This is a genomic window from Peribacillus frigoritolerans, assembly GCF_040250305.1.
Classification (GTDB): Bacteria; Bacillota; Bacilli; order Bacillales; family DSM-1321; genus Peribacillus.
Window position 1 is genome coordinate 2014731 of sequence record NZ_CP158190.1, and the last position, 57671, is coordinate 2072401.

A 57671-nucleotide genomic window follows, 5' to 3' on the forward strand; every position below is an offset into this window, starting at 1 on the left:
GTCAATTCTACCTTGGATATTAAAGAAGCACATGATATAGCGACACATGTAGAAAAAGTGATGATGAAAGATCATGGAGTGTATGATGTTCATGTCCATGTAGAGCCCAATTAATTTTCTCTTTTTATGAATTAACTAAAAAGGGGTATAAATCTGCTTTACAAACATATGATTAATATGCAATCATTAATTCATTACATTGGAAGGAATAGGTACCTTATACAATGAAGCAGTAATCTTATCAAATAAACAGTAAATCTAAATCAATTTCAATGGGTGTTATCGGTTAGATATTTTCAATGAAAATACGCGTCACTTTGTTTGCTTACTGGTTTTATCGGTAAGTCAAGTGATTTAACTTTTTCATTTGAACAAGAATCTTTTTAGATACCCATGTGAGATTTTTAATGATTATGTTTAGAGATGGGATACGTCTGTTCGTTATAGGTACTAATTCATATACAACTACTTTTTCTGTTATCAAAGCAGATGAGGTATATTTGGTTTATGTATATTAATTTAGTAGCAGGCGATCTCTCTCTAGAAAAATGGAGGGGGATTTTTTTATGTTATTTTTAAAAGCGAATGATTTAAAGAAAAGCTACGGGAGCCGTGAAGTTCTTTCCGTCGATACACTTCATCTTTACAGTCATGACCGTATTGGTTTGGTTGGCAGGAATGGAGAAGGTAAAACGACCCTGCTTTCTATACTTGCGGGAGTGAGGGAACCCGATTCCGGTCATATCGAGAGCTATGGAACAGTCAGCTATATCCCGCAAATAGAAGAAACTGAACAAGAAATAAGCGGTATATTAACGAGCATATGGAAACTGCCAGATGAAAATCAAGAAATCATAAGCGGCGGTGAACGTACTCGAAGAAAAATCGCCGCAGCTCTGTCTTCCAATGCGGATGTATTGATCGCGGATGAACCTACGAGTCATTTGGATATATCCGGAATTGAACAATTGGAAAAGGATTTAAAATCTTTTAATGGCGCTATTTTGCTTACTTCACATGATAAAGCATTCCTGAATCATCTGTGTACAACAATATGGGAAGTTGAGCAAGGCAAGGTAACTGTATATGAAGGGAATTACGAAGCTTATATCAAACAAAAGCAAGCAAAAACAGAAAAGGAAAATAAGCAATATGAAGAGTATACCCGTGAAAAGAACCGGTTGAAACAGGCTGCACAAAACCTCCAAGCCAAATCCGATTCAATTAGGAAAGCTCCTAAACGAATGGGTAATTCAGAAGCAAGGCTGCATAAACGGAGCTCCGGGAAACAGAAGGCGAAATTGAACCGTTCTGCCGAAGCGATCGAAACTCGGATCGAAAAATTAGCAAAAAAAGAAAAACCGAGGGAAGATCCTCCTATCATTTTTGATATTTCAGAATTTCCATCTTTGCATAGCAAAAGGGTCATTCGATTTAATGGCTGTTCCCTGAAAGTTGGCTCAAGGGTGCTGAAGCAACATATTTTTGGAGATGTCAAACTAGCTTGCAGACTCGCCATCAATGGTCAAAATGGTTCAGGAAAAACGACATTATTGAAAAAGATAGTGGAAAGGCACCCAGATTTATATGTCGCGAAGCCGGCAAAGATTGGATTTTTTGCACAACAACAAGAAAATTTGAATGAAAGTAAAACGGTTCTTGAAAATATATTGGAGGACAGTCCCTACAATCAGGCTTTTATTCGGACGCTATTATCACGATTAGCTTTTAAAGGAAATGACGTTCACAAACAAGTATCACTTTTAAGCGGTGGGGAAAGAGTCAGGGCTTCCCTAGCAAAAGTTTTTTTGGGAAACTATAATGTACTGGTTTTGGATGAACCTACAAATTACCTGGATATTCATACTAAAGACGCTCTAACCGAAGTATTAAAAGCATATCCAGGAACCATCGTTTTTGTAACTCATGATCGTTCATTGATCCAATCGCTTGCAACGCATTCACTTTCATTTGAAGATGAACCTCCGAGAGTAAGTGCCATCAATCAGGAAGCAACAAAATCGTCCAAACGTAAGGATGATCATCAAGATAAACAGGCTGAACTTCTTATGATTGAAGTGCAAATCATCGAGACACTTGGGAAACTGTCCAGTGTTGTGAATGAAGAGGAAAAGGAGGAATTGGATAGGGAATACCTTCAACTCTTGAACAAGAAAAAGGAACTTGAAGATTAAGTGCAAACCATAAAAGGCCCTTCTCAATTGAGAGGGGCCTTTTGATTGATAAAGAGCGGTCAAAGTAGAGAGAGTTATTTTACACTTAAAATACCAACAAAGTGGATTAGTGAAAATTAATGAAAAAAAAGATGACTAATGTTAAAATTAACCAAGTTTATGTAGAAGGGGTATTTACACCAATCAAAAAAGAATGCCAATTTTTATAAGCATTCCTATGCATTCAGATTTTGCTGCTGTTGCTCTCGTTTTCCGGTTTCTTTATGATTGCGTATGCTAGGTATCCTATTAAGCCCATAAATAATCCGGTGCCGCCTACAATATAAATCATTGTAAACACTTTTCCTAATGTTGTCTGCGGTTCAAAACTGGGATGCCCAACCGTGCTAAGAGTAACAACACAGAAGTAAAGGGAATCAATCACAGTTAGACCTTCCTGCTTAACATAGAAAATCGTGCCGGAAAATAACATAACGAGGACCAAGACGAAAAGAACCTGGAAGTTCTTCAGTTTAAAAGCGGACCAGAGCGCTTTTAGAAAACGTTTTAAGGTGAGGATAAATGAAATCATTGGTAATCGAATTTCCTTTCGGTTCATTACATTTTAAGTAAAGTGAATGAGTAAATCCTGATATTCGAGCTTGATCAGTTAATCATTCTACTATACAGGAATTCAGTTTAGATTGACAAAGAAACCTGTTTATTTTGATCTGATTTGGACTAGAAGCGTTGGTAAACAATAGAAGGAGAAACTAAGTAAGAAGGGGGACAATCATGAAGCCACGTATTACTGTCATTACATTAGGTGTGGATGATTTGGAAAAATCGCTGGAATTCTATCGGGATGGCCTGGGATTTCAAACAGAAGGGATAGTGGGCAAGGAATTTGAGCATGGAGCCGTTGCCTTTTTCGACCTGCAAGAAGGCCTAAAGCTTGCCATATGGAGTCGCAGGGATATAGCTCATGAGGCCAAGGTTCCTTTGTCTCCGACAAGTCCTACTGAATTTACCCTTGGTCACAATGTAGGCAGTAAAGAGGAAGTGAATATTGTGTTGGAAAAAGCAAAAAAAGCTGGCGCAATCATAACCGATCCGGCACATGACACTTTCTGGGGAGGATACTCTGCACACTTTCAAGACCCTGATGGACACCTTTGGGAGGTCGTTTGGAACCCGCAGTGGGACATCACAGAATCATGAATGTGATCCATTTCAAGTTGATCTTGCTGAATAGAATCATGTTTTAGAAACATCACCTCAAGTTTTAATATTTCTAAAAGGACTCTAGGCAAAAGGATTCTATCTAAAGGTTAAAACAAAGATGATTGGAACGGAAGGTACGAGACTCCTGCGGGAACAGCGTGTCTACGGGAGACCCCACAGGCGAAAGCCGAGGAGGCTCCCGGACCGCCCGCGGAAAGCGAGTGCCTGGAGTGGAAAGCAACGCCCAAATTGTACAAGCCATAAAAAACACTAGACAAACCCGATTTTCATCGAGTTTGCCTAAAGTATGAACAAGCACTTTACCTAGGGGTTAAGTGCTTGTTTTTTATTAATGAATTCTCTACTTTTTGCAATCATTTCTTTATTCTTTTCTATCGCTTCGTTATTACTGTATTTCACCTGATTAACGGTCTCATTGTCTTCCATGTATTCAAGCAGCAAGTCTACCGCTTTATCCATCAGTCTTTCGATGGGGATACCTCTTTCTTCAGCCAAATTAGCGAGTCTATTAGTCAAGTACGGATTGAGGGTAATGTTTATTGGTTTTCGCGTTTCAGAATTGATAGGCCGTTCCACCTTCAGTCTTTTAATCTATCATATACCTTTAATTGAGGGTAAACAAATTTAGTGTAGGGAAATGTATGTAGGCTTGTACAGAATTGGAAAGAAGCATTATTTAGGAGATAAATTCCTGAACGCATTAGTAAGTCTTGGTTTTAATATTTGGATAAATCTCAACTGGTTCTGTTGGCTTGAAATAAGGAAACAAATAGCGTTTTATGAACGTCGAAATAATGTCAATAGAAATGTTTAGTTGTGCTTAAAAGACTTATTATTAGACATATATTTATTGCTTCCTGGGAGTTTCTTGATTTTGTTCCAGGCTTCAATCGCTTCTTCACGACTTTTCCCTTGATTATTAGGATCAGCAAAAAAATCACGAATAAATTTATTGTATTCAAATTGAGGAGCAATATTTTTCTTGTACGATGGGTCTTTCTTTCGCTCTTCTTCTTTATACCAAGCATCTACTACATCACGATATATTTTTCCGATGTTGTTTTTAAAATAGTTTTGGATATAGGTAGAAAAATGAAAATTAAGGAAGTATTGCGTACGGCCCTCCAATTAATATCAAAATAACATACTATCAAAAGGGGTGATAATATGACGAAAACGAAAGAGGATCTCTCTGAATAATCATTTCAATTAATTCTCCATAGCGGGAATGCCCGCAGCTGTGCAATGGAAGCCATCGCCTTGCAAAAACAAGGTAAATCAAGCGATGCCCAGGATAAATTAAAGGAAGCGGAACAAGAAATCGTTGCGGCACATAAAATCCAAACCGCATTGAATCAACAAGAAGTGAATGGTGAGAAATTCGAGATTCCAATGCTCTTGATCCATGCTCAGGATCACTTGATGACTTCCATGACAACAAAAGATTTAGCGATAGAAATCGTGGAATTACATGAGAAAACACAAAGGAACTAATAATATTCAAGAGGTTGCTGCGGCAGCCTTTTTCTTATGTTCATAACGTGTGAACTTGCACGAGAAGGCGGCGATATATTTCTTCATGAACCTAAGCTCAAAAAATATGGCATGAAAGGGTCACTCAAGATTAGGAATCTCCGAAATTTTAAATTATACTAAGGTTCATGGCAGCAGCAATTGATGCTGTAACAGATTAACGAAGGGTAGTCATGATAGAAAAACAAACAACTAATTAGCAAGCCCAATCATGTTATAAAAGGGGAGAAAAACATGCAAAGAGTCAATCTAACTGAAGATCTTAGTCTTTCACGCATTGTACACGGTATGTGGAGATTGGCAGATTGGAGATTTTCTACCGAGGAAATCCTATCTCTTATTGAACACGGAATGGATCGGGGCGTCACTACATATGATCACGCCGATATATATGGCAGTTATACGTGTGAGGAGATTTTTGGGAACGCACTTTCATTAAAGCCATCTTTACGCGATAAAATGGAGATTGTTACGAAATGTGGCATAGTTCTTAAATCAGAAAACCGTCCTTCCCATAAAAGTCACCATTATGACACTAGTAAAGCCCATATCATAAAGTCTGTTGATCAATCTCTTATGAATCTTAAAACGGATTATATTGATCTGTTACTTATTCATCGTCCGGATCCCCTGATGGACCCTGGGGAAACGGCTGAGGCGTTTAATCAATTAAAAGAATCAGGAAAGGTCCGTAACTTTGGAGTATCGAACTTCAAAAAACCGCAATGGGATATGCTTCAATCTTATCTAGAATATCCGCTTGTGACGAATCAGTTGGAGCTTTCTGCATATAATCTTGAAAACTTCGAAGACGGAACCATGAACTCATGTCAGGAAATGGGCGTGGCGCCAATGGCATGGTCACCGCTTGCAGGAGGAAGCATTTTTGAGGAGTCGAATGAAAAGGCTGTCCGCTTAAGAAAAACGTTAGAAATCGTGAAAGAAGAAATCGGTGCCAATGGAATAGATGAAGTGATGTATGCATGGCTGTTGAGACATCCCGCAAAAATCATTCCAATCGTTGGATCCGGTAAGAAAGAAAGACTGGACAGCGCCATTGATTCACTAAACCTAAGCATGGAAAAAGAGCAATGGTTTAACATTTTAACAAGCTCGATGGGACATGATATTCCCTAATAAACAGACCTTTGAACAAAAAGAATGGGACTTCCAAGAGGGGGTCTTTTCTTTTTGCGTGAAAAATCATTGGGAATCAACTCAGTTGTAGACGTTTAACCAAACCTCTCATGACATTTCTCCAAAAATTCCCCAAAGACCAATCTATCTAATCAAGCGAACGACAGGAACATCAATCTTTATCCCTTTTATGAATAAAACTTCAAATAACCCTCTTTTTTTTAAACCGAATTCCCACCAAAAATGTTCTACTGATATATTATTAAACGAACACATCCCCTCAAAAATCATTGTAAGTAATTAAATGAAATATGTCTTGTAAATGGCAAAACTTCAAAATCAAGGGTAAAGTCTACTCTATGAGTCATTCAATTTCTCCATTCGATAAAAATCCATGGGTAAACAAGTTTTATAAAGTAAAATTGTTAGTGAGAATAATTATACCTATTATGATGATGTTTTTTTAATATATGTTCAAAAATATAGTTCTTTATACCTACTAATCTTTTGGCCTATTCCTATTTTTCATGGGGCGAATTATACTTTCCTTAATTCCATTTGAGGAAAATTGTAGAATTATAGGAGGGTGCTAATGAAGGAGACAGAAGCAACCATATCTTAAACTGGAAAGTGCTCCCATGTATGTTGATTATTCATTTGTTAGCAGTCAATAACCAAAGACTGGTACATTGCAGCTGCCAATCAGGGTGTTGTTGTTCAATTTCTTCAAGATGAAACACAAACCACATAATTTTGTATTCGAACGACCATCCGACCAATTCCACTTTAAAACCTCATTCTTTTCCGAATGTACCTCAAAAAAGAATATTAACCAATATGCGTAGTCATGCTCCATGGTATGAATAAAAACCAGCTCAAGTAACTCGATTGATAAAAGATGTTCAAGTAATTCAATTTTACTCAAACAGTTATCGGGAGATGCTTTTTATTCGAAGTTCCAATAAACAGAAAAGGATAAAGGTTCATATTTACAAAGTAGCTATAATACCCATGTATACTTGATTATTCCTCCAAACCAATGATTCCAGTTCATGTCATCATTTACAATGACACCAATTAAAAACAACAACTGTACCCAAAAAAGATACACATGCAAAAGGTTATTTATCAGTCTCTAGTGCTTTTGGAGATTATTATACCGACAACCTATACCGGTGAAAGAGGGACTTTCAAATCATTGATTGAATTCCCGGTACCAATAGTATTCAAATAAATAACAAATCATACGACATCACTAACGATACTTATGCAGCACCACCATAAATTAATGGGGGGAAATAAGATGAAGCTTAATAAAAGAAAGCTAAATAAATATAAATTGGTAGTATGGACATTGATTCTTGCACTGATTGTATCCATTATTCCGCCTTTTCAGGGAAGTGTCACTTTTGCAGAGAAGAACGAACCAATCAAAGATGTACATGAATTACAAGAGATGGATGAATTAAGAACGGAAAATTCTAAGACGTACCTTGATACTAAGACACGGGAATATGTGCTAGAGGAATATACAGAACCCATCCACTTTGAAAAAGACAATAAATGGGAGGATATTAACAATGATATAGTTGCTGAAAAAGCTGAATCAGACGATGGGGATTTATCTGTTGGAAATAAAGCAAATGATTACAAGGTGAAGTTCTCTAAGAAAAGTAAGCAAAATCGAACGATACGATTAAAAAAGCAAGATAAGCAGCTTGAATTCGGTTTAGTCGATGCAAAGAAGGTAAAAGGTGTAGCTGAAGAAAATCGTATGACATATCCTCGTGTTTTTTCAAACGCTGATTTAGTTTTTCATGTCGATAATAATGCCGTAAAAGAAGAATTGGTTTTTGAGAGCAAGCCTGAAAATAATAAGTTCTCCTATGAGTTTAATTTGAAAAATCTACAAGCAAAAGAAGGCGATAATGGAGATATCATTTTTGAAGATAAAGACAAAAATGAATTTTTCGTTTTAACGAAGCCTTTTATGTATGATGCGGCCGAAAATATTTCACACGATGTTTCCATGAAGCTTCGTCAGGAGAAAGGGAAGACCTATGTCGATGTAGTCTCTGATGAAGGCTGGCTAAATTCAAAAGAACGGAAATACCCCATTGTCATTGATCCAACAGTTGGAATCCAAGATCACACCACTTCAGACACATTCATTTCATCCGCATATCCGAAAGTGAATTACTGGCTGGATCCTTCTCTTATCACAGGAAAACAAATATATTACGGAACAACTCGATCTTTAGTTAAATTTAATTTGAAAAATTTATTAAGCGGTGCAAAGATTACATCTGCAAATTTAAAATTAAGCTCACATTCTAACTTAAATGGATTCGATCATACAGCAAGTGTTGGGGTTTATCCCATTTCAAAGCCATGGGCTTCCGATTCAGCAACCTGGAGTAACCAGCCGTCCATTGAAACGCAAGTGTCAAACTTGAATGTGACAAAAGATAACGAGTATACATTCTTCATGACAAATCTTGTTAAAGAATGGTATAGCGGGAAAAAAGCGAACCATGGCATCATGCTGAAAAATGCAAATGAAACCGTAAATCGTAAAATGTTCCGTTCTAGTGATTACTCTGCAGATCCATTGAAAAAGCCAAAATTAACTGTCGTTTATACGATTGACCCCATTGGCGTAGAAAGTTTTTGGACATCGGCGGGCTCCAATGTCAATACGTATAACGGTAACTTTTATACACAGGAAACGGACTTTACGATTGATGGACGCGGCCTTCCTTTAACGGTGAATCGTACGTATAATAGCCGGTCCGACGAATCAGGTGTGTTTGGCTTTGGTTGGAGTTCGAATCTCGATCAAAAACTGAGTTTTGCAGCGGATGATCTTGTCCTTTATCGAGATGAGGATGGCACGAATCATATCTTTTCAAGGAATGCATCTGGTGGGTATGATTCACCTGGAGGCGTTTATGTACAACTTGAGAAAAACACAAATGGAACATTTAAGCTCGTGGAAAAGGATGATTCTTATACAACGTTTGATGCTTCAGGGAAAATGGTTAACGCAACGGATACGAATAATAATAAAACGACTTATGCCTATTCAGGGAATAAACTAGTATCTGTAACCGATCCATCCGGAAGAAAAATGACGATCAGTTATGGTTCCAACGGAAAGGTGAGTTCGATTGTAGATCCGGCAAACCGAGAATATAAGTATACGTATGATGCAGCCAGTAACCTGACTGGGTATTCTGAAACGGATTCCAAACGAACCGTTACCCAAAATACCGGCTATGGTTATGGCGCAAATCATCAAATGACGTCCTATACGGATGAAAAAGGCAAGAAATTATCCATGACCTACAATGCTGAAAAACAGCTTGTAAAATATGAACAGCCAGTTACAATTGCCGGAGCTCTCCAAAAAGACTATTATACATTGTCCTATAATGGGTCAACTGGAGTCACCACGTTAACCGATTCAAGAGGTGTCAAAACAGCCTACACCCATAATGCTTACGGAAACGTGATAAAGTCTGTTTCAGATGTCGGCGGTCTTAATTATACGCGAGCATTTAACTATGATGATCAAAATAACATTATTCAAGAAAAAGATGAAAATGCAAATAAATCGGGTTCCAATGCAACGTATGATTATCGCTATGATGATTCAGGGAATGTAACATCATTCAGCAATACATTAAATGAGCAAGAAAAAATTAAGTACGATGAAAACAATAATCCCATCGAATTTATTGATGCGAAAGGTAATGTATCAACCGAGGAATATGATAGTAACAATAACAATGTGGCGTCTACGGATGCAGCAACGAAATCTTCTGCTGTAAAGTATGATTCGAACGGGAATACCATAGAGGAAACATCATCTTTAAGTATCGGTGAAAATCTCTTGAAAAATGGCAGTTTTGAAACAGATGCCAACAATGATAAATGGCCAGATAATTGGACAAAAATCGGTACAGCTACATTCACCTACGATTCAACTGGCATATCGATTCAAAAAGCTAATCTTGGCGTAAAGCAACTTAAAATTTCCAATCCAACCACAGCGGCAGCAGTCGAAAGTGGACGTATCCCTTATAATGCTCAAAAAAAGTATGTAATCAGTGGGTACATGAAAACGACCAATGCCAATTCCAATGCTAAATTAGTCATTACCGGCGGAAACGCAAGTGGTAAAATGACTCAAACCATTAGTAGTCCGATGCTTTCTGGGACAAGCAATGTAGAGCGGATGCACCTGGTCATTAACCCTGGTGACCTATCAAGTGATACTGAATCCTTCACCCTCAAGGCCTATGTCAATGCTGGTAAGGGAGACTTTTATTTTGATGGTTTACAAGTTGAAGAGGAATATTATGGAGCCTTCAACTTAATTGATAACAGTAATTTTGAAATAACGGATAAGAATGGGGTTGCAGATGGCTGGTATTATCCGGGTACCTTAACATCTTCGGATGGAGTGGATGCAACAACAGCGTATACCGGAAAAAAGTCAATCAAATTAACGGGTAAGCGCGAGGTGGACAAGTTTGTTCGCCAGGAGGTTTCCGTAAACGGAAAAGCGGGACAAGAGCTTACGGTTTCAGGGTTTTCAAAGGCCACTTCTCCAACCGCTTCTGCGGGACCTTACCAAATGAATGTAGCGATTAATCATAAAGATGGCACGACACAATGGGTAAACGGATATTTTGACAGTAGTAAAACACATGATTGGCAGCATACTTCATTAAGATTCGTAACAGCGAAAGATTTCAAATCATTGACTGTGTACTACCAATATAAGGATCAGACGGGAACGGCTTGGTTTGATGCAGCTAAAGTGCAAATAGGTTCTATTCGAACCAAACAAGCTTATGATGCAAAAGGGAACTATGTCGTGAATAGTACCGACCCTGAAGGGAACACGGTATGGAAAACATATGATTCCATTGGAAATGTAACAGGGGAAACAACCGGCGGGGATACAAGGAAATATGAATACAATTCGAATGATAATTTAACGAAGGTTATTGATGAGAATGGCAGAACAACTACCTACGAATATGATAAAGCTGGCAATCATACAGCGACTATCAATGCGAATGGCAAAAAAAATCTGTCTGTCTACAATGAGAGAGATCATATTACATCGTTAACGGATGCGCTTGGACGACAAATAAAGTATGACTATGATTTAGTTGGAAACGAGACTAAAACAAGTTCACCAAATGGAAGTATAATCGAGCATTCCTATAATAATGTAAACCGAAAAACGTCAACTTCATTGAACGGTGTAAAGCGTTATGAATTCTGGTTTGATGCCAATGGCAACCAGCTAAGTGAAAAGGACCTCTTAACAGGAGTAACGACTAACTTCGTCTACGATGCAGACGACAAGCTAAAAGAGAAGAGTTATTCCAACGGAAGGAAAAACTCGTATACGTATGATAAAAACGGTAATGCCTTAACAAGCTCTTTTTCCTCTGGGTCTACAAATATAGCCGTTAATCGTAAGGTAGATAAAAACGATCAGATCACTAATATTTCTAGCGGGAATACATCCGCGTCCTTTACGTTTACAGAAAATGATCAACTTGCAGGATTGAAAAATAAAAACGGGACGTTCACTTTATATAATTATAATGGCGCTGATCAACTGACCCGCTTGGTAACAGCTAATGCAAGCGGCACGATCCTTGAATCTTTTGACTATACGTATGATGCAAAAGGAAACCGTTCATCAGAAAAGACGAAAGATGGCACAAGCCAATTCACTTACGATAAGAGTGGACAGCTTACCAAGGAAGTCCGTCCAAATGGAAACGTGATTGATTACACGTATGATGCAGTAGGAAATCGTCTGACGAAAAAAGTAACAAAGGGTTCAACCTTTACGACCCATACGTATACGTATGATGCGGCCAATCAGCTTGCCACGAATAACGGAGCTTCCGTTTCTCACGATAAAAACGGGAATCTTACAAGCGACGGAAAAAGAACATTCGTGTATGATGCTCAAGATCGTTTAATGGAAGTAAAAGAAGGGGCAACTAGTCTAGGAAAATACCAATATAACTCTGAAGGCCTAAGAACCAGCAAAACCATTGGCTCGACAGCCACTTATTACACTTATGATGAAAACAATAATGTGGTATTAGAAACCAATCAAAGTGGTGCAGTTCTCGCATCTTACGTCTATGACAACGCCAACCGCCCATTAACGATGACAAAGGCCGGGAAAACCTACACCTTTCATGCAAACGCCCATGGCGATATCACCTCAGTTACAGATGAAGCAGGAACGATCGTTGCAAGCTTCCAATACGACGCATGGGGCAACCATCTAAAAGAATCTGGCACCTTTGCCTCACAAGTTCCATTCCGTTACGCTGGATACCGTTATGATACTGAAACTAAGCTATACTATTTACAACAACGATACTATAATCCAGACTTAGGCAGGTTTCTAACCCTTGATCCAGAATTAGGGGATAAGGAAAACCCTATTACTCAGAATGGTTATAACTATGCAGATAATAATCCAGTAAATTTAGTAGATCCCAATGGAGAAAAGGCTTTGAAGCCAAAGAAGTTACCAAAGGAAAATTATAAGAAAGTAAAAATTAGTAGGCTTGAAATGCCTTATACTGGTGGAATACGTTCTGGATTTAATTTCTTTGGCAAGAATAGGATTACTAAAAAGCCGAATTTGAAAAAGCAAGGAAGAGAAGTTAGAGAGAAAAAAAGGGAGAAAGGTAATTTTAAATCCAATTCAAATAAAGATCCTGATAGAGCAATGAAAAAACATACTCCTTCTAAATCTCACCAAAAAAAGAAGCGAAAATAATATAATCTTTGAGCCTCATTAATCAAGAGGTTGCAGATATAAAAACTGCAACCTCTAATTTTGATATGCTTATCATTTATATTGAATATAAATTTAAATTTCCTTAAATAAGTTCTTTAATTTTATTAGTCTTTTTATACGAAAATAAAACGTTAAGTTTTAAAATTATAAAGGGCAAAGATAAAAAGTTGTAGTATAGATATTTGTTTCCCTATAATTATACAGTTATTTTAATTGAGAACAGAAGTGTATAAAAATTACTAGTTAATTAGTAGGGTGAATAAAGGATAGAAAAATAAGATAGTTCTTTAATAAATTTTATAAGGGATTGAGTATTAATGACTATAAATTGTTTACAATATCCGCGTTCTGGGATTAGAGTAAGATGTGAAAAAGGTATTAATCCAAGAGTTAGACGTTCATGTTTAAACTTTGCGGTTTGGTTACGTTCCAATATGGAGTTTCCTATAAGGCTAGTTGTTTACCTAAAGAAGGATTATCAAATTATTACTAGAGATACAAAAGAAACTGCGAGCGCTTCATTCTTTGCCCCATTTGATAAAACAGTTGAGCCTTATATTAGAATTGCAACTGGTGATTATGAAGAATTAGTTTCAGAAATTGGAGAAATTGATGCTTTATGGGCAATTTTACGCAGTATGGCACATGAGATAATCCATTATCAGCAATGGCTAGAAGATAAAGAAATGGATGAGAAGGAAGCAAAAAATGGAGGCGAACAATTATTAGCTGATTTTGCTGATTGTTTATAAACAAGTGTGCCCTCGATAAATAAGGAATAAGCTATGCTTGTAAAGTTTTAAGGCAAGGGTTTAATTCTTCTTATCCTAGCGGAGTTACATTAACATTTATTGCGGTTGTGAAGTAGCCTCTCGACAGGATACTATATTTCTTTTATGAAAGTGACAAGCAATTAAGTGGAATTGAATTAGAAGAGAAACCCTTTTGGAGAGTTTCCGGTTGATTTATTAAAAGAATTGCAGTTTTAAAAGAGGAAAGAAGAATCTCTTTTCCAGATATAGATAGTGATGAACTTCTGAATGTAGATTGGTCAGATGAAATAAAAGATAGTTATTTAGATTTTATAGAGAATTATTGGGAAAGGATTAATTTGAATCAACAAATGTTAAGGTATCCTAAAACTATCTAACTAGAAGTTTTTACTGAGGTCCTCTCTTTTATTCAAAAGGATAAAGAGGATTTTAACATTTCTATAGAGGATTTAGCTCTCTTGCATCAGATTGAAACGGACGAAGAAAATACAGATACGCTATGGGGTGATGTGAGCATTATCTACTTTGTTATGACAAAATAAGATCTAAGAAATAAAAACTTAAATCATGTATGGTTAAGTTTACAAAGTCAATAATGGTGCGGCTACAAGGCATAAAGTCGGAAAAGCGTGGATACAGGATCAATTGTAATTGGTGGGATGCTCAATGAATTGCAATAATATATACAAAGCCGCTGCAAATGGAAATATCTTTAAGTTAAAAACACTCCTTTCCTCGGGCTGTGATATTAATAAAGGTGATGAGGACAAATATACGGCACTTCATTGGGCGGTTCAAGAGGGGAAATTAGATGTAGTAAAATTTCTGTTGGAAAACGGAGCAAACATTAATTGTCAAGATGTAGAAAACTACACTCCTATTGAAATTGCATGTACTAAAGGGCATGTGGGAATCTTGAAACTTCTTATTGATAAGGGATGTAACTTGAGTTTAGATCGAGATGGATATACCCCTTTACACGCGTCCGCTGCAACAGGGAAATTAGAGATTACTAAAATATTGCTTGAAAGCGGTCTATCCATTAATAAGCAAGATCAAAATGGGACAGGGTATACACCATTGCACTGGGCTACTCAAGAAGGTTACTTAACGTCTATAGAATTGTTGGTTCAAAGCGGTGCAAATGTTAATGTGAAAGATGCAAATGGATTTACTGCATTATATATAGCTTCTAGCGAAGGCTACACAGATATTGTTAGTTTTTTAATTAACAATAATGCAAATATTGATATTACAGATGAAGGGTCTGTAACACCACTAATGATAGCTTGTATATACAATACCCCTGAAGTAGTGGAGGTATTAATAGAAAACGATGCAAGTATAGAGGCCAAAGATAACGAAGGAAGAACCCCGCTTTTTAACGCTGTCGTGCATGGAAATAAAGACATTGCAAAGACCTTACTAAAAAGTGGCTCTAATAGGAATGTGGTTGATTATTCAGGTGGAAATTTGCTAAATCTTTTATGAAACTTTAATTAAATGATAGATCAATCATATAAAATCAGGTAGAAAATGTTGTGTCTTAAAGAGGAAATTACCTTATACCATTAATCCTACAAGGAGAAAAGTATGAAGTATCCAAGAAGTGGGTTAAGGATTAGATGTGAAAAAGGAGTTCACCCTGAGGTACGAACTGTGTGTTTGAATTTTGGGAGATGGCTTCGAAAAAACATGGATTTTCCAATTCGAGTTGTTGTATATCTGAAGAGTGATTATCAAATTAAAAATCGTACAACAAAAGAGTATGTAACAGCTACCTTTTTTGCACCCTATGATAAAGATGTAGAACCTTATATACGTATTGCAACTGGAGATTATGATGAACTTATTCAAAATCGAGGAAAAGTCGATGCTCTTTATGATAAGTTAGATAGTATTGCGCATGAACTTATCCATTATCAGCAATGGATAAAAGATGAAAAAATGGATGAAAATGAGGCAGAAGAAAAAGGCATTAAGCTTGTGGATAGGTATTCTGAAAGTATAGAAACCATACTTGATTTTTAAATTATTAGAGGAGAATCGTTATGCTGATTGCATTTAGTATTTTTATTTATCTTTCGATTGCCTAGATTGTCTTGGCAAGCTACCTTAATTTATTGTTCGATCTTAAGAAGAACAAAAATGAATAGGTGATTTAATGTCTAGTATAGTGATTAGTACAGTGTTGGCGGTAATACTGATGATTCAAGTGATTAGGGATAAAGATTATATATGGTTGCTGTGTTTAGTACCTTTTGCGTGTTTAATAGTCCTCTCCCTAACAGATATTTTAGATTTCATCCCCAGTTGGGCTGTAAGTCTTACTTTTTATATAATTGGTATCCTGACCTTCTATTTATGTGCATATTATGGCTTAAAAAAACATAATAAAGAAAATGCGGACGATTCCTCTGATTGAAAGAGGAGAGGGGTGTACATGGACGTTCGTAAGAGCTCACTTTTGCGAACGTTTTTTCTACAATTGTTAATTTAGTAGCAACGTTGTGGCTTAAAGGGGAAAATACCCTGATCAAATTAATTCTAAAAGGAGAAAGTATGAAATATCCAAGAAGTGGGTTAAGGATTAGATGTGAAAAGGAGTTCACCCTGAGGTACGAATTGTATGTTTAAATTTTGGGAGATGGCTTCGAAAAAACATGGATTTTCCAATTCGAGTTGTTGTATATCTGAAGAGTGATTATCAAATTAAAAATCGTACAACAAAAGAGTATGTAACAGCTACCTTTTTTGCACCCTATGATAAAGATGTAGAACCTTATATACGTATTGCAACTGGAGATTATGATGAACTTATTCAAAATCGAGGAAAAGTCGATGCTCTTTATGATAAGTTAGATAGTATTGCGCATGAACTTATCCATTATCAGCATGGATAAAAGATGAAAAAATCGATGAAAATGAGGCTGAAGAAAAAGGCATTAAGCTTGTGGATAGGTATTCTGAAAGTATAGAAACCATACTTGATTTTTAAATTATTAGAGGAGAATCGTTTAAAGAGTACTAGTTCCAGGCGGAACAATGGTTATTTTATACGACATTTAAAATAAGTGATATATTAAAAGTTGCAGAAACGCCGAATATGTAACAACAACGAACCTGTAACAACAACGAACCTGCTTGCCAATCATATAAATCAGTCAGTGCCCCCGCAATATTTTAGTCGTCGTTATTTTTGCCAAGCTAATCATAGGAGGGAGGTATCTGCCATGAATACTGAACAAAAAATAAACATAATTATAGAGTCACTACAACACCAGGAACGGAATTCGAGTTTGAAAATTGTACAATATTTAGAAGATGATGATTTGGCCGTTAAATTAACAGCTATCGAAGCATTGGGGGAGATCCCTAATAGCGGCTGTATTAAGTCCATTTTAATTGAATTAACTGAAAATTATGATGATGAAATTCGTTATTATGCTCTGGAATCACTTAAGGGATATGATGGAGAAGATGTTTTCGAAGCAATAGTGAGGAATTTAAATGATAGTGATGAATTGGTCAGTGGTAGAAGCCATAGGTGATCTAAATGAAATAAAAGGATTAGAACATCTTTACGAAGCATTAACGGATAAAGAAGAAATTGTAAGGGGGTATGCGGCAGAAGGGATTGGTAAGTTCGAAAAAGCAGCATCTATACCGATCTTAGAAAAATATCTTAAATATGAAACAAGCAGCTTGTCAAAACTAGGTTTTTTTGTAGGATTGTATCTATTAGGTGAAAGAAAATATTTAAGATTAATGTTAGATTTACTTAAGGATCCCTCTTATAGAGTAAGATGCGCTGTTGCCAATAGCGTTGTGGACTTATTAAATCAAGAGAATGTATATCTAATCAAACAAAGCTTACTATTTGCTCTAAAGAACGAACAGACAAATGCAGCACGTTCTTCATTGCAAGGAGCACTTGAAGAAATAAACTCATAAATGAGCAGCGTTAGAAATGATCTGTCTAAACTATTTGACGAAGAAGAGGGACAGTAAATGTAACTTACTAGAAAAATAGTAACTTCTCTACCTCAATTAAATGTTGCCTCTTAAGAAGAGGAAAAGAATGAACAGGTGATCCAATTGTCTATTATAGTGATTAGTACATGTTGGCGGTAATAATGATGATTAAAATGATTAGGGAAAAAGATTATATATGGTTACTGTGCTTAATACCTTTTGCGTGTTTAGTAGTATTCTCCCTTACAGATATTCTAGAATTCATCCCCAATTTGGCTGTAAGTATTTCTTTTTATATAATTTTTATCCTGACTATCAGTTTTTGTGGTTTTTATAGCGCAAAAAAAGATATTAAAGAAAATTCGGATGGTTCCTCTGATTAAATGAGGGTAGTTGTACATGGATGTTCGTAAGACCTCAATTTTACGAACATTTTTTATTTTTTGGTGATGCGATTATTGAATTTTCCCCGAAATTCCTGTCTTATTTAAAAGCAAAATCCCTGAAGCCTCTGGACAACTATTGAATTCTTATATATTTTTAGGGTTTCGCATATGCGGACAAAACCCTGTCAATCTTGTTGAACAGACGGAAATCTGAACTTTTGTCAGGAAAAGGGCGTGGCACCGATGGCATGGTCACCGCTTGCAGGAGGAAGCATTTTTGAGGAATCGAATGAAAAGGCTGCCCGCTTAAGAAAAACGTTAGAAATCGTAAAAGAAGAAATCGGGGCCAATGGAATAGATGAAGTGATGTATGCATGGCTGTTGAGACATCCAGCAAAAATCATGCCGATCGTTGGATCAGGTAAGAAAGAACGATTGGGCAGCGCCATTGATTCACTAAACCTAAGCATGGAAAAAGAGCAATGGTTTAACATTTTAACCAGCTCGATGGGACATGATATTCCCTAATAAACAGACCTTTGAACAAAAGGAATGGGACTTCCAAAAAGGAGGGCCCATTCTTTTTTGCTTAAAAAATCATTGGGAATCTACTCAGTTGTGGACAGGGTATCGTGTAACCAAATCTCTCATGACATTTCTCCAAAACTTCCGCAAAGACCAACCTATCAAATCAAGTGAACGACTGGAACAACACTCTTTACCCCTTTTATAAATCTTCTCCTTACATCACTTTTCGGATTTGCCTTGTTCATTTCAATCAGTTTGGGCGGTGAGAATCAGTTTGAATCAGGCATGTCCGGTGAAAGAGCAGTGGGTACAGCGCAGGTGTCTTCTGAAGTCAAGCGATACGAGCCGTTATTCCGGAAATATGCTGAACAAAATAGGGTTGGGGAATATGTCGGACTTATCCTGGCCATGATCCAACAGGAATGAGGTGGATGTAAATTGGATGTGATGCAATCTTCCGAATCAATCGGGCTCGCACCCGGTGCTATCAATGCCAATAGCAGTGGTGGTACTTCTTATTCGTCCGTTGAAGAATGGAAAAACTTATATCCCTTCCTAGGTTTTAGACGGATCTAGAAACGGAGGTGAAGGCATGGAGCCAACCCAAAAGAAAAATTTCTTGTTTTTAATGATAGTATTCGTCTCGGCTTCTTTGGTCATCATGTATATTTTCTCTCTGCGGTCACAGCTGAATGAAGTCAGGAGCAAAACTATGAAGAGCAGGTTCAATCCCTATCCTCCATCCAAAACACGGATGCTTTAAAGGTGAATCACAAGTTTCTTGAAAGTTTTCACCTATCAAACCACTGCCGAACGATATAAAAAGTTTGAACCATTCATGACCGATCAAGGATTCAAAGCGACCCATCCTTCCGGGATGGAACTTCCGAATTCGAAAGAGTCCGTCCAATCATCCATGATAGGGCTAAGTCGCCAGTACATCGGTTATGCAACTATTTAGTCGGTTAGAGGCTTCGACGGGCGTACACATGAGCCAAGAGGGACTCAAACAACGCTTTAATCCAGCAGCTGTCGCATTTTTTCGAGAATTATTTACATCCCTTCTTACACAAAAGCTTTCCGCACACATGACGTCTACTTTCAATCCTAGCCTCACTACATAGATATCTTAAACTCTTTTATTTTTCTATATAATGTGCTGCGTGCAATTCCAAGTACAATTGATGCTTCGGAGACTGTTTTGGTTTCTCGTAAAGCTTGTTCAATCAGCTTTTTTTCATAGTTTTTCATTGTTTTAGCCTGATGATCTTTTCGTTGATAGTAGCCCATTAAAGATTGTGGCAAGTGTATTTTTTCTATTGTAGAATATTTTCCTTTAGCAAGTAAAAAGGCCCGTTCCAAAACATTTTTTAATTCTCGGATATTGCCTGGCCAATGATATTGGATAAAAACTTGGAGTACTTCTTCACTGACATGAATAGGGCCTTCTCCATAGGAAGATACGAACTCTAGTAATAGTTCCTGACAAAGGTGTTCCATATCTTCTAACCGCTCTCTTAATGGTAGGAGTGTAATCGATAATACATTTAATCGATAAAATAAATCAGAGCGAAATGAACCGCTATAAGCAATTTCTTCCGAAAGGTTACGGTGAGTCGCCGCGATTATCCGGACATTTACCGCTCGCTCCCCCGTTTCCCCAAGCCGGACTATTTTTTTCGTTTCAAGTGCTCTTAATAGGACAACTTGCAGCTCGAGCGGCATATCACCAATTTCGTCTAAAAATAGGGTACCGTTATTAGCTGCTTCAAACTTACCAATCGCTCCCCCTTTTTTCGCACCTGTAAAAGCCCCGTCTGTAAAACCAAACAACTCACTAGCGATTAAGTCCTTCGGCAACAAACCCGCGTTTACAGGAATAAAAGGTCCATTTCTTCGGTCACTTTGTTCATGAATCGTCTGGGCAATCACATCTTTTCCCGTTCCTGTTTCTCCAAGAATAAGGACATTAGCAGATGATTGGGCAGCTATTCTCGCTACCTCCAGCTCTGTTTGGAAACCTTGACTTAATGTTTGAATACGACCGAATGAAAGAAATGGTTTCACATACCGAACATTCATTTTCTGTTTAAGCATATACAAATGTTGATGATTTGCTTCGTAATGATTGACGTTAAAAGAAAGGTACATAGATTGAAGCAGTTGTTTCGTAAGGGTTTGTCCTTGATAGAAACGAGTCATATCCGCTGCTTTTTTGCTCATATACAAAACAACATTCTCCTTAGATAACACTAAGATTGCTTCTTCACTGATTTGTCCCCAAGATTTTAGTACAACTTCACTCAAATCATCCGACTGACTATGCTTCACTTTAAATGGTCTCGGGGAAATATTCCGTTCTGAATCCCAGACAATCTCAAATTGCCCATCAGGCATACCTTTGCCAATTTTCACTTGGCGTGCCAGATGGCGATGATCTGTATCAACAACAATTTTCCCGCAGGCTGTGTCGAGTTCTTTTCCACTTAAATGATGAAAAATATCCCGGTGGTCTTCGCTCTTCATTTCGATAATACTTTCAATAATCATTTTTGTGCCTTGATATGTGTTAAACATCACCGAGGAGATAGCTCCTTTTTCTCCGGTGAAATGATGAAATTTGCTTATAAAGTCCATATTCAATTGATTAGAAATAGATTGAAAATAGCTAGCAGAACTATAGTGCCCTATGCCAAATTCGCTTCCCATTGCCGCGATTTCCGTTTCTTTTGTAATCGGGCTGAAAATAGGAATTTTCTTATGATTTAGTCCCATCCGCTCATAATCACGATAAAAAGGAATGATACTTTTCCCAACAAGTGTAGAAAAAATAGCATCTGGTTTTTTTAAAATAATATCTTCTAAAATATCATAAAATTTCTGTTGGCCGAAAGGTACATACCGCTCTCCAATAACTGCCCCATCCAATTCTTTTAAATACGTTTGAACTTGTTTATTTGTTTCCCGAGGATAGATATAGTCTGTACCTATGCAATAAACTCGCTTACCATAATGACTTGTTAAATAATCTAAAAGAGTATGAACTTGTTGATTCGGTACTTCTCCCGTATAAAAGACGTTTGGGTGACACTCTCTCCCTTCATATAAAGTTGGATAAACAAGCAGACAATCATATTTTTCAAGCACTGGCAAAACAGCTTTTCGACACGCAGATGTATAGCAACCGATAAAAATTTTCACTCCATCTTTAGCAAGAGCTTCTGCTTCCTGTGCGCTTTTGATTGGATCTGAACAAATATCACGTACGATTGCTTCAACTTCACATACACGGCTATCGCATTCATCAATCGCAAATTTTGCCGCTTCATACTGCCCCTTCTCTGTAATAGAAGTTGTTCCTGTTAAGGAAAATAACAATCCAACTTTAATCAACATATCTGCCCCATCCCCTTGTTTCATTTTGAGAAAGGCGTCTCAAAATCGGACAAGCCTTCTTTCTATCCATAATATAACAAAGTTTACAATGTACCCAAATTACTTGTCCTATTTTAAAACAATCTTAAAAATTGAAAAACTTGTCCTTTCAAGGTTTCGGTATTGGCACACAAATTGCATTTAAAAAGTATGAAAAGAAAGGGGGGGTCAATTGATAGGTCGCAGTTTAGATGTAGGAGTTTCCCATACCTAAAGCTTCACTCATAACAATTTAGTATTTCTATACTTAAAGTAAAAGGAGAGGATTAACAATGAAACTATCAATACGTGATATCTTGGAAAGTAAAGGAATATCTGCTACGGAGAATCACCTTCCTATTCTAAAAACACGCTGGCAAGCTATCGAAAACATGAAAGCAGACTTAGACAACGCTGCATTATACGATTATGATATTTCGCTTCGCAATATTCCTGGAGGTGATCACATTGAGTAAAGAACTTATTACTAAATCCGTTGAAGAGCTGGCCCCTTTAATTGCAAAAAGAGACGTATCTTCTCTCGAATTAACAAAAGCAGTATTAGATCATGCGGAATCTCTAAATGAAACAGTGAATGCATATATTAGCTTTACCCGTAAACAAGCTGAAGAAACGGCTCAGCAAGCTGATAACGAGATTGCATCAGGTAATTACCGCGGCATGTATCATGGCATTCCAATGGCCATTAAAGATAATCTATATTTTAAAAATGAAGTCACAACAATGGCTTCAAAAATTCATCAAGATTTCGTTCCAGATTTTGATGCCACAATTATTAGTAAGCTAAGAGAAGCCGGTGTTGTATTTACAGGAAAATTAAACATGCATGAATATGCCTGGGGAATTACGACAAATAACCCTTACTTTGGTGCTTGCCGTAACCCATGGGATCTAGAAAAAATCCCAGGAGGTTCAAGTGGTGGTTCGGGGGCTGCCATAGCTGCTGACATGTGTGTGGCAACACTCGGAACAGATACAGCAGGTTCAATCCGCATTCCTTCATCCGCGTGCGGGATTATAGGGTTAAAACCAACCCACGGCAGAGTAAGTAAATATGGTTGCTTCCCACTCTCATGGTCTCTTGACCATATCGGACCGATGACAAAAACGGTAAAAGATGCCGCCGGGCTACTTGAAATCATTGCAGGTTACGATAAAAACGATCCAACGTCTGTAAAAGCCCCGGTCGGTAATTATACAGAAAAATTAAATGGGGATGTGAAAAACCTTGTCATTGGCGTGAATGAAGAATATTTTTTCAAAAATGTGGACTATGAAGTAGAAAAACTAGTAAGAGCTGGTATTCAGTCTCTCGTCGATCAAGGAGCAAAAGTAGAAGAAGTGAGTATTCCTTCATTAAAATACGCGGAATATGCAGAAATGATTACGATTCTAACAGAAGCTGCGACGATTCATCATCCAAACCTTTTAAAACGTCCAGAAGACTTTGGAGCAGATATTCGTTTACTGTTTGAATTAGGGGAAATCCCTTCTGGAGTGGATTACCTTCAGGCCCAACAGTTAAGACGACAAATCAAGCTGGATTTTCAAAAAGCATTTGAAAAAGTAGATGTCTTAATAGCTCCAACACTGCCAATCATTGCACCAAATATCGGTGATGACTATGCCGACTTGAACGGGGCAAAGGTAGACCTAATTGATCATATCATCCGCTTTACTGGACCAGGGAACTTAACTGGCCTACCGGCACTTACTGTCCCATGTGGACTTAAAAATGGCATGCCTGTTGGATTACAAATCATGGGAGCGGCAATGAATGAAGAAACGGTGTTAAATGTCGGTTATGCCTTAGAAAAAACAAATCCTCTTCAAGGAAAAAAACCTGAATTAGTCAGCTCATTACAAAAATAATTCAAAGGGGCTTGCCCCAAAAAGTAAACAGATCCAGATTTACAGAAACCTTAATAAACGAACAAAAAGAAAAAGTGTGTTTTGCTCTTTTTTCAAAACACGCTTTTAATATATTCCATTGAGTCATTAAGTCTCAAATGAGATGACAGGATTGACTAAATAATAGGGCACACCACGTTCAAAATCCACTTATTTTTATGTAATTTACAAGTTTTAGTAGCTAATAACGAATTACTTTCATTATTTTGTTAAACTTAAGATATTGAATTGGAGGTTAGAGGAAAATGAATGTAACTGAATTTCAACAATGAGTAAAGGATTATTATGAAAGTAAGGGCTGGTCTGAGTTAGACATTTTTATTCGTATTGGCTTTTTAGCAGAAGAAACGGGCGAAGTTGCACGAGCTATAAGAGCCCTTGAGATAGGTAGGAATAGGCCTGATGAAGTAAGAGGATCTTATGCGGAAAAAAACAGGAATTAACTGAAGAGTTAGGTGATGTATTAGGTAATTTAATTGTGATTGCAAACAAGTACAATATCCCTCTAGAAGAAGTGTTTCAGTCACATAAAAATAAACTGTCAGAACGTTATTATAATAATTAGATTATAGGCTTGTTTCAACAATAGGGCTAGATTGTTGAATAGGGAATTGGTATTTATAGAGGTTATTGTTGGCTTAATACCGAATTAAAAGGATAAAGGGAAGTATTTTTGATGGGAGTTAGTTTAATGAACATAAAAACAAAAAGGTTATTGATACGTGAATTTGAATTCAAGGATTGGAAAGCTGTATATGAGTATACATCAGATATTAATGTTATGAAGTATATACCAGAAGAGGTTTTTACTGAAGAAGATGCAAAAGAGTTTGTAAATAAAAACAAAGGTGATAAGGCTGAAAAATTTCCTGTAGTACTAATAGATAAAGATATTCTTATAGGGCACATTGTTTTTTATAAGTATTTTGGTAAGCATACTTATGAGATTGGATGGGTGTTTAATCCAAAATATCAAAATAGAGGGTATGCTTCTGAAGCAGCACAAGCTGTTTTGGAATATGGTTTTAAAGAAATGAACTTACATAGGATTATTGCTACGTGTCAACCTGAGAATATTCCATCATACCGAGTTATGGAAAAGATTGGAATGAGAAGAGAAGGCTTTTTCAAAAAATGTATTCCAAAAGGGAATGAATGGTGGGATGAATATTATTACGCTATTTTAGAGGAAGAGTGGAAATGAACTGTAAAGAATTTTTAAGTATTTACTCCTTCAACAAAAAGGCGCAAGAACAACGATATAGATGCAAAAAAAGTAGATAAAGAAATGAAGGAAACTGTTATATCCAACTCTACATTTCTTTTTGCTTTAATCAAAAATGTAGATTGGATTACATTCAAATTTCCAGACCAAGAATTCTCTGTAACAAAAGAGAAATTACAAGATTGGTACAACAATAAATTGGATGGGTTTGAAAATGAACAAGACTTAAAGAAACTGATACAGGAACACCTGAAGTCTGAGGACTCAGTTATCAGTTTTTTCACCAGTAAAAGCAAGAGTGCTCTGAATAAGAGCACTCTTATTTTTAGGGTATTATCAACAACTATCTTTAACAGAGCCTAGTCTTTAATAAATCAAAGGGCAGGTTTGTTTAACAACTAATTCATATCAAGCTGAATGTATTCTATTTGCTTTTTTAACGTGCCATTGTTGAAGTATTCTGGCTTAGGGTTCTTGATATAAATGCGTGTATTCAGCTTCAACCGCGAGATATAGTAAGCCTTTTTATTATGAATGGCTTGTAAGTCTCCTAAATCGAAGTAACCAAGATCACGCAAACACAAATCGCCCACCTCAACGGTTTCAAGGCAGATGGTACCGTATGTTTTATCATTATTCTTACCTGGTCCAAGCTGCACGTTAAGAAATTGACCACTAAGTAAATCATATTCCAATTGGATTTTCACGCCTGCCGTATTACTACTCCTACCTGAACCTTGATAGTCAGTGGCGAAATGATAAGGCAGTGAAACACTGCCGCATCTAAAATACGGATACGATTGAAAGTAGAGATCATGTGTGCAGAAAGCGATTGATTTGAACAGAGTTTTTGTGTGAGAAGAGAAGTAAAGACTTCTCGAAGAAATGCGACAGCTGCTGAATTAAAGCGTTGATTCAGTCCTTCTGAGCTCATCAGTACCCCAGTGGAAGCTTCTAACTGACTGCACAATTGTGTATGATGTGCAAGCGATTGCTTGACTGAGCCATACGCAAAGGGCAATGGATACTTACTAGATCGCTGTACAAAGCCAACTTGTTTAGCGATGTCTTGTAGGACTACTGGAGATAAAAAGTATTGTAGCTCTTGTGCGAAAAGATTCAGTTCATTTGAAATGATAGGGGATTCATCAAAAACGCCATCCTTTCTCGTAAACTTCTTACGATAAGCATAGCGTTTTTTCATTTTGAGGGTATGATTTTAACTCGCTTGATGGGCATGGGGTACCGCCAGGGCGAGACCCCATTTTTAGTAGTAATAAATTATATCTATAAATTCAAGCACCGTATCCAGATGATTGATAAAGGTATGCGGAAGGGAGCAGTCAAAGTGGATAGAGTCACCTTCCCGAAGCACATATTCCCCTGTAGTCAGCTGAATCGTCAATTCACCCCGAATCACAAAAATATATTCCTGAGTTTTAGGAGCGTGACCATCAGAGTTATGCTTACAATTAGGCTGTAACTCAACCTTAAATAATTCAAAACTACGGTTTGGATTGGTAGTGTAGTAACAGTAGGAGACAAAGGAATTCTTATTCTCGGACTGCTTCTTGCAGTCGCTCTTGCGGATGACAACGGCATCATCTATTGGAGAATCAATCAGCCGGGTATAAGGCACCTGCAGGCCGATGGCAATCTTCCAAATCGTGTTGATGGTTGGGTTAGATCCACCTTTCTCTATCTGAGAGAGCATTACCTTACTGATACCGGACAACTCTGATAACTGACCGAGACTAAGATTTCGCTCTGTTCTTAACCTCTTTAAATTTGCAGAAATTATATCATTTAAGTTCATAGAAATCCCCCTATTGAAAAATATAACGAACATTCGTATAATATAACTAACGTTAAATATAATAAACGATCGTAAAATATATTTTATAAGATTTCCGTTTACTATAGCAAGTGAAAAGGCAGTTCGAAAGGAGAATCATTATAAATAAGGTAAGGATTCAATTTATTTTGTCAATGCTGATTCTAGGAAGCATTGGTTTGTTCGTTAGGAGCATTCCGTTCTCATCTGACCAGATTGCATTGGCAAGAGCTATATTGGGCTGTGAAGTCAACAGATCCTGCTCTCGTTCTTATTGGTACTGAATATATTAGGCGTGACATTATGGTAGAAGAAATCACAAATACATTCGGTCCTGAAAAGCTAGATGAGCTATGGAAAGCGCGAGAAGATTTAATTAATGTAATGACAGGAAAAAACAGCTTAGCATAAAGCTGTTTTTTTACCAATTTATAGTAGTTATAATAATAACGACTTAGGGAGAGATGTTAAATGTATGCCAAATTAAAGTTTGCCATCTCCATGGCCATATTCGGTTCAATCGGTCTATTTTCAGAAAAAACAGGTCTACACTCGATTGAACTAGTTTTTGTCCGTTGCCTCTGTGCAAGTATTCTTTTAGGAACAATTTTGGGGGGGAGTACATTAAAAACACAACAACCGAGGGAAATTCCTATTCCTCGTAGAGAGTATTTACTTGCCTTATTATGCGGTGTATTCCTTATCGTAAATTGGGTGTTTTTCTTCCGTTCATTAGAAGTAATGCCTATTACTGTGGCTGTATCCATTTATCATTTAGCACCCGTTATTGTACTTCTCTTAGGGTCTGTTATTTTTAAAGAAAAAATAACAAAAATGGGATTAGTCTTTTTCTTTATTTGCTTTATAGGGACATTGTTAGTTGGGGGTATTCATCAACATACAACTGTGGCTGGATTTTTATCCACCGGTGTTTTATGGGTGTTTGCAGCAGCATTCTTCTACGCTCTAACTTCTATTACTGGAAAGGGAATTCAAATGCTTAGTCCTTTGTTAACAACCGTTATTCAAACAAGTCTGGGTGTTTTATTATTGATGCCATTAGTGGATTGGTCAAACTTTATGCATCTTACCTTTGAAAACTGGTTCTATATCCTTGTTACAGGATTTATACACACAGGATTTGTGTTTTATTTATTTTTCAGTAGTTTACGTGAGTTAAAGGCACAAACAATTGCTATTTTAGTGTTTGTTGATCCGGTTATCGCGATTTTACTTGATGTGACTATTTTGCACTACCGACCTGATGTTTATCAGCTTCTCGGAATATTTCTAGTGTTTGTAGGGGTCAGTTATTCTCCCAAAAAAGAAAGAATTTTAGAAAAGAGTATATCCATTCGCTCAAACTAATAGTGTAGTTTAAGATAGTAAATAATAATGATGAATCTTGAGGTGGTGAAATTCCTTGTGGTTGTAAGGGATTTCATTTTTTGTGTGTTCCAAGAATCGACATTATGTTAACTAAAAATAAATAGAGTATACATGAGATAAAATGAAAAATGATCTTAAAAAAGGGGGAATCACTGCCTATCAATCCAAGAAAAAAGGTCACCCCCAAAACGATAAAATGATCACCTTTGTTACAAGAAGGTCTAAAATTTCGTTTTGGGGGTGCTGCAAAATTTTAATTTGATGGCTATGGGGTAACGTCAATATTTCGGATATTTTGTACGCTAATCAAATTTTGACATAGATATAGCCAAATACCTGTAAGTTCTATGGTTTTATGTTTATTTAAGGGTCTTAGTGAGTTAATTGGTATTCTATTTGAATCAAATTTATATTCTCCAAGAAAATTAATATGTTCCTACCCTATTATAAGTCAGGGTTACAGTAAAAAGGAAAGGTGAAAGATTGTTAAATCCGTTCCACCTTACTGAATTTGAATGTTTTTTAATAATTTATATGCCAAAATAGCTAAGTATAACTTTATGCCATTATCATAATTGTTTAGGTCTAATCCAGTTTTTTTCTGTATCTGTTCTAACCTGTATTTCAGTGTATGGCGATGAATATATAGCTCGCTTGCTGTTTCTTTAATACTTTGATTGAAAAAAAGATAAGCTTCAAGTGTAGTAATGAGGTCTATACCTTTTGAATCAAATAGATTTCCAAGGTATTTTTGGTAAAATTCTTCTAAATCTACCCCTGATTCTTTCATTTCAATGAGTAATTGATATAAGCCAAAATCGTTATAATGGACTATGGATTTTGGTTTAAATAGAATTTGGGAAAATCGTGCTGCTTGCTCAGATTCAGCAGCACTTTTGTGTAATTGATAAATGTCGGCAGTTGTTTTACCAATACCTATAGCTATTTGTTCATTTGATAATGTCGAATTCCAACTATTTAAGAGGGTCTCTGCTACCTCTAAAATATTTAATCCAGGTTTTGCTTCCACCAAAATAATGACACTATCGGATTTTATCCTCATGAGGTAGGGGATTTTTGACTTTCCCATGGTGTATTGAATAATTTCGGTTAACTCATTGTATTTTTCCTTGATTTCCTCCTCTTTCAATAATGGGAAATAAATGTATATGATACTTTGTGGATTTGAAAGGTCTACTCCTAGTTTACGTCCTCTCTCGATCATATCTTTATTATTTGGGATTATAGGATTTAATACTTCTTCTAGGAAGTCACTAGTGAGCCTCAATTGTGTCTCCTCTACTGCTTTCCTCCGCAAAAATTCAATGGCATATACAGTAGTGGCATGCTCAATTGCAATTGAATCCAATTCTTCCGATAACCTTTTTTCCTTTATAATGAGTAGACTTCCGTAGGTATTTTTATTAGCTATAATAGGTTGACTATTAATTTTGTAGTTATCCATTTGTTTTTCATATAGATTTTTTAAATTGTTAATATCAATAAAGTCATGTTTTATGTAGGAACTTATTATTTCATCTTTTGCTATAAGGATTACACTTGCATCAATTATTTCATGAAGGGTTTTTGTAATAGGATCAAATCCGTGTTGTTCTAATACAAGCCTTGTAAAATCCTGATGGATTCGTAGTGAATATTCAAATGTTTGGCTTTGTTTGTTAACAATTTGTACCAGTAGTTCTTTTGTAATCATAGAAAAGTTTATGTTTGCAGGAATTTCAATTAAAGGTAAGGCAAATTCGTCTGCGATGGTAATAAATGATTTTGGAATTTCCTTTAAATAAAATCCTGTATATATAGCTATTCCAGATAGTTTTCCGATGGATAAAAGCTTTTCAAATTCCTTACGTTTCTTCGTATTTTCTCCTAATCCGAATCCTGTTGTTAACAAAAACTCTCCATCTTGTAAACGATGGATATCTTCAATTACCTCCACAATAGTTACCCATTTGATCCAATTTTGTAACCCCTTTTTTCCAGCCTTTAATTTTGTTTGTTTCATAATAGGTAGTTGCAAAGCTTCATAAATCCGAATAGCCATAGATAGCCCCCCTAGTGATTAAACTTAGTTATCCTATCATCCATTATACGCGGTGTATAATGGAACATCTATTTTTTCATACGTTTGTCAAATTGTTATTTGTCAGAAATTTTAATAAAGTTTTAATATACTCTTATAATTCCGAGGGAGATGTAATGGATGAAGAAACGAGATTATTTAATTAAACCGGTATTAGGACAGCAATATCCAATAGCTGCATCTGCAAAAGGCATATATATATATGATCAGGGTGGTAAGAAATATATTGATGGGTCGTCTGGAGCTGTAACGGTAAGTATTGGACACGGTGTACAGGAGGTTATTAAAGAAACCCTTGCACAGGCAGAAAAAATTTCATTTTCTTATAGATCACAATTTACGAATGAACCGGCTGAAAAACTAGCAGAAAAATTGAGTCAATTGGCTCCAGGAGATCTTAATTGGTCATTCTTTGTAAATAGTGGATCAGAAGCGACGGAGACAGCGATGAAGATTGCTATACAATATTGGCAAGAAAAAGGACAACCACAAAAAGATCGCATTATATCTAGGTGGACTAGTTATCATGGCATTACAATGGGAGCATTATCCATGTCAGGACATGTATTAAGAAGACAGAGGTTTGCAGCGATGTTAGCTGATTATCCTTCAGTGTCCGCCCCATACACTTATCGTCGACCTGATAATTTAACTGAAGAAGAATGGGGTCTTCTTTGTGCTCAAGAACTTGAAACGGAGATTAGGCGTATTGGGGAAGAACGTGTTGCTGCATTTATTGCCGAGCCAATTATAGGTGCTTCTGGGGGGGCTATCACTCCACCAGCTAATTACTATCAAAAAATCAAGGAGATTTGTGAGCGTTGTAACGTCCTATTTATTGCAGATGAAGTAATGACCGGAATTGGACGTACTGGGAAGATGTTTGCAATAGAACATTGGGATGTTACTCCGGACCTTATCACTCTAGGAAAAGGAATGAGTTCAGGGTATACCCCAATGGCAGCTACTCTAGTCAGTGATAAAGTTATGGAACCTATATTAAATGGATCTAAGTCTATTATAGGAGGCCATACTTATAGTGCTAATCCTCAATCTGCAGCAGTTGCACTAAAGGTTATTACATACGTTGAGAAACATCAATTGGTAGAAAAGGCAGAAGAACAAGGTATATATCTTATGAGTAAATTGAAAACGCTTTTAAATTCTTGCGAAATGATTGGGGACGTAAGAGGAAAGGGGCTTTTAATTGGAATGGAGTTTGTAGCCGACCGTGAAAAGAAAAACCCTTATCCACCTGAATTAAATGTAACAAATAGGGTAATTAAACAAGCCTTTGAAAAAGGGTTACTTGTTTACCCAGCGTCAGGAGCTATTAATGGAATGGGGGATGCTATTATCATTTCGCCACCTTTGGTTATTACAAAAGATGAAATTGATAGTTTAGTAAATATTTTAGAAGAAGCAATTTCTGAAGTGCAATGTGAACTCAACATGGAGGGCAAGATCAATGCTACTGTCCAAGTCTAAACAAGGAAAGGTAAGTACTTTAGAGGCTGCCCTTCAAAGAATTTCTGACGGATGTTCCTTAATGTACGGAGGATTTGGTGGCATTGGTACTCCCCCTACCATTATAGAAGGGATATTAAATAAAGGATGTAAACATTTAAGTTTAATAGGTAATGACGCAGGTTTCCCGGACGTTGGGGTTGGGAGATTGGTTAGTTCAGGAAGGGTGAAGAAACTAATTACTTCTCATATTGGCTCCAACCCAATAGCCGGTCAATTAATGAACAAGGGGGAAATGGAAGTAACATTTTCTCCACAAGGAACGTTGATTGAACGTATTCGAGCCGGTGGTATGGGATTAGGTGGTATTTTATCCGATGTGGGATTAGCCACTGTTGCAGAGGAAGGAAAGACACATATTACTGTAAATGGACAGGAATATTTGATTGAAACAGCATTAACTGCTGAAGTATCTATAATCCATGCTTCAAAGGCTGATTATCTTGGAAATCTCGTATTTGAAAAAAGCGCACGTAATTTTAACCCTTTAGTTGCTATGGCGGGGGATTTTACGATAGTTGAAGCAGATGAGATTGTTCAAGTTGGTGAACTTGATCCAGAATCGATTATAACCCCTGGAATCTTTGTAGATATGGTAATTCCAAGTGAAGGAGTGAATTGGAAATGGGTTTGGGAGTAGAAGATCGCCATTGTATCGCTAAGCGCGCTGCCCAAGAAATAGAAAATGGAATGATTGTTAATCTAGGAATAGGCATTCCTACATTAATTGCTGATTATATCCCACCAGATATTTCTGTCCAATTCCATGCCGAAAATGGAGTGTTGGGCACTGGCCCGACACCCAAAAGGAGTGATATTAATCCTAATTTATGTAATGCCGGTGGTTATCCCTGTTCTGTGGTTCAAGGGGCTTCCTTTTTTGACAGTGCTACTGCATTTGGTATGATCCGGCGAGGCCGTTTAGATGTTACCATTTTAGGAGCCCTTGAAGTAAGCGAAGAAGGCGACCTGGCAAATTGGATTGTTCCTGGAAAACTTGTCCCTGGTATGGGTGGGGCCATGGAGTTGGCTCAAAAGTCTAAAAAGGTAATTGTACTGATGAACCATACAAATAAACAAGGTAAATCTAAAATACTGAAGGAATGTACACTACCACTTACAGCTAAAGGTTGTGTTAGTTTGATCATCACTGAAATGGCTGTGATCGAGGTAACGCCACAAGGATTAGAGTTAAAAGAAGTTATGGAACCTTACACAGTGGAAGATGTAATTAAACATACAGATGCACAATTGAAAGTACTTAAAATCACAGGAAAAGTTTAGGAGTGATTGAAATGGAAGATGCCGTAATCGTATCAGGAGTTCGTACTGGAGTGGGTGCATTTGGAAAGTCACTTAAAAGTGCTTCCGCCACTGAAATGGGAAGACAAATATTGGAGGGTTTAATGGGGAAGACCACTCTTACCAAAGCGGATGTAAATGAAGTAATATTTGGACATGGCTATGTACATGGGGGAGGATTGAATTCAGCTAGAATATCATCGCAATTAGCTGGATTCCCAACGAGTGTTCCAGGACATGTTGTAATCAAGGCATGTGGTTCAAGTTTAAAAGCAATTACTAACGCGGCCTTAACGATTAAGGCCGGTCAAGAAGAGGTGGTAATTGCAGGTGGGGTAGAGAATATGAGTCAGGTCCCATATTTAGTTAAAAATAGATGGGGAACAAAATTTGGGAACGTAGAAATGGAAGATGCCCTATTAACTGATGGTTTAATTTGCTCGTTGGAAAATGAACATATGGGAATGACGGCTGAACGCTTAACGCGAATTTACAGTATCTCCCGCGAGGAACAAGATAAATTTGCCTTTGATAGCCATAAAAAGGCAATTCAGGCTATTGAAAATCATTATTTTCAAGATGAAATTTTGCCTGTTCAGGTCCCCGGTACGAAAGAATCTTACCTTTTCAGGACAGATGAGTCTGTACGCTCGGATATTCTGCTAGATAAATTAAAAAATCTTCCACCTGTTTTTAATAAAGATGGGTCAATCACTGCTGGGAATGCGTGCCCTATGAACGATGGTGCAGCAGCAGTATTAATGATGTCAAAAAAGAAAGCTATACAAAAAGGTATAAAACCTTTGCTAAAAGTGAGAGCGTTTTCTAGTGCTGGTGTAGAACCAGGTATTATGGGGATTGGACCTGTTCCTGCAACAAAAAAGGCACTAGAGTTAGCCGGATTAACTTTAGATGATATTGGTTTGATTGAGCTTAATGAAGCCTTTGCTGCACAGGCATTAGCTGTTATTAAAGAACTAGAGTTAGACTATTCAAAAGTAAATGTTAATGGTGGAGCTATTGCGTTGGGGCATCCAGTTGGAGCAACTGGTGCTAAACTAACTGTTAGTCTAATGAATGAAATGTTACGTACCAAAACAAAGTATGGAATGGTGACGCTATGTATGGCTGGAGGAATGGGGCTTACCGTCATATATGAAAACCTAACACTATAACCACATTAAAGCGAGGTGAACTGTATTGCAATTAATCAAAGCACAAATTCAAACATGGTTAAAAGAGCATTATGAAGAAGGTACAGAATTATTACAACGACTTGTACAATCTCCTAGTATTTCTAAAAATGAGGCAAAAGCGCAATCAATAATCACTGAAGTATTGTCGACTATGGGGTTAAAGGTGGATGCCTGGGAGCCATGTGGAAAAGAATTAACCGAAAGTCCCTACTTTTGTTCGTCAAGGGATGATTTTACAGGAAGTCCTAATGTTGTAGGTGTTCTACCTGGAACAGGTGGTGGCCGTTCCATAATCTTAAACGGACATATTGATGTTGTCCCTGAAGGTGATCATGAACAATGGACAGATGATCCCTATAGTGGAGCTATTAAGGAAGGAAAAATGTATGGTCGTGGTGTTACGGATATGAAAGGTGGGCTAGTTTCATTTCTTTTAGCCTTACAAGCCATTCTACAACTCGATATTAAGCTTAGAGGCGACGTTATTTTTCAGAGTGTTATAGAAGAAGAGAGTGGTGGAACAGGGACTTTATCTACTATTCTAAAAGGCTATAAAGCTGATGCTGCACTAATCACTGAACCTACTAATATGAGAGTTTTCCCTAAACAGCAAGGATCCATGTGGTTTAGGATCTTTGTCAAAGGACGATCAGCCCACGGGGGAACACGATATGAGGGAGTAAGCGCTATTGATAAAGCAATGATACTAGTGGAGCAAATCAGGGCTTTGGAGTTTAACCGGAATCAACGTATTAATGATCCTTTATACGAGCAGACCCCTATCCCTATTCCTATTAATATCGGAGTTATTTCAGGAGGAAACTGGCCATCTTCAGTACCTGATTTGCTAAAAATAGAGGGAAGAATGGGTATAGCACCTAACGAGAAGATAGAAGATGCACAACATGAAATGGAGGAATGTTTACAACAACTATCAGTCCTAGACCCATGGTTTAAAGAAAATCCACCTGTCTTAGAATGGTTTGGTGCTCGATGGCTACCAGGGGAAATCGATCTTGAACATGATTTGATGAATACGTTAGTTCATCAATATAGAGAAACTACTGGTGAAGAACCCGTGATAGAGGCTTCTCCTTGGGGAACTGACGGGGGATTACTTACAGAAGTAGGGGAAATTCCAACGGTAGTTTTTGGACCAGGAACAACGGAAATGGCACACTTCCCAGATGAGTATATTGAATTGGATAAAGTTTTTAAATCTGCAGAAATTATTGCATTAACTATAATTCAGTGGTGTAGTATCAAGAACAATATCTGAATTAAAGGAAATGCCATAATTAGTACATGCATAAAACGGCTGATTTAATTTAGGAGGGTATTATGGCTGAATTAGATAATGAACAAGGTCTCAAAAGGGTAATGAAAAGTCGCCATTTATTTATGATTGCTTTAGGTGGTGTAATCGGTGCAGGATTTTTCAACGCTTCAGGTTTTACGATTAGTCAGGCAGGCCCTATAGGCGCAGTTTTAGCCTATATGATGGGCGGACTTATTATGTATTTAGTTATGCTATGCTTAGGGGAATTGACAGTGGAAATGCCAGTATCTGGATCTTTCCAAGCTTATGCGACTAAATACATTCATCCATCGACAGGTTTTACAGTTGGGTGGATTTATTGGATTGGGTGGTCTTCTACCGTAGCCTATGAAATTATCATTATAGGTTCACTGATGCAAAGATGGTTCCCTGATATTTCTCCATGGATCTGGTCGTTAATTGCAGGAATTGTACTATTTTCTGTTAATGCCCTTTCTGCACGCAGCTTTGCAGAAACAGAATTCTGGTTTGCGAGTATCAAGGTAATCGCTATAATCTCTTTTATCTTTATTGGGTTAGCCGTTATTTTTGGTATTGTACCAATTGAAGGTGAACCAGCAGCTCCTTATTTTACTCACTTAACAGAATTTGGCTTCTTTCCTAATGGAATATTTGCAGTAGTTATTGCTATGATGGCTGTTAATTATTCGTTAGGTGGTACGGAACTTATAGGAATTGCTTCTGGTGAAAGTGAAAATCCTGAGAAGACGATCCCTAAGGCTATAAACCAAACTGCTTACCGAATAATATTATTCTTTGTTTTGTCAATAATTATCGTTGTTTCTATAGTTCCTTGGCAACAAATCCAACCAGCTGCTAGCCCGTTTGTTACTGCACTAGATAACATCGGTATACCATATGCAGCCGATATTATGAATTTTGTAATTATTACCTCATTACTATCTGTTGCTAACTCTGGTCTTTATACTACAACTAGGATGTTATACTCTCTTTCTAGTTCTAAGATGGCACCAAGATCCTTTCAAAAGTTAACCCAAAAAGGTGTGCCTTTACTTGCTTTAACGGCTAGTATGGGAATCTCCTGTGTGTCCATTCTTGTTTCAAAAGTAGCGGCTGAAACTATTTATACCTGGATTCTTTCTGTAGCAGGAATGGCATCCATGTTGGCTTGGATGAGTATTGCGGCATCTCAGTATTTTTTCCGCAGACGATATGTAGCTGAAGGAGGAAAAGTTAGTGATCTAAAATTTCGGACCCCACTTTACCCTTTAGTTCCTATCTTGGCATTTGTCTTTAATCTAGTTGTATTAATAAGTTTAGTATTTGACGAAGGAACTAAATTGACTATTTATATTGGTGTTCCAGTAGCCATTGCTTTTCATTTGATATATATTTTATTTTTGCAAAAACGCGGAAAGAAAGATGTTGGGTCATCGGTTCAAGAGGATTATGAAAAGGTGCGCTTAATTAATAAAAGTTAAACATAAAAAGTGGTTCTGGTGCAAAAACTTCAAAACAATTGCAAACAATCTCTAAATCTTGGACATACTGATATTATTACTCTAAAAAAAAGGAGAATGATCAGTATGACGAATGAACATTTATTTAAGTGGAAGCACTATCAGCCGGAAATGATTATGTTAACGGTGAGATGGTACCTGCGGTACAGTTTGAGTTTTCGTGATTTGGTAGAAATGATGGATGAACGAGGTTTATCTATCGCTCACACAACCATTATGCGTAGGGTTCATCAATATGGACCTGAATTAAATGAAAGAGTACGGCGTCACCACAAGCCAACAAATGACTCTTGGAGAGTCGATGAAACGTATGTGAAAGTAAAAGGTCAATGGATGTAGTTGTATCGTGCAGTCGATTCAGAAGGGAATACGATTGACTTTTATCTAAGTGAATCAAGAGATAAACAAGCAGCCAAGCGCTTTTTCAAGAAAGCCTTGGCTGCTTCTCATGTTTGTAAACCTCGTGTCATAACAGTGGACAAAAACCCAGCCTATCCCGTAGCGATTCAAGAGTTAAAAGAAGAGAAACGTTTGCATGAAGGCATACAAATAAGGCAAGTTAAATATCTCAATAATATGGAGGAACAGGATCATCGTTTTATAAAGAAGCGAGTTCGTTCGATGTTAGGATTGAAATCATTTCGTACAGCTACTTACATACTGAGTGGCATAGAAGCGATGCATATGATTAAAAAGAAGCAGGTTTACCAAGGGGGGAAGTCTGCCCAAAACCAAAAAGAATTCATCCATAAACTGCTTGGGTTAGCTTCATAAATTAGCAATTTAAAGGAAACGGACATTCTATGTTTCTAGCGAGTAATTTTTGCACCAGAACCAAAGAAAGTAATTAGGTGATTTAATGTTTATTATAGTGATTAGTACAGTGTTGGCGGTAATACTGATGATTCAAGCGATTAGGGTAAAAGATTATATATGGTTGTGTGTTTCATACCTATTGCGTGTTTAATAGTCCTCTCCCTTACAGATATTTTAGATTTATCCTCAGTAGGGCTGTAAGTCTTTCTTTTTATATAATTTTTATCCTGACCATCTTTTTATGTGGTTATTATAGCGCAAAAAAAGATATTAAAGAAAATTCGGATGGTTCCTCTGATTAAATGAGGGTAGGTTTACATTGGATTTTTCATTTTGACGTTTGTGAAAGGTCACTTTTACGAACTTTTTTTCTTTTTACTAGTTGATTTTGCTGATTCCTTTTAATTAGTTCATTATCTACTGACCTAATATGGATCTCACGGTTGTGTGTAGGGTAATTGCGTTATCTCCTTGTTATATGATAGGGGAAAATGCTATGGTTGAGTTACATTTGCAAGTCCAATATATAGAAAAGAAGTGAATTAAATGGCCGAGCCTTTAAAGGATTTATATAATGAAACGTTCATTCGTGAATTCGGTGATAAAGTAAAGGGTGTCCATCCGTCCTTCTCAACTGAATCGTTTATAGGGGAAGTAATTGATGAGCATTGGGACGAGAGGAAGTTAAAAGAACGAATAAGGCACATTTCCATTACTCTTGGAAAGCATCTTCCAAGTGATTATCAAGAGGCTTTGGATATTTTGTATCGGCTTGATAAGGATTGTGAAGGGTTTAGATATTTATTTTTCCCGGATTTTGTAGAGGTACATGGATTGAATAAGAAAGATTGGCCGTTATCGCTAGATGCCTTGGAGCGTTTTACTGCAAGATCGTCTTCCGAATTTGCCATCCGTGCTTTTATTTTGCTTGATCCCGTTTTAATGATCGAGAAGATGAAGGAATGGACCAAGCATAATGATGAGCATGTCCGGAGGCTGGCAAGTGAGGGATGCAGGCCCAGGTTACCTTGGGGGCAAGCTTTACCAATGTTCAAAACCGATCCGGCACCAGTCTTGGAATTACTTGAAAACCTGAAAAACGACCCGTCCCTATATGTTCGTAAAAGTGTGGCAAATAACTTGAATGATATTGCAAGAGATAATCCGAATGTCGTCATAGAAACTGCCAAGCGTTGGCATGAAAGCGGAGAACCCAACACGATTTGGATTGTCCGACGGGGATGCAGGACCTTAGTTCGTCAAGCAGATCCTGAGGTCCTTTCATTATTTGGATACATGGATGTATTGAATAATCCGGGTATCATTACAAACGCATTTATTAGAAATGAACCAGACTCGATTTTCATTGGGGAAACGAGTGAACTTCATTTCGGGTTTCAAGTGCATGTGAAGAATATAGCGAAGCTTCGTATTGAGTATGCCATCGATTTTGTAAAAGCGAATCAGAAAACGTCTCGCAAAGTATTCCTACTGGCAGATAGGAATTTCACCGATGGAGAACAAGTCGAGAGAGTGAGAATCCACAATTGGAAGGACCTGACCACACGTCGTCATTACACGGGAATCCATCGAATCTCCCTTCTCGTAAACGGAGTGGAAGTTGCAGAAACGCATGTAAAACTAAATGATGGAAGATAAAGGTTAATGAAAAGTGTGGGAAATCATAATTTACAGGATATTCCACTGAAAAAATGAGGAACCTGAGAGTTCCTCGTTTTTAATTATTTCCTGATAGTGAAACGTAGTTACTTTTCATTCTTTCTCTCATAACACATTAAAAAGCAATCAAATCCAAAAAGTTGGATAGCTCCGATTGCTGCGCAAATTATTAATTAACAACGCCAGTAAAACGATTATCACAGCACCAGTTAAAACAGGCGTAAATAAATAACTCCAGCTATACTGGCCAAGCATAACTACAAGCGGGTCTGCCCCAGCTGGCGGGTGCGTCGTTTTTGTCAGCATCATCACCGCAATTGCTAATCCGACTGCCAAGCCGATGGCCCAAGGCTCATCGCCAAAAAAATGATAGGTAGCTAAACCTACGAATGTTGAAACGAAATGGCCGCCAATAATATTCCGTGGCTGTGATAATGGCGCGTTCCACAGACCGAACGCCAGGACACAGCTGGCACCAAAAGGAGCCATTAACCACATTGCTGATGTTATTTTTGTTAAAAGAATTAAAGCGAATATTGTTAAAAATCCCCCAATCAGTCCCGTTATTGCGTCCTTTACATTTATCTGTAAAGGGCTTCTTCCTTTTCCCTTCATCTTCGATAAATAACGAATATGAAAAAAGCGTTTTTCTTTAAGCCTGGCTACTGATATACGATCCAATATTACCCCTCCTTTTTTATATAATTAGACTTTACACGAAATAAACTAACCTGTCAAAACCATTTTTGGTGGTTAGTTTAAAAATCCATAAAAAAACCAACTTATATAATAAGTTGGAAAGACTGTAGCCAAAAGGGGTTTATCTATAAGTAAAAACAAAGCTGATTGGAGCGGGTGTTCGAGAAAAGCTCGTCCAGGGGAGGCACCAAAGGCGCCGAGGGCGGTCCGCCCGCGGAAAGCGAATCCCTGGAGGCAACGTTCAAATTGTCGAACCTAAAAAAACTGTTAGACAAACTTATTTAATAAGTTGGATATTCATTCATCATCAGATTTCCGGTGTTGAAATCGTGCTACTTTTTTTCTATTACCACATATTTTCATTGAACACCACTTGCGTCTCCCGCTTTCATCGATGAATAATAGTACGCAATCATCATTCGAGCATCGCTTTAGTGATGACAGCTTATTTTCTTCAATTAATTTTAAGGAGTCAAAGGCAATATAAGATTGCAGGATATCTTCCGCTTCTCCAACAGGTATGGGAACCAGTTTTTGATCACTTAGTTTATAAGTGAAAGGTGATTTTTCGATTTTTTTTTCTAAAAAGGCGATAAACTCATGAGGAATCGGATTCCCATCTGCTATTAACTCAAATTGTTTTCTTAAAATAGTACGCATTTGTAGAATGCCTACAAATACCTGCCCGATTCTCTCTTTAATTTTTGAGGATAACTGATTATCCAAATATGAGTTTTTCCCTTTTATTACAGTAAGCCAGTCCAGCACATCCCGTTCTGAAAGTAATAAGTCCTGCCGCTGACCACGACTGACCAGTTCTGTATTCACTAAATCCAGAGAAAGATTACCTGATATAAGTGGAAATTTATTGGTTTCAGACATAAGTTCATCTCCCATTTCCCTGCTGAAATCTAACCATAAAAATGTTAATTGAGGGGTTATATCATAATTATACCCTATTTCGGTATTTTTCAGCTACTCGTTATCTTGAGAGAAATTACGGGTTAACATGAATGTTTTCAAACATCCATATTTGCAATAACAGGATTGTATTTGAAAGTACATGATAATCAATCCTTTTAAAGTGAGGAAAAAAGTTATTGACAAAACCTGTACGTACAGGATAATATGAAAGCGTATACAGAACCTATACGTACAGGTTATAAAAACAACAATATTTTGCTTTCTAGGGAAAGGAAGTAGTGAAATGGGTAAATACACAGAACCAGCAACGGATTTGCTCCAACATGTCGGAGGGAAAGAAAATATTGCGACGGTTACGCATTGTGCAACAAGAATGCGTTTTGCGTTGAAAGATCCCGCCAAGGCGGACGTAACGAATATCGAATCGATTAAGCTTGTGAAAGGAACGTTTACACAAGCTGGCCAGTTTCAGGTCATAATCGGGAACGAAGTATCATCGTTTTATAATGAATTCGTTTCCATAGCTGGACTTCAGGAAGCGTCAAAAGAAGATGTGAAAAATGCGGCAAAACAGAACATGAGCTGGTTGCAGCGGATGATTGCACATCTTGCGGATATTTTCACCCCGCTGATTCCTGCCATAGTCGTTGGCGGACTCATTCTTGGATTCCGCAATATCATCGGGGATATTAAAATGTTCGATGACAGCACAAAGACCCTTGTGGATATTTCACAATTTTGGGGAGGGGTACACGCCTTCCTTTGGCTGATAGGTGAAGCAATTTTTCATTTTCTTCCTGTTGGGATTACATGGTCGATCTCGAAGAAAATGGGCACGACCCAAATTCTCGGCATCGTCCTTGGTTTGACCCTGGTTTCCCCACAGCTTCTTAATGCATATGCAGTGGCAAACACAAAGGCAAGTGATATACCTTTTTGGGATTTCGGTTTTGCCCAGGTCGATATGATCGGCTACCAGGCCCAAGTCATCCCAGCGATACTTGCAGGGTTCGTCTTGGCGTATTTAGAACGGTTCTTGAGAGATAGGGTGCACAATTCCATTTCCATGATCGTCGTTCCATTTTTCGCTTTACTTCCAACTGTAATCATTGCCCATACCATTTTGGGGCCTTTAGGCTGGAAAATTGGTTCTGTCATTTCTACGGTTGTATATTCCGGATTGACCTCATCAGTTGGCTGGCTATTTGCTGCCGTTTTCGGCTTTGCCTATGCACCGCTTGTCATCACAGGCCTGCATCACATGACAAACGCAATCGATCTTCAGCTTATGAGTGAACTTGGCGGTACGAACCTATGGCCGATGATCGCATTATCCAATATTGCGCAAGGTACGGCAGTGCTAGCAATGATTTACATCAACAGAAAAGACCAGGAGGAAAGACAGGTTTCCATTCCCGCCACGATTTCATGTTATCTAGGTGTAACCGAGCCAGCCATGTTCGGAATTAACCTGAAATATGGCTTTCCGTTCTTAGCGGGCATGATCGGTTCACTTTTCGCAGGTATCGTTTCAGTCGGATCTGGAGTAATGGCAAATTCCATCGGCGTTGGAGGGATCCCAGGTATCCTATCCATCAAGCCGCAGCATATGGGAATGTTTGCACTCGCGATGCTGGTTGCATTCGTTGTGCCATTCATTTTGACTATAGCATTCTCCAAGCGCCCTAATATGAACTTGAAAACAAGAACGAAAACAACGAAACTAAATGCTTAATAACGCGGAGGGAGAGCATTCTCCCTCTTTTTTTACCATACTGGCAAAAGATACATCAGGGTTAAGCAGGGGAGGAATTACAATGAAGGATTTTAAAAAAAGTACGATCTATCAAATTTATCCGAAGTCATTTAAGGACTCGAACGGTGACGGCATCGGGGACATAAATGGTGTGATAGAAAAACTTGATTATTTGAGTAAACTGGGAGTGGATTATATTTGGCTGACCCCTTTTTATCGTTCACCTCAAAATGATAATGGATATGATGTAGCGGATTATACATCCATTGATCCTGTTTTTGGGACGATGGATGATTTCGAAAGATTGGTGAAGGAAGCTAATTCGCGGGATATTCAAATCATGCTGGATATGGTATTCAACCATACATCAACAGAGCATGAATGGTTCCAAAAAGCACTGGCTGGAGAGAAAGAATATAAGGACTATTATATTTTCAAGAAATCGAAAAATGGGGAGCCCCCTACGAATTGGATTTCGAAATTCGGAGGCCCAGCATGGGAATATGTAGCGGAACATGATGAATACTACCTCCATTTGTTCGATCGGACACAAGCTGACCTTAATTGGGAAAATCCTAGAGTGAGGCAGGAAATCTTCAATGTAGTGAACTTCTGGCTGGATAAAGGTGTGAAAGGGTTCCGTTTGGATGTCATCAATCTTATTTCGAAACCTGACATATATGAAAATGACAAAGATGGAGATGGACGATGCTTTTATACAGACGGTCCCAAGATTCATAAATTTCTAAAAGAGATGAATGAAGAAACTTTCGGGAAGGATGAAGAGGTGATGACTGTAGGGGAAATGTCATCGACGACCATTGACCATTGCATCAAATATTCATCTCCAGTTGAAAAGGAGCTGTCCATGGTATTCAGTTTCCATCATCTAAAGGTGGATTATAAGGATGGGGAAAAGTGGTCACTTGCAGATTTTGACTTCAGGCAGTTAAAGGAGATCCTAAGCAGCTGGCAATATGGGATGCAAGAAGGAAATGGATGGAATGCCCTGTTCTGGTGTAACCATGACCAGCCGAGGATCGTATCCAGATTTGGGAATGATCAAGAGTATCACAAGGAATCGGCCAAGATGCTGGCAACAGCCATTCATATGCTTAGGGGAACCCCTTATATTTATCAAGGCGAGGAAATAGGGATGACCAACCCGAAATTCAATGATATTGGACAATATCGGGACGTGGAATCGATTAATTATTACAATATTTTAAAAGAGGCAGGCAAGGATGAAAAGGAAATAATCGAAATCCTTCAAGCTAAATCCCGCGATAACTCGCGAACTCCAATGCAGTGGGAAAATTCGGAGCATGCAGGCTTTACAAAAGGGACTCCATGGATTGCAGTGCCTGATAATGCCAAGGTTATCAATGCTGAACACGCACTGATGGATCAGGATTCCATTTTACATCATTACCAAAAACTTATATTCTTACGCAAGAAACATGATATCATTGCATATGGGGACTATCAGGAAATTCTTGGCGACCATGACCAATTGTTCGCCTATGTACGCAGTTATGATGACGAGAAACTTTTGGTCATCAATAACTTTTATGCAAAAGAAGCGTCCTTCGAAATTCCAAAGGATATAGACCTATCCGGATACAACTCAGAGCTCCTTCTCTCAAACTATATCGATTCGAAAGAACTTGCAGGTGATGTTATCCTTCGTCCCTATGAATCGGTTGTCTATTTGTTGAAAAAGGACGAGTAGCAGACTAAGAAAAATATATTGTGGTGATGAAATGAACAGCAAATACCTATCGTTATATAGTGATATCGTTTCAAAAATTGAAGAAGGAATCTTTCCGACAAATTCAAAGCTTCCTTCCGAAAGCAGCTTCATGGAAGAGTATGACATATCCAGGGATACTGTGAGAAAATCCTTACAGTTGCTTGAACAAAATGGATATATCCATAAAATCAAAGGCAAGGGTTCCTTTGTCTTGGATTTCAGCAAATTTAATTTTCCTGTAGCAGGGTTGATTTCCTATAAAGAAATGGTGGAAAAGTTGAATTTGCATTCCAAAACGATCATCCATAAGTTGGAGCTTGAGACCCCCGACACTAACATGGCCAAGCTTCTGGACTTAAATGATGATGGTGAAGTATGGAAGGTATTTCGGGTACGCCAAATCAATGGGAAGAAAATCATACTGGACAAAGACTATTTCAAAAGCGAATTCGTAACTAACCTGACCAAGGAAATTTGTGAGGATTCTATTTATGGATATATCGAAAAGGAACTCGGGCTCCAGATTGGTTTTTCCAACAAGGAAATTACCGTGGAGCCATGCAGCGAGGAAGATAAACAATTATTGGACATTGAAGACTTCGATATGGTGGCAGTTGTGAAAAGTACCGTCCATTTAATCGATGGAAGCTTGTTTCAATATAGCGAATCCAGGCATAGACCCGATAAATTCAAGTTCACGGACTTTGCACGAAGGACTTGGTGAAGGTTAAGGAAGAAATGAAATGAAGGACAGACTATTGAAAGTTCAGCTCCATTTAAAATGAGAGGCCGTGGCGGGCTTTGAAGACATTTTTATTTTTGAACGAGCGGGGAGAGGAGGAGAGTCAAACTTAGTTTGACTCTCCTTCTGCTTGTTTAGTGGTATGGGAAGCATTAAGTAAAACCACTCCGCCAATGATTAATACTAAGCCGCCTAATGTAGTAATACTAAATGGCTCATTCCATAATAGTACGCCAATCAATGCTGTTAAAGCTGTGCCTATACCTGCCCAAATGGCATATGCCAAGCTTAACGGGATTGTTTTAAGACATAAAGATAAGCTATAAAAGGCTATTCCAAATCCTATTATAACCCCAAATGAAGCGGATAAATGAGTGAAGCCTTCAGACAACTTAAGCATGGTCGTACCAAATACTTCGCTTATGATTGATATTCCTAAGGCTATGTATCCTTTCATATTATTACCTCCGATTACTAAATTGTTAAGAAGTGCCTCCGCTAGAGAGTTTCAAAACAACCACCCCTCCAATGATCAGGACTAAACCTAAAAATTTTTTCACGTTAAAGCTTTCTTTATAAACGATAACTCCCACTAAAGCAGTTAAAGCAGTGCCTATTCCTGACCAAATGGCATAAGCCGTTCCAAGCGGTATGGTTATTAATGATAACGATAGGCAATAAAAAGCCAAACCCATTCCGATTACCACACCAATGGAAGGGAATAACCTTTTAAACCCGTTTGATACTTTTAACATCGAACTGCCAAATACTTCACTTAGGATGGCTATTGCCAAAAATGCATAAGGATTCAAGATGGACTCCTCCTAAATATTGATTACTATTTTCAATCACTTCCCCCAAGAATCTTATCATCTAAAGGTCTCATATTAAACTAATACCACCTATAGTCAATTTCATATTTTCTGTCTTTGCATTTCACGCTCAATATTAATCTGAAAGTGATACAATAAGCGCTTCTTCGAATCTGATAGCAATATGTAAGAGGGTGAACAGGGATTTTTAGGGATTTTGTCGAATTATTCCTTTAACGATTATATTGGGGTGAACTTATTTCATGGAATTTATAATAAACAAAGAATGCTTCAATAAGGCGATTTCAGATGTCAGCCATGCCGTTTCCATAAAAACGCCTATACCCATTTTATCAGGAATAAAGATAGTGGCTAATGACGATTGCTTAACCCTTCTTGGTAGTAATTCCGATATTGTCATTGAAAAAACCATTCCTTTAACGATTGATGGTGTAAAGGAATTGGAGGTTCATGAAAAGGGCACGGTTGTTTTATCGGCAAAATATTTAAGTGAAATCGTTAAAAAATTATCTGATGTCATCCATGTTAAGGTGAATGAAAATCATTCAGTTACTATTAAATCAAATGAAATAGTAATGAATTTAAAGGGGTTACATTCTGGGGAATACCCAAATCTTCCACAAATAGATGGAGCTTGTTATTTTAATATCCCAAGTGCTGAATTATTGGAAATCATAAAACAGACTGCGTTTGCCGTTTCTAAAAGCGAGGCAAGACCTTCCCTGACAGGAGTCAATTTGTCAATCAAGGAAAACAAGCTTTCTTGTGTTGCAACAAATTCCCATCGTTTAGCGTTAAGAGAACTTCCATTGGAATCGAAGGTGAATGGGTCTTTCATCGTTCCAAGTAAAAGCCTTAATGAATTAACCAAGTTAATTAATGATGAAGCGGGTATCATACATATTTTCATTACAAAAAGTTATATCGTCTTTAAATCAAATAATATCTCACTTTTTTCAAGGCTGATTGAAGGTAATTATCCGAATGTATCAGGATTGCTGCCAAAAGATTCGAAAACGATCATCACCTTGGATACGAAAACACTGTTAAGGGGTATTGATAGGGCCTGCCTTTTTGCAAGTGAATGGAAAAATAACAATGTACATTTAGAAATTCTGGACAATAGTAAGCTAAAGATATCTTCTAACTCAACAGAAATGGGGAAAATTGAAGAAGCGCAAAGCATCAAGGAAATCAGAGGTGATGCGGGGTTAAGTATATCACTGGATGGAAGTTTTTTATTGGATGCCTTAAAAGCGATAAAGGAAAAAGAGGTAAAGCTAAGTTTTGGCGGTCCAATGAGACCTGTCTTAATTGAGCCAAGCGATAATCCCTCCTATCGTCATCTTATTTCACCAGTGAGAACATATTAAAGAACAAAGACTATAAAAAACGAATAACAGGGTGAACGGCAACAGCTGATTAATAAAAAAACAAGGATGGGTGTTATGGATAGTGGGGTAATGCCAAATGCATTCACCATGAAAAAGAGGCCCAGAAAAGTCTGGGCCCATATATTTATATAGATTGAAATAACGGTTTTCATTCTTGGTTTAAAGCAGGCAAATCAATTATATGAAATAAATAAATAGTTATTCGGCAATATAGTTGCTTGAGCACTTTCGAAAAAACCTCTGTAAATACATAATTTATTTCAAAATATAACTCGATAGAATACATAATATAAATGTGATCCAACAATAGCTAAATACCCACAATTCGTTTTTCAGTAGGATTTATTAATAATACGGAATTACGTCCGGAATAAGCACTATAATGGGCAACTGTCAACCAATTATCACATGCCGTCATAGTCGTCATTGTTAACGATAAGATCCATATCAAATACATTGAAATCCACCATGATTTTCTGCAATTCCAGTGAAGTTGCTGATTTACCCGAGCCACTAATGCCAGTCATAATAAAAAGAGGGTAAGTCATGATCATCACCTTCCAGTATGTTAAGGAAATAGGTTACTAATATCCTAATGATATTTTCCACTCTATTTATTAGTATATTCAAACTGTTAATTCGCCTCTTTTTTTACCCAGAATGAAAAAAGAACTTTGCCTTCCTCTTTAGGAATGGGATTCTTCTTTACGGCTATTGACTGGCCTATATAAATAATTGTACTTTGAATATGGACATTACTGGTATATGGAAATTCACAGGATATAAACAGGGGGATAATTATGTATGTTAGTCAAACCAGGGATCATGAAGTAATTGCAAAATTAAATCGAAATGTTCACAATCTGCATGCAAAACTATATCCTAAGTATTTTAAGGAATATAATTATAGTGCAATGAAAGAATCTTTCAAAAGTTTGGTTGAAAATAACAGTTTTGTTTTTCTCGTTTTAAAAGAACATGAAGAACCGATCGGTTACGTATGGATTGAAATTAAAAACTATCCAGAAAGTGCTTTTAAAAATGCGTATAAATCAGTATACGTGCATCAGCTTAGTATCGTTGAAAATCAAACCAAAAAAGGTTACGGTAAAATACTAATGAATGAGGTCTATGAAATTGCCAAAAAGAATGATATAGATTTAATTGAACTGGATTATTGGTTTGAAAACAAAGCTGCAAAAGAGTTTTATCAAAAACAACACTTTAAAAAGTATAGGGAGTTTGCATTTAGACAGTTGTAAATCCTTTGACACTCATTATTCAAAGGATGGAGGAAGGAATTAATAAAAACCCCGAATTGGGGTTTTTTTAATTAATATCTTATCATTCTCCTAGAAAAACTAGGGGGTTGAGGGACTCCACAAATAAAGCTTTGGGAATAACACTCTTTCACGATACTTCGGGTATGCGGTATATATGTGTTGAAGTGTTTATTCACCGTAGTTGTATGTGTCGGGTGAAAAACCGGAATCACTGTGTTGATGACATTGGTTTTTACATATTGCTTTGCTGTGGAGATTTGTGTTGGAGTATACTGAGTAGACATTCTGTGAGGTGGGCAATATTGTCGTGGACATTGACCGCCTTTCGGATGCCCCCAGGGCTTATTATACATTTAAACACCTCCTGGATTTTTTTGAAAGTCATTATTAGTTTATGAAAATAAATGATAAAGGGACTGGTATAAATGCCTTTATCAAAAATATCCTGGGCATATCAGATTTTTCACTCATTTAAAAAAGCATTAATTTAAATGAATTCGGTTAATCGCTTGACGAACAAATGACTTGTGTCTTTTTCGCCAGTTATTTTCCTTGCTCTTTTCCAAGCCCCATTCTGGAAATGTAGATAACCGTAATGCGGCAAATAATTGCCAGTAGGGTAAGTTTGTAAAATTCACCTCAGGCATCAGGGTTTTATATTGATTGGTGAAGTCATTCATCGCTTGCATTCCAAAATGATATAAAATTTCAAGCTGACTATTGGCAAGGTCAGCCAAAGGGTCCCCTAAGCCTGAATCTTCCCAATCAATTATGGAAACTAGTTTATCCTCTTTCCATAATAGATTTCCTGGCCAATAATCACCATGAAGGATTACTTCCTTATTCATGGATGGTAAAGGCGTGAAATATTTTAATAAATCTCTAATCAAGCTCAGATTTAATGTTTCGTCCAGGATTACCCTATCGTTATTATTTAACATTTCGATATATGTATTTACTAATTTAGGCAGGAATGTTAAAGATAGATTTGCACAATCAACACGATGGATTTTTGCTAGATTGATTGCTGATTGTAAGATATGATCATTGAGATTTGAGGGTGTGAATTCTGACTTGCCCTCAATAAACTCGATAAGTATGCATGGCTTGGGAAAAATCTCGCCCGATTGCTCTAGGTAATATGGCATCGGTACAGGCAAACCTGCAGCTTTCAATATCCCTAAGAGCTTGTGTTCATCAGCAGCAACATTTGGATTCCGTTTTAGGTCATGATCACCATGCTGACGAACGATCATTTTCATGATCCGCCCTGAAGGTTGTAATATTTCAAGTCCTGTGACCTGTGCAGAAATTCCGCCTTTTAATTCCCATACGCGAATTAGCTTGCTTCCTTGATCAAACTTTTGAACCAATTGTTCAAACTTACCATTTTCATTCATCATACAACTCTCCTTTTAAAATTTAAGCTCTGGGATAAGTTTCCAGATAACTTTCGTGAAAATTAAAGCATTATGTTAGTACTTCAATAGATGAAACCAATAGCTTGTTACACACGTAGAGTAATCTAAACAAAGTGAGGTGCTCTGACATTGAAAATAGAAAAATATAAAGTGGAAACACCAAAAGGGACGTTACAATATAATATTAGTGGAAAAGGCAAACCAAATATAGTTTTGATTAACGGTGGTTCTGGACCGATAGAAGGTTGGATGAAAATACTACCGGCAATTTCGGAAACAGCATCTGTATTTTCCTATAATCGCTTTGGTGTTGCTGGCAGCGATAAACCGAAGGAAAGCCAAGACGGGAAAAGTATTGTTAACACTTTACGTGAGGCATTAACAATCGTGGGGTTTGAACCTCCATACTTATTGGTCGGACATTCGCTAGGCGGCCTATATGCTAATTTATATGCCCGACTTTACCCAAATGAAGTGGGGGGAATAGTTTTTTTAGAATCCAGTACAACGAAAGATATTAGCCTTAATGAATATCAAGGCAAGGCCGTAAAAACCATTAATAGGATGTTCAAGGTGTTTGATTCCTTATCCTCGCATAAACAATTCAATGAAGTTAATTTTGTAAAAAAAACTGTGGATCAAATCCAACAAAATGATACATTTCCCGAAATACCTGTATTTGTCATTACTGGTGGACAAGAAAATCGAATGATGCCAGAGGAAATTCGAAAAAAACGACTTGAGAATCAATTGGAATTGCTTTCATTGTCAAGAAACAGCAAACACATTGTCGCAAAAAAAAGTGGGCATTTTCCGCAATTATCAGAACCAACTATAGTGATTGACTCAATCAAAGATTGTGCAGAACAATCAAATAAAACAAACCATAACTAAAAATAATCTATTACTTTATTTTTAGATGCCCAATAATTCCTGATAGAAAAGTATAAAAAAGGAAGAAGGCTTTTTGGAAAATTTCCCGTCCATTTGGCGAATGTCATCATATAATGCCATGACACCTTTAGGGTGTATTTTTTTTTGAACTGTAGCCGAGAGGATGAATTCTTTATTTTGAAATTTCTTTAATCAGATAGTTACGTGTACAAGCATTTATTGATACGTAACATAAGATTAATAGAGGTGATAGAAATGGTAAAAGTATTTATTGATCCCGGCCACGGCGGTACGGATCCAGGCTCGGTGGGGAATGGATTGAGAGAAAAGGATTTAACTTTATCCATTGCAACTCGAATCAAAGACATCTTATTAATAGAATATAATAACGTTTCTGTAAAAATGAGCAGGTACCAAGATACGTACCCCTCTTTAAACGATAGGACGAATGCAGCGAACGCGTGGGGAGCCGATTTTTATCTCTCCATCCACATTAATGCCGGCGGTGGCACTGGGTATGAGGATTACGTTTATACGTCTACTAATCAGATTACGAAAACGTATCAAGATCATATTCATTCAGAGGTCATGAAGCTTATCAACATCCAAGACAGAGGACAAAAAACAGGAGATTTATATGTGCTCCGTGAAACGGACATGCCTGCACTCCTGACCGAAAATGGATTTATCGATAATGTCAATGACGCAGCCAAATTGAAAACGGCATCCTTTATCGAATCACTGGCTCGCGGACATGTAAACGGTTTAGTTAAATGCTTCAATCTTAAAAAGAAAAATACAGCTGTATACCACACAGTCGTTAGTGGTGACACCGTATACTCCTTAAGCATTGCTTATGGCAGTACGGTTCAGCAAATTAAAGATTGGAACGATCTTGACAGTCAGTACACCATTACAGTAAACCAGAAATTGCGTGTTAAATGAATAATTAATAGATGCCTGGTTAAATTATTTTTAACTTCCAGAAGCACACCACAAAGGAAGCCCTTCTCAAAAAGAGTTTGTCTACAGTTTTTTAGGGTTTGTACAATTTGAACCCCTGGACACGCTTTTCCCACAGGAGTCTCGCACACCCGCTCCAATCAAAATCAACTTGTTTTAACTTTTAGGTAGAACCTCTTTGTCTACAAACTCAGCCCTTCTCAAAAAGAGGGGCTTTTCCTTGTTCAGGAATATGCATGTAATAAAATAATCGTGTACATACTACTGTCCTATAAGTACTTGGAAAATAGCGGAGGAAGTGAAAGGGAAAAATAAAAAAATTGCACAGAAGGCAAAAGTGGAATTTGATATATACTCTCGGATTTTCCAGGAAACAAGCCTCTGACGGGATTCGAACCCGCACTCCTTTCGTAAGCATAGGCTAGGGGAGAACACGCTTCCCTACGGATTTTCACCGGCAGGAATTCCACCTGCCTCAGCGTATTTGCTTTTCGGTGCTTCTGAAACCCTTACCTTGCGACCCGGTGGCTACAAATGTTTTCCGGCGCTCTTCCCTTCTAGAGCTACAGAGGCAAATGCTTATCATCCCATTATAAGATTCTTATATGAGGTTGTGAACCGAATAATAAAAATATGATAATTTGATTGCCTAATACAGACAATTATATTCATTCTGTATGAAAGGGAAATTTACTGAAATAAGAATACTAGGAAGCTTATAGTTCCAAAAACATTCACTCAATGAAATAAGTAATCTGGGGAAAACGGATATAGGCTGACACAAATTTATATTTACATTTTGCAAAGACATATTTAAAGAACAATACTAAAAAGCACAAACCATGATGGCTTGTACCTAATATGCATCAGTCAACAAAGGGAACTAAAGTAATATTCCGTAAAGAAACTCTAAGTTGATATTAATCGTATATTTTAATGGCTTGAACCACTTTTCCTAAAATTCGAACTCTATCATTTTTTAAGTTATAGGTTTTTTCTTCATAAAAAGGATCCGTGCTGCAGGGAGTGAGTGTGATGTTTTCTTCAGCGATATTCACTTTTTTGACCGTAGCATCGTGACCATTTACCAAGACCACTCCAATTTTTCCTTTATCAACGCAGGTTGTTTTTTCAACGAGAATTAAAGATCCGTCACTGAATTCTTTGTTCATGCTATTGCCATTCACTCTAAGGAAAAAATATTCTTTATTCGTTTTTAGCATCGAATTTAATGTCGGCATATAAGCTTCTATATATTCATTGGTAAAATTAGGCTCTCCAGCAGGAATATTGCCATAGACTCCAATTAATCTTACATTCTTTTCATTTAGAAATTCCATTCCAGGAGCATTTCTAACGCTAGGTGCTCCTTCAATGAGGTGGGATAGCGGTATTTCAAAGCATGCGGACATCATGCTCAATTTATCCATTAAAGGTTTATTCCGTCCGGATTCCCATGCTGATACTGCCGTTGGCGCCACCTTTAATATATTTGCCAAATCTTCTTGTGTCATTTTTCTTTCTTTTCTTAACATTTTAATCCGTTCACCAATGTGCATATTTCTTCACCTCTTACTTGAATATACACCATGAGTGAAAGTGAGTAAACTTAAAGTGCGTGAATTTTGCGAAAAATTGTTGGTAACTATACTTCAAGTGTGATATTATTTTTTTAGATAGGTGGTGACAAGATATGACAAACGTTAAGTTCACACTTAAACAAGCGAGGAAGTATAAAGGTTTAACACAAGAAGAAATGGCTAAAGTGCTGAAGATGGCCAAGAGAACTTACATTGACTATGAGCAATATAAGATTCCTTTGCGAATCGATAAGGCTTATTTGTTTGCTGAATGTGTAGGGTTCTCGATCGACGATATCATTTTTTTTGATCCCCACCTACACTTCAAATGTAGTTAAAGGATCAAGACTATCAACCATTTCTTCACCAAAGTAACCATTCCTGGGGCAAGATTTAAGTAATGATCGAAAGAGGGTGAAAAAAAGGGGAAAGGAAAATCAGATAAACAAATTGTACAATCGGAAGAACGAGCATAGCCCTGATATCATTTATCCAGTTCTCATTGTGAAATACGTGTATGTGGGGTTGAGGGAAGGGCTTTAAGGAGTTAAAAATCCAAATAGACGATTGATACTGAGATCCCTATGAATGACAGCCAATTGCTGTGAAAGAGTTTTTTTCAACAATTTACTTAATGTATAGGATGGACTTCAAATCACCATGAATAGGAGCAATTGGACAGTGGCAAATTCGAAGAATAATATTTGGATGATCATAAAAAAGTCAAGCCCTATATCCTTTGCAGGAGAAGGGCTTATTCTCTTTTCCTTCGTGAACATAAAGCATTCGATACATGGATTTCCTCTATAAGGATAATTTAATAAATGGAAAATGACTGTATACATGAACGAATCGAAGGCAAACCATCATACTATATCTCCATTTTTTATGAATTCCTCTAGTTTTTTTCTCCCATCTTTATGAAGATAGCAGGTAATGGTATGCAAAAGTACAAATATATACTAATGAAAGCTATGAAAGGACTGGAAGGGGGCGTTGATAATAGGATGAGTTCGAAAAAATTCCACATGAAATTGGAGGAGATAACAATTGAAAAGGAATGTAATCAATTATGTCGTTTTTCTTGTCCTCATTCTAACCATATTGATTATGGCTAAGCCAGACATTTCCTCAGCAGGAAAATTAAAGCCTCCTTCCGAAACTTTCAGTCCAGGGGATTGGTTTCTTGGAAGTATTCCTCCCAATCTTGATACGAACAAACCACCGATCGTGTTTGTTCAAGGGAAAAACGGCAGTTCAACCAGCTGGTACGGTGAAACGGATTATCATGGTGTCAATGATATGTATACCAAAGCGTATGAAGCAGGCTACCAAACTGTTTTTGTTCAGCTTCATGATTCAGCTGGAAATGGATCAGTGAGCCAATATGCCAATGGAAGGCTTTTAGCTCAAATGCTTGCAGAAATCAGTAACCATTTCGGGGGCGAAAAAGTAAATATTATAGCTCACAGCAAAGGGGGCCCAGATACCCAAGCGGCTCTAGTGCACTATGGAGCACACCAATATGTTGGAAGGGTGATCACTTTAGCTTCCCCTCATCATGGTTCTCACCTAGCTGATTTGGCTTATAGCTGGTATGCAGGCTGGCTTGGTTCCCTATTAGGTCAAAAAGATGAGGGAACTTATTCTTTACAAGTTGGTAAAATGGCGGAATTTCGTTCTGTCACGGATAACCATGTTAATTCTCGTAAAAACATGTATTTCACTGTGGCAGGTATGAATAGAGGCCCGGTTCTTTCAGCCTTATCAATGGGTGGACAATATTTATCTTCATATGGGGAAAATGATGGTCTAGTAAATGTATGGAGTACAAAAATACCCTATGCAACACATTTATTTTCAGATCCCAACTTTGATCACGACAATATACGAGTTGGCTCAGCTGTATTTTCAAGAATTGAACCATATTTAAGAAGCACTTCCACCGCTGGGATCCCTGAATATAATGTCAATTATAAAGAACGGGTTGAAGATGATGTCATTACCACCGCACTCGCTCAAACCGTTCTGGGTGATGTCCTGAAACAAAATGTCTGGATCGAACAAAGCTTCCATGTAAATGAAGCAGCCCCAGGCAATATAAACATATATACAGCCTCAAATGATGTCGAGGTTGAATTGATTTCTCCATCCAATAAAAAGTATTCACCTTCCTTAAAGGTTCATTCAGCCAAAAATGAAACTTCCTTTTTTAATGGTGCAACCATCCACTCATTCAATAGAAACAACCTTGAAATTGGTGATTGGAAAGTGCGAATGAAGACTAAATCGCCAAAAGACGCCTACCTGTTCACAGCACAATTTAACGAAAAGAATCCCATTACATTAAGTATGGCAGGTAAAGTTAAGCAAAAAGATGCAAAATTTTTAATAAAGAACCCAATGAATGATAAAAAAAGGCCAATCAGCACAACATTTTCGGTTCATCTAATAGATGAAACCGGTAATGAAATTAGTGAAAAAAGCTCAATTAAGGCAATGGATACCGAAAATTTTACTGGCACCCTTCCAGAAGTACCTAAGTCAGGTGTTTATAATGTAACAATAGATGTCAAGGAAAAAAATGTGTATGGTACTGAAAGAACCCGGACGCTGATTCGTTCGGTCTATATTGAGAAATAGTGAAATGCCGTCTCTTCTTTGAGAATGTATCAGACTGTAGACAAATTCTAAGTTTGCCTACAGTCTTTTCTTTTAAAAAAGATCCAGTCGATTGCAGAAAATCCGCTTCCTTTCCGCCGACTGTATGCCAAGCCTGCTCGGCTAGTCAGGAGTGTAAAAAACATAAAGGATAACTTACTTTTCCCGACAAATTGATCAATTGAGAAGGGGTTTTTTGGATGTGTGTAATGGGATGTTAACATGGGTGTTAGTGTTTAATAAAAAGATTGCTGAATTGCAGCGAGAGATACCCTGTATAGGTTTAATCCGTCTTTTTATAGGATTCTCTATAAGACAAAATACCAGTTTTGAGTGCAGCATAATTGCCAATGTTTGCTTAGCCATAAAACCAGCCCATGAAAATTCCTGAAACCAAGTGATGACGATGACTGATGAAAATGAAAATGAACAAGTTTTGAAGGTTTTCAGTGTCCAACTTAAAAAGCCGTCAATCCATTTAATTATATGGATTGACGGCTTTTCCTGTTTGGTAGGGAAGTGGATAAATAATACGCGGAGCGATCCACTTCTAGGTAAGAAATCTATAATTAAAACAATTAGCCAGACATCGGAACCTTTTGTGCAGGACAAGCTGTAACCTTTTTCATAGATGAGAATACGATAAGAATGAAGATAAACAGTGAAAAATAAAGTAATGACCATTCGTGGGAGGTTCTAATGAGCAAGGAAACATTTATTAAGGAAATTGCTCCCTATGCCCAGAAAATTCAACAGGAGTTTAAAATATTACCTTCTGTTGTCATTGCACAAGCTTGTTTGGAGAGTGGATATGGGACAAGTTTATTAGCAAGCAAAGGAAAAAATATATTCGGTACAAAAGGTGAATTCAAGGGTGAGTCTGTCATTATTCAGACAATGGAATATGTCAATGGTGTGCCCGTTC

51 protein-coding genes and 6 pseudogenes (2 of these 57 cut by a window edge) are annotated in these 57671 nt (G+C 37.4%); 42 read left to right on the plus strand and 15 right to left on the minus strand.

What is annotated here, in order from left to right:
* Together ABOA58_RS09965 and abc-f are read left to right on the plus strand one after the other, a co-directional pair.
* Positions 1-114 carry the 3' end of a cation diffusion facilitator family transporter gene (locus ABOA58_RS09965; protein WP_350302148.1) on the plus strand. It extends 756 nt beyond the left edge of the window, so the window shows 114 of its 870 coding nt (coding positions 757-870); its start codon lies beyond the left edge, outside the window; the stop codon is at positions 112-114.
* Between the two features lie 452 nt (positions 115-566).
* Complete coding sequence (gene abc-f, locus ABOA58_RS09970; protein WP_350302149.1) at positions 567-2195, plus strand: ribosomal protection-like ABC-F family protein; 1629 nt, start codon at positions 567-569, stop codon at positions 2193-2195.
* 223 nt (positions 2196-2418) lie between these two features.
* On the opposite strand, the gene ABOA58_RS09975 is transcribed toward abc-f, so the two are convergent.
* A complete protein-coding gene (locus tag ABOA58_RS09975; RefSeq protein WP_101221618.1) occupies positions 2419-2766 on the minus strand; it encodes a potassium channel family protein in 348 nt (115 codons plus the stop codon).
* A 203-nt stretch (positions 2767-2969) separates the two neighbouring features.
* Here ABOA58_RS09975 and ABOA58_RS09980 point away from each other — a divergent pair, with 203 nt between their 5' ends.
* Positions 2970-3395, plus strand: a complete 426-nt coding sequence (locus ABOA58_RS09980) for a VOC family protein (protein ID WP_350302150.1) — start codon at positions 2970-2972, stop codon at positions 3393-3395.
* Positions 3396-3722: 327 nt separating this feature from the next.
* Here the strand turns inward: ABOA58_RS09980 and ABOA58_RS09985 are convergent, their stop codons facing one another.
* Complete coding sequence (locus tag ABOA58_RS09985; RefSeq protein ID WP_350302151.1) at positions 3723-3995, minus strand: ribbon-helix-helix domain-containing protein; 273 nt, start codon at positions 3993-3995, stop codon at positions 3723-3725.
* A 234-nt stretch (positions 3996-4229) separates the two neighbouring features.
* Positions 4230-4517 (minus strand): annotated as a pseudogene (locus ABOA58_RS09990) (DUF6434 domain-containing protein); the annotation flags it as partial.
* A gap of 114 nt (positions 4518-4631) precedes the next feature.
* Here ABOA58_RS09990 and ABOA58_RS09995 point away from each other — a divergent pair.
* From ABOA58_RS09995 to ABOA58_RS10060, 14 genes and pseudogenes are all read left to right on the plus strand, one after another.
* On the plus strand, positions 4632-4913 hold the full coding sequence (locus tag ABOA58_RS09995; protein ID WP_350302840.1) for a PTS lactose/cellobiose transporter subunit IIA: 282 nt from the start codon (positions 4632-4634) through the stop codon (positions 4911-4913).
* A 273-nt stretch (positions 4914-5186) separates the two neighbouring features.
* The gene (locus ABOA58_RS10000; protein WP_350302152.1) at positions 5187-6089 is read left to right on the plus strand and encodes an aldo/keto reductase; all 903 of its coding nucleotides are present in this window, start codon (positions 5187-5189) and stop codon (positions 6087-6089) included.
* 1303 nt (positions 6090-7392) lie between these two features.
* Complete coding sequence (locus tag ABOA58_RS10005; RefSeq protein ID WP_350302153.1) at positions 7393-12924, plus strand: DNRLRE domain-containing protein; 5532 nt, start codon at positions 7393-7395, stop codon at positions 12922-12924.
* 338 nt (positions 12925-13262) lie between these two features.
* The gene (locus tag ABOA58_RS10010; protein ID WP_350302154.1) at positions 13263-13697 is read left to right on the plus strand and encodes a hypothetical protein; all 435 of its coding nucleotides are present in this window, start codon (positions 13263-13265) and stop codon (positions 13695-13697) included.
* A gap of 687 nt (positions 13698-14384) precedes the next feature.
* Positions 14385-15209: an ankyrin repeat domain-containing protein gene (locus ABOA58_RS10015; RefSeq protein ID WP_350302155.1), complete on the plus strand. Its 825-nt coding sequence runs from the start codon at positions 14385-14387 to the stop codon at positions 15207-15209.
* A 102-nt stretch (positions 15210-15311) separates the two neighbouring features.
* Positions 15312-15749: a hypothetical protein gene (locus tag ABOA58_RS10020; protein WP_350302156.1), complete on the plus strand. Its 438-nt coding sequence runs from the start codon at positions 15312-15314 to the stop codon at positions 15747-15749.
* A 632-nt stretch (positions 15750-16381) separates the two neighbouring features.
* On the plus strand, positions 16382-16621 hold the full coding sequence (locus ABOA58_RS10025) for a hypothetical protein (RefSeq protein ID WP_350302157.1): 240 nt from the start codon (positions 16382-16384) through the stop codon (positions 16619-16621).
* 330 nt (positions 16622-16951) lie between these two features.
* On the plus strand, positions 16952-17269 hold the full coding sequence (locus tag ABOA58_RS10030) for a HEAT repeat domain-containing protein (RefSeq protein ID WP_350302158.1): 318 nt from the start codon (positions 16952-16954) through the stop codon (positions 17267-17269).
* Complete coding sequence (locus ABOA58_RS10035; RefSeq protein WP_350302159.1) at positions 17229-17672, plus strand: HEAT repeat domain-containing protein; 444 nt, start codon at positions 17229-17231, stop codon at positions 17670-17672. Before ABOA58_RS10030 ends, ABOA58_RS10035 begins: the two co-directional genes overlap by 41 nt.
* A gap of 617 nt (positions 17673-18289) precedes the next feature.
* Positions 18290-18607 carry an aldo/keto reductase gene (locus ABOA58_RS10040; RefSeq protein WP_350302841.1) on the plus strand — a complete coding sequence of 106 codons (318 nt, stop codon included), beginning with the start codon at positions 18290-18292 and terminating at the stop codon, positions 18605-18607.
* 237 nt (positions 18608-18844) lie between these two features.
* Positions 18845-19033, plus strand: coding sequence for a lysozyme family protein (locus ABOA58_RS10045; protein WP_350302160.1), 189 nt, complete (start codon positions 18845-18847; stop codon positions 19031-19033).
* A 166-nt stretch (positions 19034-19199) separates the two neighbouring features.
* Positions 19200-19370: a hypothetical protein gene (locus tag ABOA58_RS10050; RefSeq protein ID WP_350302161.1), complete on the plus strand. Its 171-nt coding sequence runs from the start codon at positions 19200-19202 to the stop codon at positions 19368-19370.
* Positions 19371-19388: 18 nt separating this feature from the next.
* Entirely contained in the window at positions 19389-19568 is a 180-nt protein-coding gene (locus tag ABOA58_RS10055; protein WP_350302162.1) for a hypothetical protein, read from the plus strand.
* A pseudogene (locus ABOA58_RS10060) lies at positions 19537-19713 on the plus strand (IS4 family transposase); the annotation flags it as partial. The gene ABOA58_RS10055 and the pseudogene ABOA58_RS10060, both read left to right, overlap by 32 nt.
* Positions 19714-19723: 10 nt before the next feature.
* On the opposite strand, the gene ABOA58_RS10065 reads toward ABOA58_RS10060, so the two are convergent.
* Complete coding sequence (locus ABOA58_RS10065; RefSeq protein ID WP_350302163.1) at positions 19724-22003, minus strand: transporter substrate-binding protein; 2280 nt, start codon at positions 22001-22003, stop codon at positions 19724-19726.
* Between the two features lie 311 nt (positions 22004-22314).
* On the opposite strand from ABOA58_RS10065, the gene ABOA58_RS10070 reads away from it, so the two are divergent.
* The 5 genes and pseudogenes from ABOA58_RS10070 to ABOA58_RS10090 all read left to right on the plus strand — a co-directional run bounded on the left by ABOA58_RS10070 (position 22315) and on the right by ABOA58_RS10090 (position 25541).
* Positions 22315-22497, plus strand: coding sequence for a hypothetical protein (locus ABOA58_RS10070; RefSeq protein ID WP_350302164.1), 183 nt, complete (start codon positions 22315-22317; stop codon positions 22495-22497).
* The gene (locus ABOA58_RS10075) at positions 22490-23914 is read left to right on the plus strand and encodes an amidase (protein WP_350302165.1); all 1425 of its coding nucleotides are present in this window, start codon (positions 22490-22492) and stop codon (positions 23912-23914) included. The genes ABOA58_RS10070 and ABOA58_RS10075 overlap by 8 nt, the downstream gene beginning before the upstream one ends.
* A 284-nt stretch (positions 23915-24198) precedes the next feature.
* Positions 24199-24518, plus strand: a pseudogene (locus ABOA58_RS10080) (MazG nucleotide pyrophosphohydrolase domain-containing protein).
* Positions 24519-24644: 126 nt separating this feature from the next.
* Positions 24645-25157, plus strand: coding sequence for a GNAT family N-acetyltransferase (locus ABOA58_RS10085; RefSeq protein ID WP_350302166.1), 513 nt, complete (start codon positions 24645-24647; stop codon positions 25155-25157).
* Between the two features lie 84 nt (positions 25158-25241).
* On the plus strand, positions 25242-25541 hold the full coding sequence (locus ABOA58_RS10090) for a hypothetical protein (RefSeq protein WP_434547774.1): 300 nt from the start codon (positions 25242-25244) through the stop codon (positions 25539-25541).
* A 41-nt stretch (positions 25542-25582) separates the two neighbouring features.
* On the opposite strand, the pseudogene ABOA58_RS10095 reads toward ABOA58_RS10090, so the two are convergent.
* Positions 25583-26382 (minus strand): annotated as a pseudogene (locus ABOA58_RS10095) (IS4 family transposase); the annotation flags it as partial.
* A gap of 63 nt (positions 26383-26445) precedes the next feature.
* Positions 26446-26994 carry a helix-turn-helix domain-containing protein gene (locus ABOA58_RS10100; RefSeq protein ID WP_350302167.1) on the minus strand — a complete coding sequence of 183 codons (549 nt, stop codon included), beginning with the start codon at positions 26992-26994 and terminating at the stop codon, positions 26446-26448.
* A gap of 255 nt (positions 26995-27249) precedes the next feature.
* Here ABOA58_RS10100 and ABOA58_RS10105 point away from each other — a divergent pair.
* A pseudogene (locus ABOA58_RS10105) lies at positions 27250-27423 on the plus strand (TrmB family transcriptional regulator); the annotation flags it as partial.
* Between the two features lie 60 nt (positions 27424-27483).
* Complete coding sequence (locus tag ABOA58_RS10110; protein WP_350302168.1) at positions 27484-28380, plus strand: DMT family transporter; 897 nt, start codon at positions 27484-27486, stop codon at positions 28378-28380.
* Between the two features lie 523 nt (positions 28381-28903).
* On the opposite strand, the gene ABOA58_RS10115 is transcribed toward ABOA58_RS10110, so the two are convergent.
* Complete coding sequence (locus ABOA58_RS10115) at positions 28904-30463, minus strand: PucR family transcriptional regulator (protein WP_350302169.1); 1560 nt, start codon at positions 30461-30463, stop codon at positions 28904-28906.
* Positions 30464-30622: 159 nt separating this feature from the next.
* On the opposite strand from ABOA58_RS10115, the gene ABOA58_RS10120 reads away from it, so the two are divergent.
* From ABOA58_RS10120 to ABOA58_RS10155, 8 genes and pseudogenes are all read left to right on the plus strand, one after another.
* Complete coding sequence (locus ABOA58_RS10120; protein ID WP_350302170.1) at positions 30623-31990, plus strand: aspartate aminotransferase family protein; 1368 nt, start codon at positions 30623-30625, stop codon at positions 31988-31990.
* Positions 31971-32669, plus strand: coding sequence for a CoA transferase subunit A (locus ABOA58_RS10125; RefSeq protein WP_350302171.1), 699 nt, complete (start codon positions 31971-31973; stop codon positions 32667-32669). Before ABOA58_RS10120 ends, ABOA58_RS10125 begins: the two co-directional genes overlap by 20 nt.
* Positions 32654-33313 (plus strand): 3-oxoacid CoA-transferase subunit B, encoded by a 660-nt coding sequence (locus ABOA58_RS10130; protein WP_350302172.1) that lies wholly within the window; start codon positions 32654-32656, stop codon positions 33311-33313. The genes ABOA58_RS10125 and ABOA58_RS10130 overlap by 16 nt, the downstream gene beginning before the upstream one ends.
* An 11-nt stretch (positions 33314-33324) precedes the next feature.
* Entirely contained in the window at positions 33325-34506 is a 1182-nt protein-coding gene (locus ABOA58_RS10135) for a thiolase family protein (RefSeq protein WP_350302173.1), read from the plus strand.
* Between the two features lie 25 nt (positions 34507-34531).
* Complete coding sequence (locus tag ABOA58_RS10140) at positions 34532-35806, plus strand: peptidase (protein WP_350302174.1); 1275 nt, start codon at positions 34532-34534, stop codon at positions 35804-35806.
* Positions 35807-35868: 62 nt separating this feature from the next.
* Positions 35869-37308 carry an amino acid permease gene (locus ABOA58_RS10145; protein ID WP_350302175.1) on the plus strand — a complete coding sequence of 480 codons (1440 nt, stop codon included), beginning with the start codon at positions 35869-35871 and terminating at the stop codon, positions 37306-37308.
* A gap of 105 nt (positions 37309-37413) precedes the next feature.
* Positions 37414-38121: pseudogene (locus ABOA58_RS10150) on the plus strand (IS6 family transposase).
* A 588-nt stretch (positions 38122-38709) separates the two neighbouring features.
* Positions 38710-39822, plus strand: coding sequence for a DNA alkylation repair protein (locus tag ABOA58_RS10155; RefSeq protein ID WP_350302176.1), 1113 nt, complete (start codon positions 38710-38712; stop codon positions 39820-39822).
* Positions 39823-39969: 147 nt separating this feature from the next.
* Here ABOA58_RS10155 and ABOA58_RS10160 read toward each other — a convergent pair whose 3' ends face one another.
* Entirely contained in the window at positions 39970-40524 is a 555-nt protein-coding gene (locus ABOA58_RS10160) for an HPP family protein (protein WP_350302177.1), read from the minus strand.
* A gap of 315 nt (positions 40525-40839) precedes the next feature.
* Positions 40840-41424, minus strand: coding sequence for a CGNR zinc finger domain-containing protein (locus ABOA58_RS10165; protein ID WP_350302178.1), 585 nt, complete (start codon positions 41422-41424; stop codon positions 40840-40842).
* A 325-nt stretch (positions 41425-41749) separates the two neighbouring features.
* On the opposite strand from ABOA58_RS10165, the gene treP reads away from it, so the two are divergent.
* The 3 genes from treP to treR all read left to right on the plus strand — a co-directional run bounded on the left by treP (position 41750) and on the right by treR (position 45699).
* Positions 41750-43201 carry a PTS system trehalose-specific EIIBC component gene (gene treP / locus ABOA58_RS10170; protein WP_350302179.1) on the plus strand — a complete coding sequence of 484 codons (1452 nt, stop codon included), beginning with the start codon at positions 41750-41752 and terminating at the stop codon, positions 43199-43201.
* 82 nt (positions 43202-43283) lie between these two features.
* Positions 43284-44954, plus strand: a complete 1671-nt coding sequence (treC, locus tag ABOA58_RS10175; RefSeq protein ID WP_350302180.1) for an alpha,alpha-phosphotrehalase — start codon at positions 43284-43286, stop codon at positions 44952-44954.
* A gap of 31 nt (positions 44955-44985) precedes the next feature.
* A complete protein-coding gene (gene treR, locus ABOA58_RS10180; RefSeq protein WP_350302181.1) occupies positions 44986-45699 on the plus strand; it encodes a trehalose operon repressor in 714 nt (237 codons plus the stop codon).
* Positions 45700-45826: 127 nt separating this feature from the next.
* On the opposite strand, the gene ABOA58_RS10185 is transcribed toward treR, so the two are convergent.
* On the minus strand, positions 45827-46174 hold the full coding sequence (locus ABOA58_RS10185; protein WP_350302182.1) for a DMT family transporter: 348 nt from the start codon (positions 46172-46174) through the stop codon (positions 45827-45829).
* Between the two features lie 25 nt (positions 46175-46199).
* Entirely contained in the window at positions 46200-46529 is a 330-nt protein-coding gene (locus ABOA58_RS10190; protein ID WP_101221634.1) for a DMT family transporter, read from the minus strand.
* 263 nt (positions 46530-46792) lie between these two features.
* Here ABOA58_RS10190 and dnaN point away from each other — a divergent pair, with 263 nt between their 5' ends.
* Positions 46793-47923 (plus strand): DNA polymerase III subunit beta, encoded by a 1131-nt coding sequence (dnaN, locus tag ABOA58_RS10195; protein ID WP_350302183.1) that lies wholly within the window; start codon positions 46793-46795, stop codon positions 47921-47923.
* A 331-nt stretch (positions 47924-48254) separates the two neighbouring features.
* On the opposite strand, the gene ABOA58_RS10200 is transcribed toward dnaN, so the two are convergent.
* Positions 48255-48401 carry a hypothetical protein gene (locus tag ABOA58_RS10200; RefSeq protein WP_350302184.1) on the minus strand — a complete coding sequence of 49 codons (147 nt, stop codon included), beginning with the start codon at positions 48399-48401 and terminating at the stop codon, positions 48255-48257.
* Between the two features lie 343 nt (positions 48402-48744).
* Here ABOA58_RS10200 and ABOA58_RS10205 point away from each other — a divergent pair, with 343 nt between their 5' ends.
* Positions 48745-49206: a GNAT family N-acetyltransferase gene (locus ABOA58_RS10205; RefSeq protein WP_350302185.1), complete on the plus strand. Its 462-nt coding sequence runs from the start codon at positions 48745-48747 to the stop codon at positions 49204-49206.
* 71 nt (positions 49207-49277) lie between these two features.
* On the opposite strand, the gene ABOA58_RS10210 is transcribed toward ABOA58_RS10205, so the two are convergent.
* Both ABOA58_RS10210 and ABOA58_RS10215 read right to left on the minus strand, forming a co-directional pair.
* On the minus strand, positions 49278-49580 hold the full coding sequence (locus tag ABOA58_RS10210; RefSeq protein WP_350302186.1) for a CotD family spore coat protein: 303 nt from the start codon (positions 49578-49580) through the stop codon (positions 49278-49280).
* A 129-nt stretch (positions 49581-49709) separates the two neighbouring features.
* Positions 49710-50630: a phosphotransferase family protein gene (locus ABOA58_RS10215; RefSeq protein WP_350302187.1), complete on the minus strand. Its 921-nt coding sequence runs from the start codon at positions 50628-50630 to the stop codon at positions 49710-49712.
* Between the two features lie 147 nt (positions 50631-50777).
* On the opposite strand from ABOA58_RS10215, the gene ABOA58_RS10220 reads away from it, so the two are divergent.
* Both ABOA58_RS10220 and ABOA58_RS10225 read left to right on the plus strand, forming a co-directional pair.
* Positions 50778-51542 carry an alpha/beta fold hydrolase gene (locus ABOA58_RS10220; RefSeq protein ID WP_350302188.1) on the plus strand — a complete coding sequence of 255 codons (765 nt, stop codon included), beginning with the start codon at positions 50778-50780 and terminating at the stop codon, positions 51540-51542.
* A gap of 255 nt (positions 51543-51797) precedes the next feature.
* Entirely contained in the window at positions 51798-52487 is a 690-nt protein-coding gene (locus ABOA58_RS10225) for an N-acetylmuramoyl-L-alanine amidase family protein (RefSeq protein WP_350302189.1), read from the plus strand.
* Between the two features lie 938 nt (positions 52488-53425).
* On the opposite strand, the gene ABOA58_RS10230 is transcribed toward ABOA58_RS10225, so the two are convergent.
* Entirely contained in the window at positions 53426-54064 is a 639-nt protein-coding gene (locus ABOA58_RS10230; protein WP_350302190.1) for a LexA family protein, read from the minus strand.
* A gap of 134 nt (positions 54065-54198) precedes the next feature.
* Here ABOA58_RS10230 and ABOA58_RS10235 point away from each other — a divergent pair, with 134 nt between their 5' ends.
* From ABOA58_RS10235 to ABOA58_RS10245, 3 genes are all read left to right on the plus strand, one after another.
* A complete protein-coding gene (locus tag ABOA58_RS10235; RefSeq protein ID WP_101221641.1) occupies positions 54199-54423 on the plus strand; it encodes a helix-turn-helix transcriptional regulator in 225 nt (74 codons plus the stop codon).
* Between the two features lie 772 nt (positions 54424-55195).
* Positions 55196-56728 carry an esterase/lipase family protein gene (locus ABOA58_RS10240; RefSeq protein ID WP_350302843.1) on the plus strand — a complete coding sequence of 511 codons (1533 nt, stop codon included), beginning with the start codon at positions 55196-55198 and terminating at the stop codon, positions 56726-56728.
* 717 nt (positions 56729-57445) lie between these two features.
* Positions 57446-57671: the start of a glucosaminidase domain-containing protein gene (locus ABOA58_RS10245; protein ID WP_350302191.1), read on the plus strand. The gene runs 389 nt beyond the window's last position; only the first 226 of its 615 coding nucleotides appear in the window; its start codon is at positions 57446-57448; the stop codon falls past the right edge of the window.

Excerpts from the sequence above, each read along its gene's own strand:
- ABOA58_RS10110 (WP_350302168.1), top strand. The coding sequence starts at position 27,484 with ATGTATGCCAAATTAAAGTTTGCCATCTCCATGGCCATATTCGGTTCA.
- ABOA58_RS10085 (WP_350302166.1), top strand. The coding sequence starts at position 24,645 with ATGAACATAAAAACAAAAAGGTTATTGATACGTGAATTTGAATTCAAG.
- treP (WP_350302179.1), top strand. The coding sequence starts at position 41,750 with ATGGGTAAATACACAGAACCAGCAACGGATTTGCTCCAACATGTCGGA.
- ABOA58_RS10115 (WP_350302169.1), bottom strand. The coding sequence starts at position 30,463 with ATGGCTATTCGGATTTATGAAGCTTTGCAACTACCTATTATGAAACAA.
- ABOA58_RS10030 (WP_350302158.1), top strand. The coding sequence starts at position 16,952 with ATGAATACTGAACAAAAAATAAACATAATTATAGAGTCACTACAACAC.
- ABOA58_RS10135 (WP_350302173.1), top strand. The coding sequence starts at position 33,325 with ATGGAAGATGCCGTAATCGTATCAGGAGTTCGTACTGGAGTGGGTGCA.
- ABOA58_RS10120 (WP_350302170.1), top strand. The coding sequence starts at position 30,623 with ATGAAGAAACGAGATTATTTAATTAAACCGGTATTAGGACAGCAATAT.
- ABOA58_RS10065 (WP_350302163.1), bottom strand. The coding sequence starts at position 22,003 with ATGTTGATTAAAGTTGGATTGTTATTTTCCTTAACAGGAACAACTTCT.
- ABOA58_RS10225 (WP_350302189.1), top strand. The coding sequence starts at position 51,798 with ATGGTAAAAGTATTTATTGATCCCGGCCACGGCGGTACGGATCCAGGC.
- ABOA58_RS10000 (WP_350302152.1), top strand. The coding sequence starts at position 5,187 with ATGCAAAGAGTCAATCTAACTGAAGATCTTAGTCTTTCACGCATTGTA.
- ABOA58_RS10130 (WP_350302172.1), top strand. The coding sequence starts at position 32,654 with ATGGGTTTGGGAGTAGAAGATCGCCATTGTATCGCTAAGCGCGCTGCC.
- ABOA58_RS10100 (WP_350302167.1), bottom strand. The coding sequence starts at position 26,994 with ATGAACTTAAATGATATAATTTCTGCAAATTTAAAGAGGTTAAGAACA.
- ABOA58_RS09980 (WP_350302150.1), top strand. The coding sequence starts at position 2,970 with ATGAAGCCACGTATTACTGTCATTACATTAGGTGTGGATGATTTGGAA.
- ABOA58_RS10005 (WP_350302153.1), top strand. The coding sequence starts at position 7,393 with ATGAAGCTTAATAAAAGAAAGCTAAATAAATATAAATTGGTAGTATGG.
- ABOA58_RS10125 (WP_350302171.1), top strand. The coding sequence starts at position 31,971 with ATGCTACTGTCCAAGTCTAAACAAGGAAAGGTAAGTACTTTAGAGGCT.
- ABOA58_RS10020 (WP_350302156.1), top strand. The coding sequence starts at position 15,312 with ATGAAGTATCCAAGAAGTGGGTTAAGGATTAGATGTGAAAAAGGAGTT.
- treR (WP_350302181.1), top strand. The coding sequence starts at position 44,986 with ATGAACAGCAAATACCTATCGTTATATAGTGATATCGTTTCAAAAATT.
- ABOA58_RS10090 (WP_434547774.1), top strand. The coding sequence starts at position 25,242 with ATGAAGGAAACTGTTATATCCAACTCTACATTTCTTTTTGCTTTAATC.
- ABOA58_RS10235 (WP_101221641.1), top strand. The coding sequence starts at position 54,199 with ATGACAAACGTTAAGTTCACACTTAAACAAGCGAGGAAGTATAAAGGT.
- ABOA58_RS10015 (WP_350302155.1), top strand. The coding sequence starts at position 14,385 with ATGAATTGCAATAATATATACAAAGCCGCTGCAAATGGAAATATCTTT.
- ABOA58_RS10200 (WP_350302184.1), bottom strand. The coding sequence starts at position 48,401 with ATGTATTTGATATGGATCTTATCGTTAACAATGACGACTATGACGGCA.
- ABOA58_RS10210 (WP_350302186.1), bottom strand. The coding sequence starts at position 49,580 with ATGTATAATAAGCCCTGGGGGCATCCGAAAGGCGGTCAATGTCCACGA.
- ABOA58_RS10215 (WP_350302187.1), bottom strand. The coding sequence starts at position 50,630 with ATGATGAATGAAAATGGTAAGTTTGAACAATTGGTTCAAAAGTTTGAT.
- ABOA58_RS10165 (WP_350302178.1), bottom strand. The coding sequence starts at position 41,424 with ATGTCTGAAACCAATAAATTTCCACTTATATCAGGTAATCTTTCTCTG.
- ABOA58_RS09975 (WP_101221618.1), bottom strand. The coding sequence starts at position 2,766 with ATGATTTCATTTATCCTCACCTTAAAACGTTTTCTAAAAGCGCTCTGG.
- ABOA58_RS10050 (WP_350302161.1), top strand. The coding sequence starts at position 19,200 with ATGGAGCCAACCCAAAAGAAAAATTTCTTGTTTTTAATGATAGTATTC.
- ABOA58_RS10155 (WP_350302176.1), top strand. The coding sequence starts at position 38,710 with ATGGCCGAGCCTTTAAAGGATTTATATAATGAAACGTTCATTCGTGAA.
- abc-f (WP_350302149.1), top strand. The coding sequence starts at position 567 with ATGTTATTTTTAAAAGCGAATGATTTAAAGAAAAGCTACGGGAGCCGT.
- ABOA58_RS10145 (WP_350302175.1), top strand. The coding sequence starts at position 35,869 with ATGGCTGAATTAGATAATGAACAAGGTCTCAAAAGGGTAATGAAAAGT.
- ABOA58_RS10230 (WP_350302190.1), bottom strand. The coding sequence starts at position 54,064 with ATGCACATTGGTGAACGGATTAAAATGTTAAGAAAAGAAAGAAAAATG.
- ABOA58_RS10025 (WP_350302157.1), top strand. The coding sequence starts at position 16,382 with ATGGATTTTCCAATTCGAGTTGTTGTATATCTGAAGAGTGATTATCAA.
- ABOA58_RS10205 (WP_350302185.1), top strand. The coding sequence starts at position 48,745 with ATGTATGTTAGTCAAACCAGGGATCATGAAGTAATTGCAAAATTAAAT.
- ABOA58_RS10035 (WP_350302159.1), top strand. The coding sequence starts at position 17,229 with ATGATAGTGATGAATTGGTCAGTGGTAGAAGCCATAGGTGATCTAAAT.
- ABOA58_RS10010 (WP_350302154.1), top strand. The coding sequence starts at position 13,263 with ATGACTATAAATTGTTTACAATATCCGCGTTCTGGGATTAGAGTAAGA.
- dnaN (WP_350302183.1), top strand. The coding sequence starts at position 46,793 with ATGGAATTTATAATAAACAAAGAATGCTTCAATAAGGCGATTTCAGAT.
- ABOA58_RS10240 (WP_350302843.1), top strand. The coding sequence starts at position 55,196 with ATGGCTAAGCCAGACATTTCCTCAGCAGGAAAATTAAAGCCTCCTTCC.
- treC (WP_350302180.1), top strand. The coding sequence starts at position 43,284 with ATGAAGGATTTTAAAAAAAGTACGATCTATCAAATTTATCCGAAGTCA.
- ABOA58_RS10185 (WP_350302182.1), bottom strand. The coding sequence starts at position 46,174 with ATGAAAGGATACATAGCCTTAGGAATATCAATCATAAGCGAAGTATTT.
- ABOA58_RS10070 (WP_350302164.1), top strand. The coding sequence starts at position 22,315 with ATGAAACTATCAATACGTGATATCTTGGAAAGTAAAGGAATATCTGCT.